50 protein-coding genes (1 of these 50 running past the window's edge) are annotated in these 57,671 nt (G+C 55.9%); 25 read left to right on the top strand and 25 right to left on the bottom strand.

All coding sequences use genetic code 11. From position 1 onward, the window contains the following. On the top strand, positions 1–1,100 hold the 3' portion of the coding sequence (locus BS640_RS06700) for an SfnB family sulfur acquisition oxidoreductase (protein WP_084912231.1). The gene continues 166 nt to the left of window position 1, outside the view; 1,100 of the gene's 1,266 nt are visible here — the last part of the coding sequence; its start codon lies beyond the left edge, outside the window; its stop codon occupies positions 1,098–1,100. A gap of 39 nt (positions 1,101–1,139) precedes the next feature. Here BS640_RS06700 and BS640_RS06695 read toward each other — a convergent pair whose 3' ends face one another. The 12 genes from BS640_RS06695 to ssuD all read right to left on the bottom strand — a co-directional run bounded on the left by BS640_RS06695 (position 1,140) and on the right by ssuD (position 15,652). Then, positions 1,140–2,489, bottom strand: a complete 1,350-nt coding sequence (locus tag BS640_RS06695; protein ID WP_084912230.1) for an LLM class flavin-dependent oxidoreductase — start codon at positions 2,487–2,489, stop codon at positions 1,140–1,142. Then, positions 2,486–3,694, bottom strand: a complete 1,209-nt coding sequence (locus BS640_RS06690; protein ID WP_084912229.1) for an SfnB family sulfur acquisition oxidoreductase — start codon at positions 3,692–3,694, stop codon at positions 2,486–2,488. Before BS640_RS06690 ends, BS640_RS06695 begins: the two co-directional genes overlap by 4 nt. Positions 3,695–3,704: 10 nt before the next feature. Continuing rightward, entirely contained in the window at positions 3,705–4,922 is a 1,218-nt protein-coding gene (locus BS640_RS06685; protein WP_084912228.1) for an SfnB family sulfur acquisition oxidoreductase, read from the bottom strand. 10 nt (positions 4,923–4,932) lie between these two features. Beyond that, positions 4,933–6,141 (bottom strand): acyl-CoA dehydrogenase family protein, encoded by a 1,209-nt coding sequence (locus BS640_RS06680; RefSeq protein ID WP_084912227.1) that lies wholly within the window; start codon positions 6,139–6,141, stop codon positions 4,933–4,935. Further along, on the bottom strand, positions 6,134–7,594 hold the full coding sequence (locus BS640_RS06675; protein ID WP_017490569.1) for an MFS transporter: 1,461 nt from the start codon (positions 7,592–7,594) through the stop codon (positions 6,134–6,136). Before BS640_RS06675 ends, BS640_RS06680 begins: the two co-directional genes overlap by 8 nt. Before the next feature lie 209 nt (positions 7,595–7,803). Further along, the gene (locus BS640_RS06670; RefSeq protein WP_017490568.1) at positions 7,804–8,679 is read right to left on the bottom strand and encodes a MetQ/NlpA family ABC transporter substrate-binding protein; all 876 of its coding nucleotides are present in this window, start codon (positions 8,677–8,679) and stop codon (positions 7,804–7,806) included. After that, a complete protein-coding gene (locus BS640_RS06665) occupies positions 8,676–9,380 on the bottom strand; it encodes a methionine ABC transporter permease (RefSeq protein ID WP_017490567.1) in 705 nt (234 codons plus the stop codon). Before BS640_RS06665 ends, BS640_RS06670 begins: the two co-directional genes overlap by 4 nt. Beyond that, a complete protein-coding gene (locus BS640_RS06660; protein WP_017490566.1) occupies positions 9,377–10,399 on the bottom strand; it encodes a methionine ABC transporter ATP-binding protein in 1,023 nt (340 codons plus the stop codon). The genes BS640_RS06665 and BS640_RS06660 overlap by 4 nt, the downstream gene beginning before the upstream one ends. Then, a complete protein-coding gene (locus tag BS640_RS06655; protein ID WP_026110355.1) occupies positions 10,396–11,805 on the bottom strand; it encodes an LLM class flavin-dependent oxidoreductase in 1,410 nt (469 codons plus the stop codon). The genes BS640_RS06660 and BS640_RS06655 overlap by 4 nt, the downstream gene beginning before the upstream one ends. Before the next feature lie 152 nt (positions 11,806–11,957). After that, complete coding sequence (locus BS640_RS06650) at positions 11,958–13,373, bottom strand: FAD/NAD(P)-binding protein (protein WP_084912226.1); 1,416 nt, start codon at positions 13,371–13,373, stop codon at positions 11,958–11,960. Beyond that, positions 13,366–14,469, bottom strand: coding sequence for a dimethylsulfone monooxygenase SfnG (gene sfnG, locus BS640_RS06645; RefSeq protein WP_017490563.1), 1,104 nt, complete (start codon positions 14,467–14,469; stop codon positions 13,366–13,368). The genes BS640_RS06650 and sfnG overlap by 8 nt, the downstream gene beginning before the upstream one ends. 10 nt (positions 14,470–14,479) lie before the next feature. Continuing rightward, positions 14,480–15,652 carry an FMNH2-dependent alkanesulfonate monooxygenase gene (ssuD, locus tag BS640_RS06640; RefSeq protein WP_017490562.1) on the bottom strand — a complete coding sequence of 391 codons (1,173 nt, stop codon included), beginning with the start codon at positions 15,650–15,652 and terminating at the stop codon, positions 14,480–14,482. A 272-nt stretch (positions 15,653–15,924) separates the two neighbouring features. On the opposite strand from ssuD, the gene BS640_RS06635 reads away from it, so the two are divergent. Further along, positions 15,925–17,823, top strand: a complete 1,899-nt coding sequence (locus tag BS640_RS06635; RefSeq protein ID WP_017490561.1) for a sigma-54-dependent Fis family transcriptional regulator — start codon at positions 15,925–15,927, stop codon at positions 17,821–17,823. Between the two features lie 114 nt (positions 17,824–17,937). Continuing rightward, positions 17,938–18,885, top strand: a complete 948-nt coding sequence (locus BS640_RS06630; RefSeq protein ID WP_017490560.1) for a sulfonate ABC transporter substrate-binding protein — start codon at positions 17,938–17,940, stop codon at positions 18,883–18,885. A gap of 63 nt (positions 18,886–18,948) precedes the next feature. Here the strand turns inward: BS640_RS06630 and BS640_RS06625 are convergent, their stop codons facing one another. After that, entirely contained in the window at positions 18,949–19,989 is a 1,041-nt protein-coding gene (locus tag BS640_RS06625; RefSeq protein WP_084912225.1) for a PLP-dependent cysteine synthase family protein, read from the bottom strand. Positions 19,990–20,007: 18 nt separating this feature from the next. Next, the gene (locus BS640_RS06620) at positions 20,008–20,799 is read right to left on the bottom strand and encodes an ABC transporter ATP-binding protein (protein ID WP_017490558.1); all 792 of its coding nucleotides are present in this window, start codon (positions 20,797–20,799) and stop codon (positions 20,008–20,010) included. A 246-nt stretch (positions 20,800–21,045) separates the two neighbouring features. On the opposite strand from BS640_RS06620, the gene BS640_RS06615 reads away from it, so the two are divergent. The 3 genes from BS640_RS06615 to BS640_RS06605 all read left to right on the top strand — a co-directional run bounded on the left by BS640_RS06615 (position 21,046) and on the right by BS640_RS06605 (position 24,645). Beyond that, complete coding sequence (locus tag BS640_RS06615; RefSeq protein WP_017490557.1) at positions 21,046–22,101, top strand: ABC transporter substrate-binding protein; 1,056 nt, start codon at positions 21,046–21,048, stop codon at positions 22,099–22,101. Between the two features lie 12 nt (positions 22,102–22,113). After that, on the top strand, positions 22,114–23,130 hold the full coding sequence (locus BS640_RS06610; RefSeq protein WP_017490556.1) for an ABC transporter permease: 1,017 nt from the start codon (positions 22,114–22,116) through the stop codon (positions 23,128–23,130). A gap of 198 nt (positions 23,131–23,328) precedes the next feature. Continuing rightward, positions 23,329–24,645 carry a cation:proton antiporter gene (locus BS640_RS06605; protein ID WP_017490555.1) on the top strand — a complete coding sequence of 439 codons (1,317 nt, stop codon included), beginning with the start codon at positions 23,329–23,331 and terminating at the stop codon, positions 24,643–24,645. Between the two features lie 42 nt (positions 24,646–24,687). On the opposite strand, the gene BS640_RS06600 is transcribed toward BS640_RS06605, so the two are convergent. Beyond that, complete coding sequence (locus BS640_RS06600; protein WP_017490554.1) at positions 24,688–25,809, bottom strand: NADH:flavin oxidoreductase; 1,122 nt, start codon at positions 25,807–25,809, stop codon at positions 24,688–24,690. A gap of 102 nt (positions 25,810–25,911) precedes the next feature. On the opposite strand from BS640_RS06600, the gene BS640_RS06595 reads away from it, so the two are divergent. Continuing rightward, entirely contained in the window at positions 25,912–26,280 is a 369-nt protein-coding gene (locus BS640_RS06595) for a winged helix-turn-helix transcriptional regulator (RefSeq protein ID WP_026110354.1), read from the top strand. A 2-nt stretch (positions 26,281–26,282) separates the two neighbouring features. On the opposite strand, the gene BS640_RS06590 is transcribed toward BS640_RS06595, so the two are convergent. Continuing rightward, positions 26,283–27,194, bottom strand: a complete 912-nt coding sequence (locus BS640_RS06590; protein WP_017490552.1) for a LysR family transcriptional regulator — start codon at positions 27,192–27,194, stop codon at positions 26,283–26,285. Between the two features lie 149 nt (positions 27,195–27,343). Here BS640_RS06590 and BS640_RS06585 point away from each other — a divergent pair, with 149 nt between their 5' ends. Together BS640_RS06585 and mntP are read left to right on the top strand one after the other, a co-directional pair. Further along, a complete protein-coding gene (locus BS640_RS06585; protein WP_084912224.1) occupies positions 27,344–28,066 on the top strand; it encodes an SDR family oxidoreductase in 723 nt (240 codons plus the stop codon). Between the two features lie 297 nt (positions 28,067–28,363). Next, a complete protein-coding gene (gene mntP / locus BS640_RS06580) occupies positions 28,364–28,936 on the top strand; it encodes a manganese efflux pump MntP (RefSeq protein ID WP_017490550.1) in 573 nt (190 codons plus the stop codon). Positions 28,937–28,992: 56 nt separating this feature from the next. Here mntP and BS640_RS06575 read toward each other — a convergent pair whose 3' ends face one another. Further along, positions 28,993–29,256 carry an MFS transporter gene (locus BS640_RS06575; protein WP_084912223.1) on the bottom strand — a complete coding sequence of 88 codons (264 nt, stop codon included), beginning with the start codon at positions 29,254–29,256 and terminating at the stop codon, positions 28,993–28,995. Between the two features lie 142 nt (positions 29,257–29,398). Here BS640_RS06575 and BS640_RS06570 point away from each other — a divergent pair, with 142 nt between their 5' ends. Together BS640_RS06570 and BS640_RS06565 are read left to right on the top strand one after the other, a co-directional pair. Next, positions 29,399–29,995, top strand: coding sequence for a TetR/AcrR family transcriptional regulator (locus BS640_RS06570; protein WP_084912222.1), 597 nt, complete (start codon positions 29,399–29,401; stop codon positions 29,993–29,995). A 148-nt stretch (positions 29,996–30,143) separates the two neighbouring features. Continuing rightward, positions 30,144–31,121 carry an amidohydrolase family protein gene (locus BS640_RS06565; RefSeq protein WP_084912221.1) on the top strand — a complete coding sequence of 326 codons (978 nt, stop codon included), beginning with the start codon at positions 30,144–30,146 and terminating at the stop codon, positions 31,119–31,121. A gap of 16 nt (positions 31,122–31,137) precedes the next feature. Here the strand turns inward: BS640_RS06565 and BS640_RS06560 are convergent, their stop codons facing one another. Continuing rightward, positions 31,138–31,746 (bottom strand): TetR/AcrR family transcriptional regulator, encoded by a 609-nt coding sequence (locus BS640_RS06560; protein ID WP_017490546.1) that lies wholly within the window; start codon positions 31,744–31,746, stop codon positions 31,138–31,140. A 114-nt stretch (positions 31,747–31,860) separates the two neighbouring features. On the opposite strand from BS640_RS06560, the gene BS640_RS06555 reads away from it, so the two are divergent. Next, entirely contained in the window at positions 31,861–33,237 is a 1,377-nt protein-coding gene (locus BS640_RS06555; RefSeq protein ID WP_084912220.1) for an MFS transporter, read from the top strand. A gap of 63 nt (positions 33,238–33,300) precedes the next feature. Then, positions 33,301–34,119 (top strand): AraC family transcriptional regulator, encoded by an 819-nt coding sequence (locus BS640_RS06550; protein ID WP_084912219.1) that lies wholly within the window; start codon positions 33,301–33,303, stop codon positions 34,117–34,119. Here the strand turns inward: BS640_RS06550 and BS640_RS06545 are convergent. Then, the gene (locus tag BS640_RS06545; protein WP_017490543.1) at positions 34,090–34,728 is read right to left on the bottom strand and encodes a LysE family translocator; all 639 of its coding nucleotides are present in this window, start codon (positions 34,726–34,728) and stop codon (positions 34,090–34,092) included. The two genes, BS640_RS06550 and BS640_RS06545, sit on opposite strands and share 30 nt — an antisense overlap. Positions 34,729–34,926: 198 nt before the next feature. Between BS640_RS06545 and BS640_RS06540 the strand changes: the two genes are divergently transcribed. Then, the gene (locus BS640_RS06540; protein ID WP_084912218.1) at positions 34,927–35,514 is read left to right on the top strand and encodes a pyridoxamine 5'-phosphate oxidase family protein; all 588 of its coding nucleotides are present in this window, start codon (positions 34,927–34,929) and stop codon (positions 35,512–35,514) included. A 66-nt stretch (positions 35,515–35,580) separates the two neighbouring features. On the opposite strand, the gene BS640_RS06535 is transcribed toward BS640_RS06540, so the two are convergent. Continuing rightward, positions 35,581–36,084, bottom strand: coding sequence for a GNAT family N-acetyltransferase (locus BS640_RS06535; RefSeq protein ID WP_017490541.1), 504 nt, complete (start codon positions 36,082–36,084; stop codon positions 35,581–35,583). A gap of 294 nt (positions 36,085–36,378) precedes the next feature. Between BS640_RS06535 and umuD the strand changes: the two genes are divergently transcribed. Then, on the top strand, positions 36,379–36,801 hold the full coding sequence (gene umuD / locus BS640_RS06530; RefSeq protein ID WP_017490540.1) for a translesion error-prone DNA polymerase V autoproteolytic subunit: 423 nt from the start codon (positions 36,379–36,381) through the stop codon (positions 36,799–36,801). Next, the gene (gene umuC, locus BS640_RS06525) at positions 36,801–38,069 is read left to right on the top strand and encodes a translesion error-prone DNA polymerase V subunit UmuC (protein ID WP_017490539.1); all 1,269 of its coding nucleotides are present in this window, start codon (positions 36,801–36,803) and stop codon (positions 38,067–38,069) included. The genes umuD and umuC overlap by 1 nt, the downstream gene beginning before the upstream one ends. Before the next feature lie 382 nt (positions 38,070–38,451). Here the strand turns inward: umuC and BS640_RS06520 are convergent, their stop codons facing one another. Continuing rightward, a complete protein-coding gene (locus tag BS640_RS06520) occupies positions 38,452–39,708 on the bottom strand; it encodes an adenylosuccinate synthase (RefSeq protein ID WP_017490538.1) in 1,257 nt (418 codons plus the stop codon). A 142-nt stretch (positions 39,709–39,850) separates the two neighbouring features. Here BS640_RS06520 and BS640_RS06515 point away from each other — a divergent pair, with 142 nt between their 5' ends. The 4 genes from BS640_RS06515 to BS640_RS06500 all read left to right on the top strand — a co-directional run bounded on the left by BS640_RS06515 (position 39,851) and on the right by BS640_RS06500 (position 43,833). Beyond that, the gene (locus BS640_RS06515) at positions 39,851–40,741 is read left to right on the top strand and encodes a LysR family transcriptional regulator (protein ID WP_017490537.1); all 891 of its coding nucleotides are present in this window, start codon (positions 39,851–39,853) and stop codon (positions 40,739–40,741) included. 194 nt (positions 40,742–40,935) lie between these two features. Then, on the top strand, positions 40,936–42,102 hold the full coding sequence (locus BS640_RS06510) for an MFS transporter (RefSeq protein WP_084912217.1): 1,167 nt from the start codon (positions 40,936–40,938) through the stop codon (positions 42,100–42,102). A gap of 31 nt (positions 42,103–42,133) precedes the next feature. Beyond that, positions 42,134–42,775 carry a TetR/AcrR family transcriptional regulator gene (locus BS640_RS06505; protein ID WP_017490535.1) on the top strand — a complete coding sequence of 214 codons (642 nt, stop codon included), beginning with the start codon at positions 42,134–42,136 and terminating at the stop codon, positions 42,773–42,775. Positions 42,776–43,059: 284 nt separating this feature from the next. Continuing rightward, positions 43,060–43,833 carry a FadR/GntR family transcriptional regulator gene (locus BS640_RS06500; protein WP_017490534.1) on the top strand — a complete coding sequence of 258 codons (774 nt, stop codon included), beginning with the start codon at positions 43,060–43,062 and terminating at the stop codon, positions 43,831–43,833. A gap of 47 nt (positions 43,834–43,880) precedes the next feature. On the opposite strand, the gene BS640_RS06495 is transcribed toward BS640_RS06500, so the two are convergent. Then, positions 43,881–44,813: a cation diffusion facilitator family transporter gene (locus BS640_RS06495; RefSeq protein ID WP_084912216.1), complete on the bottom strand. Its 933-nt coding sequence runs from the start codon at positions 44,811–44,813 to the stop codon at positions 43,881–43,883. 315 nt (positions 44,814–45,128) lie between these two features. Here BS640_RS06495 and BS640_RS06490 point away from each other — a divergent pair, with 315 nt between their 5' ends. From BS640_RS06490 to corA, 4 genes are read left to right on the top strand one after another with little or no spacing between them, the layout of a single operon-like run. After that, the gene (locus BS640_RS06490; RefSeq protein ID WP_420916428.1) at positions 45,129–46,355 is read left to right on the top strand and encodes an HlyD family secretion protein; all 1,227 of its coding nucleotides are present in this window, start codon (positions 45,129–45,131) and stop codon (positions 46,353–46,355) included. Then, on the top strand, positions 46,352–47,920 hold the full coding sequence (locus BS640_RS06485; protein ID WP_026110349.1) for a DHA2 family efflux MFS transporter permease subunit: 1,569 nt from the start codon (positions 46,352–46,354) through the stop codon (positions 47,918–47,920). Before BS640_RS06490 ends, BS640_RS06485 begins: the two co-directional genes overlap by 4 nt. 2 nt (positions 47,921–47,922) lie before the next feature. Then, positions 47,923–49,470, top strand: coding sequence for an efflux transporter outer membrane subunit (locus tag BS640_RS06480; RefSeq protein ID WP_084912214.1), 1,548 nt, complete (start codon positions 47,923–47,925; stop codon positions 49,468–49,470). After that, on the top strand, positions 49,467–50,468 hold the full coding sequence (gene corA / locus BS640_RS06475) for a magnesium/cobalt transporter CorA (protein WP_084912213.1): 1,002 nt from the start codon (positions 49,467–49,469) through the stop codon (positions 50,466–50,468). The genes BS640_RS06480 and corA overlap by 4 nt, the downstream gene beginning before the upstream one ends. A gap of 110 nt (positions 50,469–50,578) precedes the next feature. On the opposite strand, the gene BS640_RS06470 is transcribed toward corA, so the two are convergent. Both BS640_RS06470 and BS640_RS06465 read right to left on the bottom strand, forming a co-directional pair. Then, complete coding sequence (locus BS640_RS06470) at positions 50,579–53,014, bottom strand: DUF3772 domain-containing protein (protein WP_017490528.1); 2,436 nt, start codon at positions 53,012–53,014, stop codon at positions 50,579–50,581. Positions 53,015–53,203: 189 nt separating this feature from the next. Then, positions 53,204–54,850 carry a multidrug ABC transporter permease/ATP-binding protein gene (locus BS640_RS06465; RefSeq protein WP_084912212.1) on the bottom strand — a complete coding sequence of 549 codons (1,647 nt, stop codon included), beginning with the start codon at positions 54,848–54,850 and terminating at the stop codon, positions 53,204–53,206. 141 nt (positions 54,851–54,991) lie between these two features. On the opposite strand from BS640_RS06465, the gene BS640_RS06460 reads away from it, so the two are divergent. Next, on the top strand, positions 54,992–56,281 hold the full coding sequence (locus tag BS640_RS06460; RefSeq protein WP_084912211.1) for a DUF445 domain-containing protein: 1,290 nt from the start codon (positions 54,992–54,994) through the stop codon (positions 56,279–56,281). Between the two features lie 76 nt (positions 56,282–56,357). Here BS640_RS06460 and BS640_RS06455 read toward each other — a convergent pair whose 3' ends face one another. Next, positions 56,358–57,455: a glycerol dehydrogenase gene (locus tag BS640_RS06455; protein WP_084912210.1), complete on the bottom strand. Its 1,098-nt coding sequence runs from the start codon at positions 57,453–57,455 to the stop codon at positions 56,358–56,360. Positions 57,456–57,671: the final 216 nt, after the last annotated feature.

The raw sequence follows: 57,671 nt of genomic DNA, 5'->3' as shown, positions 1-57,671 counted from the left end.
CACGCCGAGACAGAGAGGGACTGCTGCCGATTGCCGAGCTTGATGTCTTCTCGCAAAGCGGGCTATGGGGCATCAACGTGCCTAAGGCCTACGGCGGTGCCGAGGTGTCTTACGTTACGCTAGCGCGGGTGATTGCCATTATCTCCGCCGCCGACTCTGCGCTGGGGCAGATCCCGCAGAATCATCTTGCCGGCGTAGCGCATTTGATAGCCGACGGCAGCGAGGAACAGAAAAATCGGCTGCTGGCGGGCATATTGCAAGGGCTTCGCTGGGGCAACGCGTTTTCGGAAAAAGGGTCTAAAACAGTCGGCGATTTTAAGACCACCCTGCGCCGTGAGAACGGACAACTGGTGGTCAACGGTGAGAAATTTTACGCCACTGGCGCACTGTTGGCGCATCTGGTGCACACCGTAGCGGTCGATGAAGAGGGGCACGTGCAGCTGGTTATCCTGGAGCGCGACGCCGAAGGCCTGACCGTGATTAACAACTGGTCGAGTTTCGGGCAGCGCACCACCGCCTCGGGAACTGTCCTGCTTGACAACGTGCGCACCACGCCGGAAAACGTTATTCCGGTCTGGCAAGCGTTCGACCGGCCTACCGCCGCCGGTCCGATATCACAGATTATTCAGGCCGCCGTCGATGCGGGCATCGCACGCGGCACTATCGCCGACACGCTGGCGTTCGTGAAGGAGAAATCCCGCCCGTGGATAGACAGCGGGCAAGAGAAGGCCTCGGACGATGTGTTTACCCTTGCCGCCATCGGCGACCTGCAAATCCGCCTGCACGCGGCCGAAGCGCTGCTGTGGCGCGCCGGTGAGTTTATCGATCTCGCGCTAAAAACGCCGAATGAGGAGACGGTGGCCGCAGCGACTATCGCCACCGCTGAAGCAAAAGTCCTGACCACCGAGATTGCGATTCTGGCAGGCAATAAACTGTTTGAACTGGCGGGAACCCGTTCTACGCTGGCCGAATACAACCTCGACCGCCACTGGCGTAATGCACGTACTCATACCCTGCACGACCCGGTGCGCTGGAAATATTTCCACGTTGGAAACTACTATCTCAACGGCGTCAATCCCCCGCGCCACGCCTGGAGCTAACGCCTGTCTCCCGCCCTCTCGGGCGGGATTTGATCCCCTTTAACGTCTAAAGCGCGCCGCCGGGTGCGTTGACGGCAATCGGTCATTGTTGAACAGTTTTGCCCTTAACGAACCCGGCTGATACTCAGTCTTGTAACGACCGCGCCGCTGAAGCTCGGGTACCACCAGATCGATAAAATCGATATAGCTTTGTGGATTTACGATGCGCGTCAGGTTAAAGCCGTCGATACCGCTTTCATCGACCCACTTCAGTAGCTCATCGGCCACCTGCGAGGGGTTGCCGACAATCAGTGAATAGCGTCCGCCCATCGAGTGCTGTTCCAGCAGCTGACGACGCGTCCAGCCGCTGTAGGCCTTGCTAACCGACTCGATGGCGCGCGTCGGCCCGCTCTGAATCGGTTCATCGAGCCCGAACTGCGAAAGGTCGATGCCGGTGGAACTGGAGAAATGCGCAATGCCTGCCTCCGGGCTGGCGTAACGAAGATACTCCTGCTGCTTCTCCTTCGCTTCACGCTCGGTGGGTGCGACTATTACCGAAACGCCCATAAAGACCTTGAGGCAGTCGGGATCTCGGCCCGCGTCCTGTGCGGCCTTGCGCAGCTTGTCCACCTGCGCCCGCGTTGCCTGCGGCGTACTGCCGCTGACGAAGGTGCATTCGGCGTGCCGGGCGGCAAACTGCAGGCCGCGCGCCGAGCTGCCCGCCTGAAACAGCAGCGGCGTGCGCTGCGGTGAAGGCGACGAAAGGTGGTATCCCTCAACCTGATAAAACTCGCCCCGATGGTGAACCGGATGAATTTTACCGCTGTCGGCGTACAGGCGACGCTGCTTGTCGGCCACGACCGCATCGTCTTCCCAGCTTCCCTCCCACAGCTGATAGCTCACATCAAGGAACTCGTCGGCCTGGTCGTAGCGGCGATCGTGGCTCAGCAGCTCGGTTTGCCCCATCGCTCGCGCGGCGCTGTCGAGATAACCGGTCACGATGTTCCAGCCCACGCGGCCGTCGGTAAGATGGTCGAGCGTCGAAAACCGGCGGGCAAACGGGTAAGGCGCCTCATAGCTGAGATTGGCGGTCACGCCAAAACCCAGATGTTCGGTCACGCTCGCCATCGCCGAAACCAGCATCAGAGGGTCGTTAACCGGTAGCTGAATAGACTCTTTGGCGGTCAGGGCAATCCCCTGTTGATAAACGTCGTAAACCCCGAGAATATCGGCGATAAACAGCCCGTCAAACAGCCCGCGCTCTAACGTTTTGGCTAAATCCAACCAGTATTTCAATGAGGTAAATTCGGTGGAACGGTCCTGAGGGTGCGTCCACATGCCGTGGTGGATGTGCCCCACACAGTTCATATTGAAGGCATTCAGCAGCACCTTCTTGCGTGGCTGGCTCATATTGTCCCTCTACGCGGCGGCAAAACGCCGTTTAAGACATAGTTGCCGATGACCGGATATTTCCAGCGCACCGGGTCATGCAGCGTGTGCGTACGCGCATTGCGCCAGTGGCGGTCAAGATTGTGCTCACGCAGCGCTGAACGCGTTCCTGAAAGCTCAAACAGCAGGCTTCCCGCCTCAAGAGAGACCTCGGTGGTCCAGGCCCGCACCACCGCAACTTGTACCGATGCCTCGGCGACGGTGGACGCATTCGGGTCACGCTGTGCGATATCAACCGCCTCTCCCGCCTCCTGTAATAGCGCATCCCCCGCCTGCAAGCGTGCCGCAAGCTGACCCACGCGGTCGAGTATTAGCGGATCGTCGCTCGCGCGGTCCAGACCAGAGTCCGGCCACGGACGGGAGCGGGTATTAATAAAATTCAGCATGTCGTTGAAGGCAGCACGAGCGATACCCTGATCGATAGCGGCATGCATAATCTGCGCAAATGGCCCGACGGTAGTCGGCCGCTCAAAGGCGCTGTAAAACGGCACAATGTCATCAGCATTCACCGAGACCTCTTCAAACACCACCGTGCCGCTGCCGGTGGTGCGCTGACCAAAGCCAGACCAGTCGTCGATGACGTTGACGCCGTCCTGATGCCGGGGAACAAACACCAGTTGCTCTTTGCCCTCGGCGTCGCGCGCTGCGGTAGGTATCCGGTCGGCAAACAGCGCGCCGGTGGCGTAGAATTTTCTGCCATGCAGCAGATATTGGCCGCCGTTGGGCAACACCGCCGTGCTGCGCTGATGCGCCGAGGGGGACGAGAACTCAGCCAGCGCATTGCCGAGATGCACGCCCGCCAACACCTCGCGATAAAGCCGCTGCTGCTGTGCCTCACTGCCGTTGATGCGTAAAACTTCGAGAGCATAAAAATGGTTTTGTGGCACCTGGCCAATAGCGCCGTCGGCCTCGCTTAATATCGCAATAACCTCGGCCACGACTGCCGCAGAGACCTCTGCGCCGCCAAGGTGTTTCGGCACGGTTATCCCGCCCAGACCGGAGGCAAACAGAGCTTCGAGCGGTTTGAAGGGCAGCACTCTTTCTCGGTCACGCTCGGCGGCGTCGACGCGAAACGCTAACGCCAGTTCTCGGGCAACGCTCAGCGCCTGCTGCGCCGAAGTGATAATGCTGGCGGGGTTTTTAGGGCTAACCTGGCTTATTGTCATCGTGGTGTCCTTATATCCAGGCGTGTCGCACAGGGAAAATACCGTTAAGGTAATAATTGCCGATGGCGTGATTCTTCCAGCGCACCGGGTCGTGCAGCGTGTGTGTCCGCGCGTTGCGCCAGTGGCGGTCCAGTCCGTGCTGGCTAAGCGTTGCCCTGCTGCCGCCCCACTCCAGCAACTTTTCGCTCGCCTTGAGCGCAATCGCTGTGGTCAACACTTTGGCTTCGGCAACGGCGATAGAAGCGCGGGCCGCCGTGGCGGCATCGAAGTGGGCAGGGTTAATCTCGTCCAGAACCCTGGCGGCACGTTTAAGCAGCGCCTCAGCCGCCAGCAGTTCAACGTAAATGCGGCCCACGTCGGCCTGCAGCTGAGTGTCATCGGCGTTACGGTCGACGCCAGCGTCTATCCAGGGCCTCGACTGCTCAAGAATAAATTTACGAGCGTCTTCAAACGCACCGCGCGCGATACCGGCGTCGATGGCCGCCTGAATCAGCTGCGAAACCGGTCCGCGTAGTGAAGGTTTATCGGTGGCGGGCACTTCGACCAGCCATTTCGGATCGACCAACACCTCGTGCAGACGCACCGTGCCGCTGGCGGTGGTTCGTTGCCCTACGCCGGACCAGTCGTCGATAATCTCGAGACCCTCGGCCGGACGCGGAATAAACGCCAGCACCGCCTTGCCGTGGTCGTCTATCGCGGTAGTCACCACGATGTGAGCAAACAGTGCGCCAGTGGAGTAAAACTTCTCGCCGGTCAGGCGTGGCCCGTCGGGAGACTGACGCAGGCGAGCCAGTACCTCACGGGTATGCCGCGTATTCTTTTCCGGGCCGCCGTTGCCGAAACGATGCCCAGTCACCACCTTGTTGAACAAGGCGGCTTTTTGCTCATGCGACGCCTCATCGCGCAGATATTGAATGAGGCCAAAATGGTTCTGCGGAATCTGTCCCAGAGAGGGATCTGCGGCGGAAATCAGCCGGAAAACCTCTGCCACGGTAAGATAAGACAATCCGCCGCCGCCAAACTCGCGCGGCACGGAGATACTGCCCAGCCCCAGACGGCTGAACAACGACAGCGCCTCCAGCGGATAAAGGCGTTCACGGTCGCGCACTACCGCGTCAACGGCAGCAAGTTCGGCGACCGCGCGGGCCGCCTTAAGCGCCTGCCGTTCGTCGGTGATTACCGCCGCCGCTTCGGGGGCGCGCCAAAGGTTTTCTTCCTTGATGGTCATTAGGCTCTCCTCACTCACCGTTGCCAATTTGCCAAATAAACGTCGGTTCATTTCCGTTAACCTCCCAATCGCCGACGTTACGCGATTTATAGATAACCGGATTGTGGGAAGACACCGTACGTGCGTTTCGCCAGTGGCGGTCTAGTGCCTTAGAAGTACGCGTATCGGATGCACCGAGTGCGTTAAACAGCTCGGTGGCGGCACGCGTCACCAGATCGGTGGCAATCACCTGCGCTTTGGCAGAGTCGACCTCGGCCTTTACGTTAGCCTGCTGAATTGCCGCTTCGTCGCCGCTGTCGTGCAGCTCATAAGCCTGTTGCAGTGCCTGAGTCGCCTGCTGAACGGTGGCATCAACCGCATAGGCCCAGCTGGAAATCTGCCCGACGACCTGCAACACCTGCACGTCCTGCTTCACCAGGTTGGCGTTGCTGTGGCTGTAGATGCGCTTGCGGTTGGCGACGCCCTGCGCCACGTCGCGGGTGATCGCACGGCCAATACCCGCCAGCGTTGACAGCAACACGTGCTGATAAAACGCCGTCTGATAACGGAAACGTTCGCTGAAGTCATAGACGTGTGGGGCCTCCACCTTCGCCTGCTCAAAACGCGTGGTGCCGCTGCCGGTCAGGCGCTGACCGAAACCGTCCCAGTCGTCCTCACGCTGTACGCCCGTCTGATGGGTGTTCACCAGCGCAATCACGTCACGACCGTTGTCACCGCGCTGGGCGTAGACGTCAATCCAGTCGGCATACAGCGTGCCGGTGCTGTAAAACTTGTGGCCGTTGAGCGTCCAGCCGTTTTCGCTCGGTGACACCTTGGTGACCACTTCACCGAGCTTGAGATTGCCGATTTCGGTCCAACCGCTGCCCACCAGCTCACCGTCGGTAAAGCGGCGGAACCAGCGTTTTCGCTCTTCGCTGTCGGGCTGATTAAGTCTGTCTTCCACGAAGGCAAAATGCGCCCGCAGCGCCTGCGGCAGGTTGGAATCCGCCTCGGCAAGTTCGGTCAGCAGTTGAAACAGCTGCGGCAACGTAGCGCCGAAACCACCCTCTTCGACAGGAATACGCAGCGTGCCGAAGCCAGCCTCTTTTAGCCAGCGGATCGGCTCTACGGCAAGCTGGCGGTCCAGCTCACGCTCGACGGCCCCTTCGGCGATGCGGGTAAATATCGGACGGAAACGGGCCGCCAGGGTTTGATAGTCAGTCGTCAGTTGCTTAGGCATGGTGTTCTCCGTTTTCAGAATGGTCATCAATATCGCGACGAGTCGGCTCAAAGCGGACTACCAGCAAGAATACGATGGGCAGGATGGCGCTCAAGGAGACAATCCAGAACATGTTGGTACCGAATGAAGCCTGAAGGATCGGCAGAATAAACAGCGCCAAAGCACTGCCGATGCCCGACAGCGAGCGGCTAAAACCCACGCCGGTCGCGCGAACGTGAGTAGGATAAGACAGCGCCGGATAGATCATTATCTGCGCGCCCGGACCAAAGCCTTCGGCAAACAGCCACAGGCCGAGCATCAGAATGGCGAAGATGACGCCAACCAGCACCGTCGGATGACCAATCAGCGCCAGTGAAATCAGGGCGATAAACTGCAGGGCAAAACCGGCAATCGCCACGTGGCGCGACGGGAATTTCCACGCCAGACGCATGCCGAGCAGCCCGCCGGTAAAGGCGAACAGCGCATTCAGGCCCAGCGAGGCAGAGATGGTTTCAAACACGCCCGCGCCGAGGAACTGCGCCAAAATTGACGGCAGGAAGAAAGCAATCGCGGTGTATTCAAACGAGACACAGACGTTCATCACGCCGGAGACCAAAGTCCGTTCACGGTAAGGCTTCTGGAAAAGCACGCGGAAGCTGACCTTCGGCGGCGCTTTCTTCTGTTCCTGAGCGACAGATTTATCTTCATGAGCGGTGATACCGTAAGAGTCGCGCAGGATACGTGCAGCACCGCTGAGGTCACCCTGATTGGCCGCCCACAGCGGGGATTCGTTCATAAATTTACTGCGCACGGCAATAATCAGCAGTGCAGGCACCGCGCCGAACAGCAGCGACGCACGCCACAGCCAGTCGATGTGCTCCTTTGGCAGCACAAAATAGAGGCCAAAAATGATCAGGAAGCACACCGACGAGGCCGCGTACCACATCGGGCACCAGGCGGCCAGCCTTGAGGCTTTATTGGCTTTACCGGTAAATTTAGAGAACTCGGCCAGATAGGCCATCGCTACCGGCAGGTCGATACCTACCCCGACCCCCATCAGGAAGCGCGCGCCAATCAGCACCCAGACGTTAGGTGCCAGACCGGCAGCGATCGCCGATACCACGAAGAACAGCATATCGGCCATGAATACCGAATAACGGCCGTACTTATCGGTTAACCAACCGCCCAGCAGGTTACCAACGATAGTGCCAATCATGATGGAAGAAGTGACCAGGCCGGTCAGCGTCGGCGTAAGGCCGAAGTCTTTGACCACATCATCGATGCCGTATGACAGCGTGGTCAGATCATAGGCATCAAGAAACACCCCGCCCAGCGCAAGGAAAACGATAAAGCGCGCGTAGGTATTTTTTTTCGAACTGTTGTTAATCAGTTTAGCGACGTCGCCAACCGATCCTATCGGTGTTGAATGGGACGGCGGCGAAGCAACGCCGTCGTCAATGTTAATCGTGCTCATAGAACCCTCGTGTTTTTTATTGTGCAGACCAATGTCGATAACAGTGGCAGGTGATAACACGAGTTATAAAGTGCAAAGAGGGGAATAACAAACAACAAATATGGATAATAAATTCAATATTATCAATAAGTTACTAAGTTATTTTGCAGGCAGCGCAAAAACCGGGTTAGCGTTAAGCGAACCCGGTCAATGACCCGAAATGCTGGGACTTATTGTGCGGAAACAGGCACTAAAACGTCTCTCACCAGAGGGTCATGGGTCTCTTTTAGCCACTGCTGCACGCGAGGGTCGGCGAAAGCCTTCTTCAGCTTGACGATATTTTCGTCATCCAGATAAGGTGTGCCGATCACCAGCTGCGAGGCGAAGGTTTTCGGTGCAGGAGGGAACAGAATGCCTTTCTCGCGTGGGACTTTACCGGCGTCAAACTGCGAAACGTAGCCGATGGCGGCATCCACAGAATTCAGTGCCCGCGGCATGGTCAGCAAATCCAACTCTTTGAATACAAAGTGATGCGGATTTTCTTTAATGTCCGACAGCTTGGCGGTGCGCGGTTCAACGTTAGGGTCTAGACCAATCAGGCCAATTCGCTGCAACAGCCACAGCGCCTGCCCCTGATTCGCGCCGTCGTTAGGCACGACGATCACCGCCCCCTGAGGTAAATCCGCAATCGAATGATATTTATCTGAGTAAATGCCAAACGCCCATTGGAACAGCGGCTCGGTCGGGGTAAGGGCAAACTTGTTGGCATCGACCACCTGTTTCAGCCACCACTGATGCTGATAAACCGTTGCCGCATACTGCCCGTCTGCTACCGCCCTGTCGGCCTGCACGGGATCCTGAAGCCCTTCGGCAATGATCTTGATGCCATAGTCCGGCGCAATATTTTGCGCGACGTACTCGATTAGCTTCTGTTCACCGGCCATCGCAGGCTCGAAGTGCACCTTAAGCGTGGTGCCGAAGGTCACCGCGTGACGCTGTTGCGAAGCAAAATGCCAGCCCACGGCGGCAACAACGATAACCACAACCCCGAGCACGATCCACGGCCACGTTTTTTTCTTTTTAATTTCAAAATCCTGCTGCGTCATGATGAATGTGTACCCTTTGCGTGTTGAAGAGAGGCAACCAGTCGATCGCCAATAAATTGGATCAGTTGAATGGTGACAATAAGCACAATAATGGTGGCTATCATGATGTGGTTATCGAAGCGCTGATAGCCGTAAACCACGGCCAGATAGCCGATACCGCCCGCGCCGATGGTGCCCGCGATGGCCGAATATTCAATCATGGAAATCAGGTTCAGCACGATACCCGCCACAATCGCAGGCAGCGCCTCACTGATTTGTGCCCGGGTGATTATCTGCCACGTAGAGCCTCCCGACACCAGCCCGACCGCCGTGACGTCGGCCGGGAGTTCGCGCAGTGCGTTCTCCACCAGACGCGCAAAGAACGGCGTCCCCGCGACAATCATCGGGATCACCGCCGCAGGCGTGCCGATGGTGGTACCGGTGAGCCAGAAGGTGAACGGGATAATCGCCGCCATCAGTACCAGAAAGGGCAGCGAACGGCCCATATTGACCAGCCAGCTGAGGGCATGATTCAGGCTGGCGTGGGGAAACAGTCCGCGCTTCGAAGTGTTGAACAACACCACGCCGAGCAAACCGCCGAGCGTAACCACAAACAGCATCACGATGCCGACCATCAGCCAGGTTTGCAGGTAGGCCGGCACCATCAGAGTATGAATCTGGCTCCACGGCGTGTCCTGACTCAGCACGTCTACCGGTTTCATACCGCCTCCTGTAGCGCGGCGCGAGTCTGAATAATTTCTGAATTGATGCCAAGTCGATACAGCTGTTGAATCAGCGTCTGGGTGTCGAGCGGACGCTGAGTAAAGCGCACCGCGACCTGCATCCTTCCCGCCAGCCGTTCACCGACCTTCTCGACGTGCGCGGCCAATACGTCAACCTGCAACGGATACTGCTGGCTGAGCTGGCTTATCCAGTCGGTCGCCAACGGCCGGTCACCGTAGCTCAGTTGCAGCACCAGCTCCCCGTCGGCCTCTGTCGGGCGCAGTGGGAAAAGCTGTTGGCCCAGACGCGACTCCGGTTGCGCCAGCAGGTGCTGGAGCGACCCCTGCTGCAACAGCCTGCCATCGCGAATTTCGGCCACCGCGTCGGCCGCGCTGCGCACGACGTCCATCTCGTGCGTTATCAACACAATCGCCAGCCCAAAGTGGTCGCGCAGCTGTTTCAGCAGGCTCAGAATCGACGCAGTGGACTCGGGATCGAGTCCCGAGGTCGCCTCGTCCGCCAGCAACACCGACGGCTTGAGCGCCAGCGCACGGGCGATGCCCACCCGCTGACGCTGACCGCCGGAAAGCTGGGAGGGAAAATGGTGCGCCTTGTCCTCAAGGCCGACGCTTTCGAGCAGCTGGCCGACGTGTTTTTTGATGTCGCGCGGCACGACACCAAGCCACTCAAGCGGCAGCGCGATATTGTCCCAGGCGGTTTTACGTTGCAGCAGCGCCGAGGACTGAAAAACCGTGCCTATCGCGCGACGTTCACGGCGCAGCGCCTCGCCAGACAGCCGAGACAGGTCTTTACCGTTAACGCGAATGCTGCCTGACGTCGGTTTTTCCAACAGGCTGATGCACTTTGCCAGCGTGGATTTCCCCGCACCGCTCGGTCCGACCACGGCGGTTATCGAGGCCGAAGGCACGGTGAGAGAAATCCCTTTTAGCACCTCGATGTTTTTGCCCTTGGCCGCCGGTGCCGGATAGTGCTTATGCAGATTATCGATTTCAATCATGATTCCGCCGCTCCCTCAGGCTGGGCTTGTTTCTCGGCGCGGTGACGATAACCGGTGCCGGGGTGCGGAACCTGCAAACGCGGCCCCTGATTGAACAGCTTTTCGCGCAGCGTCCCTTGCTGATAGTCCTTCTTGTAGGCACCGCGCTTTTGCAACTCAGGAACCAGCAGGTCCACAACGTCGGTGAAAGTTTCGTGGGTCACGGCATAAGCCAGATTGAAGCCGTCGACGTCTGTCTCTTCGACCCAGCTTTGCAGCTCGTCGGCCACCGTCTCGGCGCTGCCGACGATGAGCGGACCAAAACCGCCGATGCCGACCCAGTCGGCCAGCCCCTGCACCGTCCACTGACGGTTTGGATCAGCGGTCGAGAAAGTTTCTACCGCCGACTGAATGGCGTTGGTGTGCAAGTGTTTCAGCACCTGGTCGGGTTGATATTGACCAAAGTCGATGCCCGTCCAGCCCGAAATCAGCGCCAATGCCCCCTCATAGCTGACATAGCTTTTGTATTCCTGCCATTTGGCCTGCGCCTGGAGGTCGGTCTCGCCGACGATCACCGTTTGCAAATTGAAAATGAGAATTTTGCGCGGATCTCGCCCCGCTTCGGCGGCGCGGCGGCGGATATCGGCGACGGTCTTCTTCAGCAGTACCTTGGACGGTACGGCCACGAACACGCATTCGGCATGCTCGGCGGCAAACTGTTTGCCACGGCTCGACGCGCCCGCCTGATAGAGCACCGGCGTGCGCTGTGGCGAGGGTTCGCACAGGTGAATACCGGGAACCTGGAAGAAGGTGCCCTGGTGGTTAATAGGATGAATTTTGCTCGGATCGCTGAAGATGCCGCGCTCGCGGTCGCGCAGCACCGCGCCCTCCTCCCAGCTGCCTTCGAGCAGCTTGTAAACCACCTGCAAATATTCGTCGGCGTAGTCGTAGCGCGCATCGTGATCGGTCTGTGCCTTATAGCCGATATTGCGTGCGCCGCTCTCAAGATAAGAGGTCACGATATTCCAGCCCACCCGGCCTTTGGTCAGATGGTCCAGCGTCGAAAGACGGCGTGCAAAAGGATAAGGATGCTCAAACGACAGCGACGCCGTCAGACCAAATCCAAGATGTTCGGTGACCAGGGCCATTGGCGTAATAAGCGCCAGCGGATCGTTAACCGGTACCTGCGTCGCATTACGAATTGCCGCGTCGTTGTTGCCGTTGAGCACGTCATACACGCCCAGCACGTCGGCGATAAAAAGGCCGTCAAACTTGCCGCGTTCGAGCAGGCGAGCGAGATCGGTCCAATATTCCAAATCCTTGTACTGCCATGAACGATCGCGCGGATGGGCCCAGAGACCGGGAGACTGGTGGCCAACACAGTTCATATCAAAAGCGTTTAGGCGAATTTCACGCTGCGATGACACCATGTTTTGTGAAGATAAATTGTTTTGTGAAGACAGATCTTTTTGTGAAGACATAGCGTACTCCCTGGGCGAGAGAGGCAGCGTCCGCTGCCTGAATCAGCCGTGATTGTGGTCATTAAAATCAGAAAAAAATCAGAAAAATAAGCAACTGCTCAGAGGGTTTTCAGTGAAGCCGGACATCGTCCCGCCTGAGGAAATGAGGCCGTGTCTAACAGACTACGCGCCAGCGTTTCGGCGTGTTCTGCAACCTGCGGCAGGCCCATCAGCTCACCAAAGCGGCCACGCGCGGCCGGGCCGACCACGTATAAATGCGGGTTGGCGTTGCCGTGAATATTCAGCGTCTGTGACTGGGCGTTCACCCAGATGCCCAGCGCCAGCGGATCGGCCTGAATGGCTCCCTGCGTCGCCAGTTGGCTAAGCAACGCATCGCTGCTCAGCAGCGCGCCATGCGCAGGACCGGTGGTAACAATAATTTTATCCACCGTCAGAGACTCAGGCGTGGCACCGCGCGGCTGTAGCGTCAGCGTGATTCGCCCTTGGTTGTCTTCGGCCTTGACCAAACGCGCGGCCTTCACCGTCAATCGTCCGTCGTCCTGAAGCTGTTCCAGCACCGCACTGACCTGCGGCGCGATGCGGTAGCGGTGCACGTCCCACCATGGACGAAGATGGCGCAGGAAACGCTGTTGCTCTTTCAGCGAAAACTGCTGCCACAGGCGCTGGCCGTTGCTGCGAATATCATCCAGCACCAGCTGCCACGGCAGATTCAGCGCGGCGGCGGCTTTAATTTCATCACGGACACGCCGTAGCCAACCACGCACGGTGGCAGCCTGCGGACGCGAATAGTCCAGCGCACGCGGCGCAAACTGTCCGCTGAGGTTCGGACGCGGCAGCTGCCCACGACGCGAAAATGCTGTGATTTCACCGCGATGCCCCTGCCGATGCAGAGAGGCCACCACGTCAGACATGGTGAGCCCGCTGCCGATAATCGCCACGCGGTCCGTGGGCACGACGCCCGCCAGCGCGTCAACCCGCCACGGGTTAGCGACCAGCGCGCGCGAATGCGTTAAATGTTTCAGCAACGAAGGCAATGCCGGAGGCGGGTGGCTGATGGCCAGCACCACGTCATCCGCCCGATAGCCTTGGCCTGAGGCGGTGATCACCGCGCCGTTTTCCAATGCAACGGCGCGGTCACGCACGTGGTGCAGTTTCACCGCTGAGGACGCGGCGGCAAGGCGGTAAAGCTCGTTGAGGTAGGCACCAAACTGGGCGCGCTGCGGATACAGCTTGCCGTCGTGCCAGCGGGCCTCTGCGTCAATTTGACAGGCAGGCGAGGCACGGAACCAGCGGTCGAAATCACCCTCTTCGGCGGCCGAAAGATGCATGCGTTCAGCCGGAACGTTGATGCGGTGCGAAGGGTCACGGGTGCCATAGGCAACGCCGCGTCCCAACTGCTCGCGCGGTTCGATAACCGTCACCTTCAGGCCAGCGTGGCCGCTGCGCGCAAGATGAATCGCCAGCGCGGTGCCGGAAAAACCGCCGCCGACGATAACGATATGCCGCTCAGCCATGACTCAGCTCCGGCTGTTGCTGACGCTCAAGCTCGCGCACCAGCGGAATAACCTCACGGCCAAAGAACTCCACCTCTTCCTGAAAATGCAGGAAGCCCAGCAGCATCAGGCTCACACCGGCTTTTTTCAGCGCAATAATACGTTCAGCAATCTGGCGCGGCGTGCCGATCAGATTGGTTTTGAAGCCGTCATTGTACTGCACCAGGTCTTCGAGGGTAGATTTCGCCCAGTTGCCCTCACCTTCCGGCGACGCGCTACCTGCGTTTTTCGCCTCATGCTGGAAGCCTTTTACCGCGTCAGGATTGGCCTGCGCGACGATGTCTTGCAGCACTTGCTGCGCCTGTTGTTCCGTATCGCGGGCAATCACAAAGCCGTTGACGCCAATCTTCACCTGATGCTGGTTGGCGGCCGCCTTGAGCTGAATATCCTCAACCTGCTGGCGAATACCTTCAACGCTGTTGCCGTTAGTGAAGTACCAGTCGGAAACGCGGGCCGCCATGTCGCGTGCCGCGCGAGAGCTGCCGCCCTGGAAAATCTCCGGCAGCGGATTAAGCGGCTTCGGTTTCATCACATAGTCGCGAAAACGGTAGAAATCACCGGCGAAGTTAAAGCTCTCCTCCTGCCAGATACCACGCAGGCAGCGGATGAACTCTTCAGAACGCAGATAGCGCTCCTCGTGGTCCAGCCAAGGCTCACCGATGGCCTTGAACTCGCCGCGAAACCAGCCGCTGACGATATTCACCGCGATGCGGGCGTTGGTCAGATGGCTAATAGTGGCTATTTGCTTGGCCGCCAGCGTCGGATTCCACGGCCCCGGCAGCAGCGCGGCAATCACCTTGAGTTTCTCGGTCGCGCCCAGCAGGCCGTGGGAGAAACTGACCGACTCATGCTGGTTGTCTGCGCCATAACCGGCGGTGAAACGAATCTGCGTCAGCGCGTAGTCGAACCCGGCGCGCTCGGCAATCTGTGCCAGTTTGCGGTTGTACTCGAAGTCCCAGCCGGTGCGTTGATCAATATTGCTGATGACCAGCCCGCCGGAGACGTTAGGCACCCAATAGGCAAACTGAATCGGTTGTTCGAGAGAAGATTGGCTCATGGGATTTTCCTTAGCTTGCGCTAGTCTGCTTCACGGGACGACGGTCGCCGCCGATGGTTTCGCCAAAAGGTCCGGTATTCACGGTGCGCTGACGCTTTTCGGCGTTCGAGGCCAACGGCAGCAGCGGCATCACCAGCTCGGCAAAGCGATGCGCCTCTTCGAGGTGCGGATAGCCGGAGAAAATAAAGTTTTCGATGCCCAGCGCCTGATATTCGCGAATGCGTTCCGCAACCTGCTGCGGATTGCCCACCAAGGCGGTACCGGCACCGCCGCGCACCAGCCCCACGCCCGCCCAGAGATTCGGCCCAATGCGCAGTGAATCGCGTGAACCGCCGTGCAGTGCACTCATGCGGGCCTGTCCGGTGGAGTCCATCCGCGCGAAGATTTTCTGCGCGGCGGCAATCGTGTCTTCATCCAGATGCGCGATAAGTCGGTCGGCGGCGGCCCAGGCCTCCTCCTCGGTTTCACGCACGATCACGTGCAGACGGATCCCGTAGCTGAGTGTACGACCACGCTCTTCGGCACGCTGGCGCACCACGGCCAGTTTCTCGGCCACCTGCTCCACCGGCTCGCCCCAGGTGAGATAGGTATCAATCTGATTGGCCGCCACGTCGATAGCTTCTTCGGAAGAGCCGCCGAAATAGAGCGGTGGACCGTCCTGCTGGACCGGAGGGAACAGCACCTCGGCGCCTTCCACCCGAATATGCTCGCCGTGGAAATCGACCTTTTCGCCCTTCAGCAGGCGTGAATACACCTCAAGAAACTCTTTCGTTACCTTGTAGCGCTCGCCGTGGCTGAGGAAAATGCCGTCGCCTTTGTTCTCAACGGGATCGCCGCCGGTCACCACGTTAATCAACAATCGTCCCTCGGAAAGCCGGTCAAGCGTGGCCGCCATGCGTGCCGCCAGCGTAGGCGGCTGTAGGCCTGGGCGCACCGCCACCAGATAACGCAGCTTTTTGGTGATAGGTGCCAGCGCGGAGGCGACCAGCCAGGAATCTTCACAGCTTTTTCCGGTCGGGATCAGCACGCCGTAGTAGCCGAGATTATCGGCGGCGAGTGCCACCTGTTGCAGGTAAGGCAAGTCGACCGGGCGGCCGCCTTCGGTGGTGCCAAGGTAACGGCCGTCTCCGTGGGTCGGCAAAAACCAGAATACGTTGATGTTTTCCTGCGCTGATTCACTCATTATCCATTTCCTATATAACGATATCTGAATTTATTAGATACAAATTCACAGTTTGGTTATAAATGGAATTGCAGGAAGTGTGCCACTTCGCAGAAAATTTATTTTTATTACATTTCAATTATTTATAAATATTCCCTCTCGAATAATTTGCTGCATTTGCAACAATCGCTGTGCCTGCGCTGCTGCAAATGCAGCAATTTGACTTTTGGGCCTCTCGCCGAACCGCTTTCAGGGCGGTATTGTTTGCTTCCCTCTCACCTCAGGAGTGAATGATGCAGAATCATGGCCCAACGCTTATCGATCCCGCCTCGATTGCCTTTCAAAGCGTGCTCGACCGCCTCGCGCCAACCGACGCCACGGTATTGATAGTCGGTGAAACCGGTACCGGTAAAGAGGGAGTTGCTCGCTATTTACATCATCACAGCCCGCGTCGACAGCAGCCGTTTCTGGCGGTGAACTGCGGCGCACTGACCGAAAGTCTGGCGGAGTCGGAGCTGTTCGGGCATGAGAAAGGCGCTTTTACCGGCGCACGCGAGCGCCATCAGGGCTGGTTTGAGGCCGCCGAGGGCGGCACGCTGCTGCTGGATGAGATTGGCGAGCTGAGTCTGCCGCTACAGGTAAAACTGCTGCGCGTGTTACAGGAGCGCGAAGTCACGCGGGTCGGGTCACATCGCGCCGTAAAAGTGAATGTGCGGGTCATTGCCGCCACCCACGTCGACCTGGCGCAGGCCATTCGCGAGCGCCGTTTTCGAGAGGACCTTTATTATCGTCTCAACGTGGCGGCCGTAACCCTGCCGCCTTTGCGCCAACGCCAAGAAGACATTCCCCTGCTGGCCGAACACTTTCTGCGCCTCTATGCACGACGTCTGGGTCGCCCTCAGCTGCGCATGAGCGAGGAGACCGTCGCCACGCTGATGGAGTACCCCTGGCCGGGCAACATTCGTGAGTTGGAAAATACTCTGCACAACGCGGTGCTGCTGAGCAAAGAGCCGATTATTAGCCCGCGTCAGCTGCGCCTTAGCCCGCTCGGTGCAGATTCACTGCCGCTGGGTGAGGCCGCGCTCGACGAGTTTATGCGCCAGCAGCTCGAGAGCGGTGAAACGCAGATTTACCAGCGGGTTATTGACGCGCTGGTGCGCAACGCTTTCGAAATCAGCGGCAGCAATCAGCTGCAAACCGCTACCCTACTGGGCGTCAGCCGCAATACGCTGCGTACCCATCTGGGTCATCTGGGGCTGATTAAACCGCGTCGCAGTCTCGCCGGAAGCGGACAACGCACTCACGCACATCGCCCGCCACACGAGCGGGAACTGCGCATCGGCTATCAGAGATTTGGTAATCTGGGGATCCTCAAGGCACGTCAATCGCTTGAGGCGCAGTTTGCCGACAGCGGCGTCAGCGTGCTGTGGAGTGAATTCCCCGCGGGACCGCAGCTGCTGCACGCGCTGAGCAACGGCGAGATAGATTTTGGTACCACGGGTGAAGTGCCGCCGCTGTTTGCCCAAGCCAACGATAACCGGGTGCTTTACGTGGCATGGGAGCCTGCGGCACCCCAAAGCGTGGCGCTGCTGGTCGCCAACGACAGTCCGATTAAAGACATCGCGAGTCTGCGCGGTAAACGTATCGCGGTGAATAAAGGTTCCAACGTGCACTACCTGCTGGTGCAAATCCTTGACGAGGTCGGACTGACCCTGGATGACGTGCGCGTGGTTTACTCTCCGCCAAAATATCCGCTGACGCCGAGTGACCACCATGCCGTCGATGCCTGGATGATGTGGGATCCGCTACTGAGCGACGCCGAGCGCTGCGGGCAGCTGCGAGTGATTGCCAACGGCACTGGGCGCGTCAACAACCATCAGTTTTACCTCGCGCACCGTGATTTTGCGGCGCACTCCAGCGACCTGCTGCATCAGTTAATGGGGGCGCTGGTGCAAACCGGGCGCTATATCGACGCCAACCGCCTTGAGGCCGCTAACCTGCTTTCCGCTGAACTGGGTCTGGCGACCGACTCATTGACCCACGCCCTCGCCCGCCGCAGCCACCAGACGCAGAGAATGGATCTTGCAATCATTCGCGACCAGCAGGCCATCGCCGACCGATTTTATGCGCTGGGGCTGTTGCCTCGTGCTATCAAGGTGCGCGATGCCGTCTGGTCCGACTCACCGCCCTGACAGCACAAAAATGAATCTAACTTATGACGTTATTCTATTAAGCGCTTATTCCGTATTTTGTTATGTTTTGCCAACAACCTAACTTTTAGAAATATAATCTGCAGGAAAATAACGATGAAAAAATTCATTCTCGGCGCGCTGACTGCCGCCGTTTTGCTCGGTTCGTTCCAGGCGGCTCAGGCCGAAACCGCGCCCAAGGTAGTCAACATCGGCTATCAAAAGGCCAATATCTTCGCCCTGCTGAAGTATCGCGGCACGCTGGACAACGATTTCAAGAAACAGGGGATCGACGTGCACTGGGTCGAATTCACCGCCGGTCCACAGATGCTTGAAGGCCTGAACGTGGGCAGTATCGATCTGGCCGCCACCGGAGATGCACCGCCGGTTATCGCACAGGCAGCCCATGCTGATCTGGTCTATCTCGCCCACTCCGTGCCGAATCCGCAAACCGAAGCTATCGTGGTACCCGAAAATTCGCCGATCAAAACCGTCGCCGACCTGAAGGGCAAACGCGTTGCGCTTAACAAAGGCTCAGACGTTAACTACTTACTGGTCGCGGCGCTGGAAAAGGCCGGGCTGAGCTACAAGGACATCAAGCCGGTGTATCTGGTGCCGGGCGACGCTCGCGCCGCCTTCCAGAGTGGCGATATCGACGCCTGGGTTATCTGGGACCCGTTCCTGGCTGAGGTAGAAACCAACGCCAAGGCACGAGAAGTGCAGAACGCCGAAGGTCTTGTGCCGCACTACACCTTCTTCCTCGCCAGTCGTAAATTTGCCGACACCTATCCGCAAACCGCTGAAAAACTGGTTACCGAGCTTAAGGCCACCAGTGACTGGGCAAATCAGCATCACGATGAGACGGCGGAGATCCTGTCGAAATCAACCGGTCTGGCGAAAAACATCTGGGCAAAAGCGTTAGCAAGAATGCCTTATGACGCGCAGCGTATGACTCCAGCAGTATTCAAGAGTCAACAGGTGTTAGCGGATAAATTCACCCAGGTTGGCCTGCTGCCGACCCCCGTTAATGTCAGTAGCGCGACCTGGTCATTGGACAAACACTGATAGCAAAAAGTCTGCCCCTTGCGGGGCAGACTCTATTTAATCTTCTCTAAATTTGTGCCTTTCTCAGGCCAGCACCTGACTTTTTAGCAATGCCTCAATCTTGATTTGTTCGACGCTCAGCTGCGGATTAAACAGACCGGTAGAGAGGTAGGTCAACCCGCTGTCGGCAAGAAGGGTCACAATGCGTTTACCCGCATTCTCCGGGCGACGCGCAATCTCGCGTGCCGCATGCAGCACGGCACCCGAAGATTCGCCAATCAGAATACCGTCGGTTTTTGCCACTTCTCGCGCGGCCTGAACGGCCTGCCAGCTTTCAACCGCCACGACTTCATCAAACAGCTCACGGTCCAGCGTCAGCGGCACGCGCTCGGGTGTCACGGTGCTGAAGGCATGAACGCCGGTAATTTCCCTGACCTCAGGGTTATCTTTGTCGGGAATTGAATGTCTCCCCGGTTCAACGGCGATAAGCTTAATGTCCGGCTTGAGCTGGCGCAGATAACGCCCTGTCCCTGACAGCGTTCCGCCGGTGCCCACCGAGGCGACAACGATGTCGGCCTGCCCCGAGGTCTGCTGCCAGATTTCCGGCCCCGTGCTCTCATAGTGTGCCTGCGGGTTAGCCGGGTTCTCCAGTTGATAGGTGAAGAAGATATTGGGTTCCTTGAGGATAACATTGTCAGCCAGCCATTTGGCGGCGGCCACGAAGTCCCCGTCGCTCTCCTCAAGGATTTTATCGAAACCGGGCACTTGGCTAAACGGAATAATTTCGGCACCGAAAGCGCTGAGAATAGCGAATCGCTCCTCACTCAGTTTGTCGTGTAAATAAACGCGGAATTTATATCCCTTAGACGCCGCGATGGCCGCAAGACCAATACCGGTATTTCCACTGGTGGTATCCACCAGCGTGACACCCGGCTTTAATTTACCGGAACGTTCGGCGGCCTCAATCATTGCCAGCGCAATGCGGTCTTTAATACTGTGGTTGGGATTGAAATATTCCAGCTTGGCAAGCAGGTCAACGTTTAATTTATTTTCCTGGCTAAACCGCTTGAGCCTTAATAACGGCGTCTGTCCAACCAGTTCAGTAATTCCATTATGAATTGTCATGGTGTGCTCCACACATAATCAGGCAACGGGAACGTCGGCGCCGAGCAACTGCAGCGCCTGAGTACGTAATTCAACCAGGCGCGGGTCATCACGACGTCGCGGGTAGGGTAAGGGAACATCGATAGTTTCAATGATTCGGGCCGGACGTGGGCTAAAGACCACCACCCGATTCGCCATCAGCAGCGCCTCTTCAACGTCGTGCGTCACCATCAGCGTGGTAAAACGCTGTTCGCGCCACAGGTTCACCAACTCCTGCTGCATGCGAATGCGGGTGAGCGAGTCCAGTTTACCGAGCGGTTCGTCGAGGATGAGCAGACGCGGATGATTAACCAGTGCGCGGGCAAGTGCGGTGCGCTGCGCCATGCCGCCAGAGAGCTGATGTGGCCAGGCGTTGGCGAACTGGCTAAGCCCGACCTTTTCCAGCGTCTTGTCAACGTGGCTGCGGCCGTCGTCGGTCAGTTTACCGCGCGTTTGCAGCCCCAGAGAGACGTTGCCCCACACGCTGCGCCATGGGTAAAGCGTCGGATCCTGAAACACCACTACGCGGCTGGGATCGGGCTGCAACAGCGGGCGTCCGTCCTCAAAAATATCACCCGCGATCGGGTTATCCAGCCCGGCTACGAGGCGCAACAGCGTGGATTTCCCACAGCCTGATGGACCGAGCAGCGCGACAAACTCACCGGGTTCAACTTTCAGGGAAACATCTTCAAGCACCGGAAGCGTTTTTCCTTCCAGATAAAATGCGTGGCTCACCTGATTAATATCCAGCGCCAACCCTGTGGTGCTTTTAATTGTGTCGCCTGAAGACATGGCCTACCCCATTGATGGTTGTTCTGAAATAAAATATTCCGGTTTTTGAGGTAAAGGTAAATGCTTAATAACAGCAAAGCTAACCTGAAAAGTGAATAAGCGAGAGATGAAAATATTAATGCACTATTGTTATTTTATCCGTCTATCTAAACCTGCAACATTAAACGTTAATTCAAAATAGTTTCTTACAATGAATGTTCCTTTACCCCTGAAGTATTTTATTTATAAACAATGGCGGAATTAAATATGGCAGGATATACCGACTCTTCACGGCGTGCTTTTATTCAACGGGCGGGATTACTTGGCGCAGGGCTTGGCCTCTCCTCGGTCTTTCCCGCCTGGGCCGACACCGCGCCCGTCGACGCGGGCAAGCTGACGACGGTCAAACTGGCGTGGGGCCAGACGGCGGTATGTCAGGCCCCCATTTCCGTCGCCTTAAAACAGGGATTCTTCAAAAAATATGGCCTGAACGTGGAGCCGGTTAACTTCAGCGGCCCCACTGATTCGCTGTTACAGGCGATTGCCACCGGACAGGCCGACGGCGGTATAGGCATGGCACTGCGCTGGCTCAAACCGCTTGAACAGGGCTTCGACGTTGACCTGACCGTGGGCACCCACGGCGGCTGTATGCGCCTGCTGGCCGCCAAAAATTCCGGTATCAACAGCGTGAAAGATCTGGTGGGCAAAAACGTGGCGGTGAGCGATCAGGCCAGCCCGCTGCGTAACTTCTTTGCTATCCAGCTGGCGAAACAAGGGATCGATCCCGACAAACAGGTGAACTGGGTGCAGTATCCGGCCGACCTGTTTGGTGAGGCCCTGAAGAAGGGGGAAGTGCAGGCGATTGCCAGCGACGATCCGCAGGGATGGCTCATCAAGCATCGCTACGACCTGCAAGAGGTGGACAACAACATGAGCGGCGAATACCACACCATGACCTGCTGCGTGCTGGGTCTGCGAGGCTCGCTGGTGCGCGATAATCCGGCGGTGGCGCGTGCCATCACTCAGGCGATTGTCGACGCGCAGCAGTGGACGGCGGATAACCCGGCCGAAACCGCCAAAATCTTCGCCCCTTATGTGCCGGGCAATGTACCGATTGACGACATCACCGCGATGCTCAAGGAACATACCCACAATCATCACTCAACCGGTGAGCAACTGCGCAGTGAAGTGGCGACCTACGTTAACGAGCTGAAGCTTATCAACGTTATACGCCCTGAGACCAACGCCCAGCAGTTTGCCGATCACTACGTGCCGAACCTGCTTCCGGCCTCGCACGATGCCATGAACATGAAGATGGGCTAATAAGGAGTTGCCATGTCCAGTGATACGCTCGACAGACTAAAAAGCCCGGCTCTGAAAGGCCAGAAGCTGGCGCTGACGCCCGCATTGGGTATCGCCCTCCTCGCCTGGTGGGGCCTGGTGGCGCTCATGGTTTTCTGGCCGGACAAACCGGTCGGCTTTGCAACGCCGCGCTTTGTAGGCGAGACTCATCGCCTGTTCGCCCTCTTCTCGGCCCTGCTCACCGTCGCAGTATTACTGGGCCTTGTGGTGCAGTGGCGCTGGCTGTTTTCGCCGTTACAGCGGGCGGCACGCTGGTTAGTGGCGTTAGCGGTGTTGATTGCCATTTGGGAAACGGTGACCGCCAAACTTGCACTGCTGCCTGCCCCGTTCTTTGCGCCGCCTCGTGCATTGGTCGAAGCCTATGCAACCGACTGGTATCGGCTTGGCGACAGCGTGTTGAACTCGCTGAGACTTCTGGCGCTAGGCTTTATTTTTGGCAGCATCAGCGGATTTGTCACCGGCGTGGCGATCGGCTGGTCGCGCGGATTGGGGTATTGGGTGCATCCGATCCTGCGTTTTTTGGGTCCGGTGCCTTCCACCGCCCTACTGCCGCTGTCGCTGTACTTCTTCCCTTCAAGCTTCTCGGCGGCAATATTTCTTATCGCTCTGGCAACCTGGTTCCCGGTCACCGTATTGACCTGGTCCGGTGTCTCAAGCGTGGATAGTCGCTATTACGATGTTGCCAGAACGCTGGGGGCCAGCAATGTGTTCCTGATTCTGCGCGTCGCGGTTCCGGCGTCACTGCCGCACGTGTTTGTCGGGCTGTTTATGGGGCTGGGGGCATCTTTCTCGGTGCTGGTCGCGGCGGAGATGATGGGGGTCAAGTCTGGCCTTGGCTGGTATCTACAGTGGGCGCAGGGCTGGGCGGCCTACGCCAATATGTATGGTGCGCTGATCGTCATGGCCTTATTGTTCTCGTCGCTGATTACGCTGCTGTTTGCCGTACGTGACAGGGTGCTGGCCTGGCAGCAAAGCGCGGTGAAGTGGTAGCAGACTTATTAACGGATATTATTTATCCCTTACGATAGCGAATTAAAAAATCTCTGCTAGGTTTTAAACAGTTATTACTCCCTGTGTTCTAAGCGACTTTGCCCGCCTCGTGCGGGTATTTTTTCGTCTGTACTATAATGGGTTAGGAAAACACTTAGCTTTATTCTTTTCATTATTTTATTACACACAAGGGGAAGTATGAATTATCTCGCATGGACTGCAGCAACGGGCGGTTTACTCCTGCTAATGTCGCTCTCTTACGGCTGGATAAATCGCACACCGGTCCCTATTTTCGGTATTTATTTGCTGGTCGGCGTCGCCTGCGGCCCGTGGGGCTTCAACGTGCTTAATATTGACGTTCTGGCCCACTCGACGATCGTCAGCCGTATTACAGAAATCGCCATCGCGACCTCGCTGTTTATTACTGGCCTGAAGATACGCTTACCGCTGCGGGCCAGCATCTGGCGTATAGGCGTTCGGCTCGCCATTCCAGGAATGATCCTCACTGTGCTGGGCGTCATGGTGATTGCCCACTATCTGACCGGATTATCCTGGCCGATTTCACTGGCGCTCGCGGCCATTATCGCCCCGACCGACCCGGTGTTAGCCAGTCTTATCGCCATCAACGATGCGCGTGATGACGACAGTCTGCGGCTTTCTCTGTCGAGCGAGGCAGGGCTTAATGACGGTACGGCGCTTCCTTTACTGATGCTGGCGCTGCTGTGGCACAACGCCGAGGGGGCACTCTCGACGCAGGCGCTTGTCCACTGGTTCACGATTGACGTCGTGTGGTCGCTGGTTGCCGGACTGGGGATTGGCTACGGTCTTGGCCGGCTTATCGGGCTTATTTCTACCCATTGGCGGCATGCACAGGGTGAGGTTGCGCCCAGCGATTTTATTGCCTTATCGTTGATCTGCCTAAGCTTTGCGCTAGCTATCTCGGTCGATGCTTCGGGCTTTTTGGCCGCCTTTGCCGCCGGTGTGGGCCTGCGTAGCGCCGAGCTTAAAGTGCAGAAAAAGAATCCGGCTGAAGAGGAGCAGGAGGAAAATCCCCCCGCCGAGATGATGATCAACCCGCATCTGCGCCACGCTATCGAGCAACGAAGCCCGCTAAAATCCATGGGCCTGCTGATTGGTGATGCGCTGTCTTTCGGCGATACGATTGAGCGACTCTTCGCCGCCGCGATTGTGATTGTATTAGGCGTCACGCTGGCCCAGCATTGGGAATTCATGGGCCTTATTCTGGCATTTATTTTATTCTTTATTATCCGACCGTTAGCGGTGTATTTATCGACCTGGCGTTCGTCTTATTCTCGTCAGCAGCGCATATTATTTGGCTGGCTGGGAATACGTGGCATCGGGAGTCTCAACTATATTGCCTATGCTTACACGCACGGCATGCAGGGCAGCGAGGCGACAATAATGACCAACTGCGCGCTGACGATTATTACCGCCAGCGTATTGGTGCATGGAATTACGGTCACGCCGCTGCTTAATTTCTGGAGCCGAAAATAAGCAGCGAGCGGCCCCCCGAATTCCGGGGCTTAACGCAGAGGTTTACACCAACTCTCGCAGCGCCTCGGCGGTGAAGTCTTTGAGTGCGGCCTGATTACCGGTGCGGATTTTCGTAACCCAATGTGGATCGCTCAACAGTGCGCGACCGACGGCAATCAGGTCGAACTCGTTGCGCTCCAGACGTTCGATCAACTTATCAAGGCTGGCAGGGTGCGAGCTTTCACCGGCAAAGGCGGACATAAAGTCGCCCGACAGGCCAACGGATCCGACGCTGATGGTGGCGGCACCGGTCAACTTCTTGGCCCAGCCGGCAAAATTCAACCCGCTCTCGCCGTCAATTTCAGGGAATTCTGGCTCCCAGAAGCGGCGCTGTGAACAGTGCAGAATATCCACACCGGCCTCAACCAATGGCAGCAACCAGTCGGTCATCTCCTGTGGCGTCGGGGCAAGACGTGCGGAATAGTCCTGCTGTTTCCACTGGCTGACGCGCAAAATGAGCGGGAACTCAGGCCCGACGGCTTCGCGCATTGCCTTCACCACCTCGGCCGCAAAGCGCGAACGCTGCTTGAGCGTGGCGCCCCCGTAAGCATCGGTACGCTGGTTGGTTCCGGCCCAGAAGAATTGGTCAATCAGGTAACCGTGCGCGCCGTGAATTTCCGCGACGTCAAAACCTAAACGTTTGGCGTCGGCCGCGGCCTGAGCGAAGGCGGCGATAGTGTCGGCAATGGTCTCATCGCTCATGGCCTCACCGCGCGGTTCGCCGGGAGCTATCAGGCCTGATGGGCTTTCGACCGGGGATTCAGGCACCCAGTCGGTCAGGAAGCTGACCACCGAGCCGGTATGCCACAGCTGTGGCCCCATCTTGCCGCCCGCGGCGTGCACTTCATCGATGACCTTTTTCCAGCCTTTAAGCGCCTCGTCGCCGTGGAAGAACGGAATGTTGGCATCGTTTCGCGACGCGGGGCGATTGATAACCGTCCCTTCGGAGAGGATAAGTCCGACTTCGCCCTCGGCGCGGCGCTGATAATAGGCGGCAATATTTTCACCCGGCACGCCGTTTGGCGCGAAGGAACGGGTCATCGGAGCCATAACGATTCGGTTTTTCAGTGACAGGCCTTTCAGATGAAAGGGTTGAAACAGGGCGTCTACGTTTGATCTGCTCACAGGGTATTTCTCCGTTTAGGTTATCGGCATTCATAGTATAATGTGTATACTAGGTGTCAATTAGGCACTTTACAGCTACCAGGTATCTCCATGGAAACCACGATGTCCGAAATACAACCTGTTACCGGGATTAACTGCCCTCACCGTCTCTTGCTCGACCAGATTGCCGATAAATGGTCGGTGCTGATACTCGCACAGCTGTGTGAAAAACCTCTGCGTTTCAATATGCTCAAACGTGAGCTGGAAGGCATCACCCAAAAGGCGCTGACCCAGAGCCTGCGCCGCCTACAGCGTAACGGCATTATCGAACGGCGAGTTATTACCTCCTCGCCTATCGCCGTTGAATATGAAATCACGCCGCTCGGGCGCACGCTGAAAGAGCCGTTCAAGGCGTTGTATGACTGGACGCGTAACTATCTGCCGCAGGTTGAACAGGCGCGGCTGGCGTTTGATGCCAGCAATCCAGACTAAGGTTATTCCTTTTCGAGCCACTGAATGAAAAATTCACTAAAGGTCGAGACCTGCAACGGCTGAAAACGGCGCTGCGGATAGACAAACTGTAGCCCAACCTGCTTTTTATCATGACGGCTAAAGCCCAGAAAGCAGTCGGCCAACAAAACCTTGAGCCGCCCCTGTTCGACGTCTCGCTTGACGTCCCACCAGGATTTACTGGCTATCCCTGCGCCCGCCAGCACCCATTGGCGCAGCAGTGCCCCGTCATCGCATACCATGACGGGCGTAACGCGCACGGTTTCAGGTGCGCCCTCTTTGTCAAAACGCCATTCATTGAGCAACGTACCGCGACTCTGCAGCGCAAGGCAGCGGTGATGATGCAGCGCCTGCGGCGCATCCGGTACCCCGTGTTTCTCCAGATAGGCCGGTGAGGCGACTATCACTCGGCGATTAGCTTTAATAAAACGGGTCACCAGATTGCTGTCCGGGAGATTGCCAAAGCGGATGCTCATATCCAGACGATGGGCTATAAGATCTACGACATCTTCGCTCAAAAACACCGAAATCTTCACTTCGGGCCATAACTTTGCGAAGTCGAGCAGCGCCGGTGACAGATACTGACGACCGAAATCGGAAGGGGCAGAAATACGCAGTGTCCCACTCAATGCGCCCTCTTTTTGCGTCAGTTTAGCTTCGGCCTGCACCATCTCCTCCAGCACGCGTAGCGCCGAATGATAAAACTCTTCTCCTGCTCGTGTCAGCGCAATTGAGCGCGTCGAGCGATTAAATAGCCGGGTCTGATAGCGCTCCTCCAGCGCCTTTAGACGCGCCGTCATGGTCGCCGGAGACAAATTCATCCGTCTGCCTGCCGCAGCCAGACCGCCCGCCTCCACCACTTCGACCAGTAAGGCCATATCTTCAAGCTTGCCCATATTATTCGGATTTCCTGAATAGAGAATCAGTTTTTGTCGTCATTATCAAATGCGGGTTGCAGAGGTAAAGTCAATACATCCCTCTTATGCAGGCGCAAAAGGGTGCCTGAACACTCACTCTATTTTATTGTGTCAATAAGGAATCAATCATGAGCAAACAACGTACTTTGATTATCGGCGGCGCATCGGGCATTGGTTTCGCGGTAGCGCAACAGCTGGCCGCACGGGGAGATAGTTTGATCCTTGCCGGTCGCAACGGCGAAAAGCTACAGCGTGCGGCTGAAACGTTGCGAACTTCTGATGCGCAGATTGAGACGATAGCCTTGGATATCGCCAATGAGGGAGCGTTGCACGAGCTGTCGAAAACGTTGGGCCAGGTTGACCATATCGTCGTAACAGCGGGTTCACTGGCGCCGGGCGGCACACTCAGCGCGCTCGACCTTTCAGCGGCAAAACAGGCCTTTGACACCAAGTTCTGGGGCAGCCTTGCCGTGGTACAGCATCTTGCGAGTCAGGTCAAAACAGGCGGCACCCTGACGTTGACCAGCGGCTTTTTGGCGCGTCGCAGCGTCGCGGGCACGATGGTGAAAACGACCATCAATGCCGCTCTGGAGGCAGCAGTCAAGATTATGGCCAAAGAGCTCTCACCGCTGCGCGTTAATGCCGTGAGTCCGGGGCTTACCGATACCGAAGCCTATGCGGCTATGGCCCCCGAAGCACGCCAGCAAATGCTGGAGAAAGCGGCGGCTTCTTTGCCGGCCAAAACCTGGGGACGCGCAGAGGATATCGCCAAAGGATATCTCTTTATCATTGATAATCCGTTTGTCACCGGTTCAGTGGTGGATATCGAAGGAGGCGCGCTAATCGATTAATTTAATTTCGGCATCCCTCAGCCCCGCGGCTGCCTCTGCGGGGCACTCCTCATCTAAAGTCAAATAACCCTATTTCGATTAAGTTTTTATAATTACTGAATGTTTTCATTACTTAGGCGATTAAACCTTAACGTTATTGGGGAAGTTTTGCCCAAGTATAGCCTGGGCTATGTATCTTACCACTTGCTATAAGTACATGAAAAATATGGTTTTTTTATTTAAGTTTTTATGGCAGACTAGCGGCCTCTTTTAATTAATAGCCTTTATTGCTCTTGAAAGGCTTAACTGGTCTGTTTTATGAACACATACGCAATTCTTATTCTCGCCTTTGGCATGTCGATGGACGCCTTCGCCGCGGCTATTGGCAAAGGTGCCTCACTGCATCGTCCACCGTTTAAAGAAGCATTGCGTACCGGCTTAATTTTTGGCGTGATCGAGGCCATTACACCGATTATCGGCTGGTGTATCGGGCTGGCAGCCAGCAAATTCATTATGAGCTGGGACCACTGGGTGGCCTTCGGCCTGCTGCTGATTCTTGGCCTGCGAATGATCCATGAAGGTTTCAAAAAAGAGAGTATTGATGAGGCAGAGATCCCGCGCCGCCATGGCTTCTGGCTGTTGGTGACCACCGCGATAGCCACCAGCCTCGATGCGATGGCCGTTGGCGTCGGTCTCGCCTTCCTGCAGGTTAATATTATTGTTATGGCACTCACCATCGGTGCTGCCACAACAATAATGGCAACCAGCGGCATGCTGCTCGGACGCTTCCTCGGCGGCGCTATCGGCAAATGGGCCGAAGTGCTAGGCGGCGTCGTGCTTATCGGCATCGGTTCGTCCATTCTTGTGGACCATCTCGGCCTGCTGCGTTGATTTAACTGACGTTTTCCACTCCGGCGCTAACGAAATCAACCCCAGCAGCGCCGTTATCATGCCGTTTGAGAAACCGGATATTGAGCCAGGGATCGGGGTAAAATAGGTAAATGCGGCCCGCCGAGCATCATGGCGCAGGCATACCAGGACACCCAATATCCCACCAGGGCAACCGAGACCCGCAGGCCCATAGCTATCGCATTTATTATCGCGCTCCCCTGAAATTCACTGCTGACCATCGCAAAAATGCCAAAGCTCAATGCGTAAATCGCCACGGGTAAACGCACCGTAGAATCTTCCTTAACGTGCAATGAATTCATCGGGGTGTCTCTCCTTGAGACCGGTTTTTTTATTTATGTACTAGAAATTACATCATTAACATAAGCGATAGTTTTTATCAGCGCCAAGCAATTGTGTTATTGTGACTACATAATTAATTTCGATCGACAAACAGGATAAAACATGGCCAAACGACGAGGACGTCCGCTGGGATTTGACCGCAGCCTGGCGTTGCAAAAGGCAATGGAGATTTTCTGGCGCAAAGGCTACGAGGGCACGCAGCTTGTGGATCTCACCTCAGCATTAGGCATTAATCCGCCGAGTTTTTACGCCGCTTTTGGCAGCAAACTGTCGCTGTTCTACGAGGCCGTAGACCTCTACATCGCGACCATTGGCAGCAAAACCATCGAGGCGTTGAATCAGGAGGATGTCACGCGCAAGGGGCTGCGCGCCATGCTGGAAGGCGCTATCGCCAATGCAACGTCCTCCGAGTCAGGCGGGTGTCTGATGGTCATGGGCGTGGTCAATAATCACGCTGAGAATCGCGAAGCCTGGGCCTTTCTGCGCAATAAGCGGGTCGAAACACGCGAATTGATCCGCGCGCGCATTCAGCGAGGAATAGCACAAGGCGACCTGCCGGCTAACGCCGATGACCAGGCGCTGGCGGCACATTTTCTGGGCGTAACGCAGGCGATTTCATTTCAGGCCCGCGACGGTGCGTCTCAGCCAGAATTGTTTGCCATGGTCGAGTCGGCCTTGGCCGCGTTGCCGTCGGCATAAAGAGGCCATAAGCTTCACCCACGGGAATGCATTAATGAAATAGCGGATTTGGAATTTATCGTTCTCCATAGCGATACTTTGAAATGGCACCAACCCTACGCAGCCGGTGCCTGCTCAATGGAAAATAATCATCATTATGGAGAAAAAGATGAACAACAACGGCTATAGCCGCCGGTCAGTGGTGCTTGGCATGACTGCTCTCGGGATGATGTCGGCGATAAACGGCGCGGTTTGGGCCAAGCCTATCCCGGAAAATGACGCGAAAAGACGTTTCACCGTCCCCTCCGGTGCCTGCGACTGTCACCACCACATTTATGACTCCCGCTTTCCCACGCTGCCCGGCGCAAAACTCACGCCCCCTCCCGCCACGGTCACCGATTATCGCGCCCTTCAACGGCGTTTAGGCACCACCCGCAATGTTATCGTCACCCCTTCGGCCTATGGAATTGACAACCGCTGTCTGCTGGATGCGCTGGCGCAGATGGGCGCGGCGGCGCGAGGAATTGCGGTCATTAACTCCAGGGTGACGGACGACGAACTAGAGAAACTCAACCATGCAGGCGTTCGGGGGATCCGCGTGCTTTTCGGTCGAACCAATCCCGTTCAACCTTCAGAGATAGAGACGCTGGCACAGCGCATCAAGGGACTCGGCTGGCAAATGCAGTTTTATATGCCCGGCGCGCAGCTTGTCAACCTCTCAACGACGCTGCGTAAACTCCCCACGCCAGTGGTTCTCGACCATATGGGACACATCCCGCAGCCGCAGGGCGAAAATTCAGCGGCCTATAAGGCCGTGCGTCGTCTGCTTGATAGCGGCAACGGTTGGGTAAAACTGTCGGGAGCCTACATGGATACTCGCCTTGGCCCACCCGACTATCCCGACACTTCGGCCATTGCACGCAGCTACATCACCGCCGCGCCCGAGCGCGTAGTCTGGGGATCCAACTGGCCTCATCCCGCGGCACAGGCCGGTGAAACGCCTATGCCGGATGATATGAACCTCTTCAATCTGCTCGCCGAATGGGCTCCCTCGAGCACCGTGCGGGAACAGATTCTGGTCAGGAACCCCGAGGTGCTGTTTGGTTTTGATGCGAAAGATCGTCAGCCGCCCGCCAAAGCGGTGTAAAAATTTCGCCCTGTAGTTAACTGGCAGCGTGCCTTTGCAGCACGCTGCGCATGATAAAATCGTTGGTGCGTTTCAAATTTTCCAGTTCGGGTTCAACCTTACCGTACACCCGCATCCCTTCAAGCAGCATAAACACCGTTTCCGCCATCACCTCGGCGGGGGTATCTGACCTGAAGACCTGTTGCTGCTGCCCACGGCGGAAAATCGTCTCGAGATTCTGCCTGATACCGCTGAACATAAATTCGACTCTCTCTTGTACTTCTCGATCCCCAGGCAGTAACTCCGTGGCGGTCGCAATGGTTAAACAGCCCCGCTTTCCAGCTTCCCCGGTCGACAACATTGCGCCATATTCCAGCGTTTCGCGCAGTGCGGCTTCGGGGTCCAGTTCCCTGCTGCGTTGCTGTAAACGCGCTAATCCTGTTTCCATATATTGCGTCAAGGCGGCGAAGAAAACGCTTCGCTTGTCGGGATACAGCTTATAGATGCTGGCGCTGGCGAGGCCCGAGGCCTGCATCAGGCTGCTGATAGACGTGCCCTGGTAACCGTTGCTCCAGAAACACTCCATCGCCACTTTAAGAAAGTCTTCAGGCTCGAACGCTCTGGGTCTGCCGAGATTTTTTTTCATTGTTACGCATCTTGTTGGGAGTAGAGTTGATAAAAACATTGTAGATTGATCACTCTACAAAGCAATTTTTTTGCGTTACTCTGGCTCAAAACCGCCTTTCGAACCGGGGATCCCATGTTTTCTCAACAGGGCACGAAAACAGTCCATAAGTCGCGTATACCACTCTTCGCAAGTGCATTTATCATCTCGCTGGGCTACGTGGTGGTTCAGCTGGATGTGACGATAGTGAATGTCGCTTTGCCCACGCTGTCTCACGTTTTTAATGCCGATGTTTCGGTACTGCAATGGATCCCCGACGCCTATGTCATCGTTTTTGCCGCTCTGCTGCTTGCCGCCGGTGGCCTTGGCGATAAATACGGTAATCGCACGGTTAATCTGGCGGGCATCGCTCTGTTTTTACTTGCCTCGGTGCTCTGCGCCTGCTCATCCAGCGTCGAGAGCATGATTTTTGCCCGTATCGCTCAGGGAGTCGGCGCTGCGCTTATTGTTCCTTCGTCACTCGCCCTGCTGTCGGCGGTCTGTGGGGATAATCCAGTCCAGAGAACCCGGGCGATTGGGTGGTGGAGTGCTATCGGAGGCATCATCAGTGCGGCAGGACCTTTTATCGGCGGACTGGTGCTTGAGCACCTTTCCTGGCAGGTTATTTTTCTGATTAATGTTCCGATTTGTCTTGCCGGAGGGGTTCTGACCGTGCTGTTTATTGAAACTCCGACGGCGCATCGCGGTCAGAATATCGATACCAAAGGCATTTTGCTGTTTGTTATTGCCAGTTTTACGATGATTTACAGCATGATCGCCTTCGGAAAAAATTTCGCCCTGACCCACTCAGAACTGATTTTCTTCGCGCTGTCGCTGCTTGCGCTGTTTACCCTGACGCGGCATATCCAGACAAACGACCGGGCTTTTTTGCCAAAGAGCTTGTTCAAAAATTCGATTTTTTCATTAAGCCTTTTATTAGCCGCGATGATGAACTTTGCGTTCTATGGTTCTATTTTTCTGCTGACGCTCTATTTTCAAGACTATCGCGGGTTTTCACCGCTGATGACCGGCCTTGCGCTGCTGACCTTCACGATTATTGCGTTAGCAAATGCCCTCAGCAGCTCTCTCTCGGCCCGCCTGGGGGTGCGCCGTACCCTCATTCTTGGTCTTTTAATCGCGACGGCTAATTACCTTATCCTCGCAGTACTCACGCACGTTAATGCTGATTACATCACCTTCGTCTGCTTCCTTTTTCTGATGCCCATCGGCGGAGGCATTGCCACGCCGACGCTTATCACCACCTTTTTGCACCACGCGCCACCGGGCAAAACGGCGACGGCGTCGGCGGCCATCAATGCCATGCGCCAGACCGGTGCCGCGATGGGCATCGCGCTGTTGGGGCTGTTGGTAACCGGCTCTCATTTCCCGATAGGGGTCGGGGCAACGGCTGGCTTTGCCCTTGCCGCGCTGGTGATGCTGTCTGCGGCGGTGATTGCCGGAAGGCTTGCTTAACGTCGCAACGCATGATGTTATAAATGGTAATTATTTATCTCTCACCGGCAGGATGAAATCGGCGTGTCGCTACAGTCATCAGAATGGTTCAGCAGAAAGGGCATAGAATGTTCACGCGTGGTGGCGTGTGAGGATTTCTTTCCGCGACATCTGCACGACGAATATGTCATCAGCGCCAATCTTTCCGGCACGGAAGCGATATGGATGGACGGCAAAACCGCCGAGGTCTGCGGCGGACACATCACCGTTTACAACCCGGCGACCGTTCAGTCATCCCGTTTCGGGCAGCAGGCGGTAGAGTTCGTCAGCGTCCATCTCCCGCAGTCAACGCTCCAGTCTTTAGTCAACCAGCAAAATTTGCGCAGCAGCGCTGAGGCTCCGGCCTTACGCGAGGGCGTATTGCAAAATCCGGCGCTGTTTAACGCAATTTGCCGCTATGCCAGTACGGCCAGAGATGAAGATGCCGATGCCCAGGAACAGGAGTTTTTGCTGCTCTGCGGCGCGCTATTGGAAGATGAGGTCACAGCGGACAGGCACGGCGAGCAGGCCGTAGCACGGGCCAAAGATTATCTGCGCGAAAACCTGATTGAAAAGCCTCAGCTTGACCAACTGGCGCAGATTTGCGGATTGAGTAAATATCATCTGGTGCGACGTTTTAGCCAGCTGATGGGCCTACCGCCGCTACAGTATCATATGCAGCTGCGTCTGCACCGTGCCCGCGATCTGTTGCGCAGCGGTATTCACCCCCTTGATACCGCCATCGCGTTAGGCTTTTACGACCAAAGCCACTTTATTAATGCTTTTCGCAAAGTGATGGGAATTACGCCGCATCACTATGCCCGGCAGGTGTGTTCAGCGCGCAATAAATTCTCTGTAGCCTGAAGCGATAACATAAATCGCGAAATAGCTGAAAATTAGCGCCGACGCAATATAGGAATATTTCAGCAGTCGGTGCCCCAATAATTTACCGCCAAGACTCCCCGCAAGGCATAAAACGCAGGTCCAGACGAGCCCGGCGATAAAGAATCCGCCCAAAAATCGAGAGGAAGCCGCCACGCTGTGCTGCCCCATCTGTGATATCAGCGCGCCACCGACCGTCGCAAACCATAGAATGGCGGTGGGTGAAGACATTGCCAGCATGATACCGCGCGCAAATTCACGCAACAGCGGCCGCTGCGGGTTCTCCTTTGCGGCCGGTAATTCATTCGCCGCCTTCACCGCCGCGATAAGCATTTTCACTGCAAACCACACCAGCATTGCGCCGCCGCCTATCCACAGTGCCCAACGCACGGCGGTAAACTGCAACAGCATCGCCATTCCAGCCAGCGCAAGCAGCGCATAAATCAGGTCACCGATGCAGGTTCCGACACCCAGCCAAAAGCCGTGAAAATATCCCCGCTGCATCGCCAGCGTGATCATCGCGATGTTGGCGATCCCGATATCCAGGCATAGTGAAAGGCTAAGCAAAAAGCCGTTGGAAAACTGCATCATAGACATCATCCCCTGATTGTTTAAGGCATGATTAAACCCGGTGACTCGCGGCAAGTATTGGAAAGTATTGCTGTTGCATAATCTGGCCATTAGATGAGCCCATGAACATGTATTACTCTTAGGGTGCTGACGGAAGAACTGACCACACTGCGGCCCCCTCCAACTGACAGGATTGACAGGATTGACAGGAGCAACATCATGCCGATAAGCCTTGAAGACATCGATATCTCTGCCTGGACGGCGCTGGAAACCGCCGCCAGCGATCCCCAGTCAGGTTTCAGGTATTTGAACCTTTGCACCGTAGATACCGCAGGCAACCCGCAGGCCCGGATGGTGGTTTTACGGCGCGTGGACAGGCTGGCGCGCATTCTTGAGTTTCATACCGATACGCGCAGCCCTAAATGGCAGGAAATCGCGGCTCATCCTCGCGTGACGGTCGTGGGATACGGCCACCAGCAGAAGCTACAGCTGCGCCTTGAGGGCACCATTAAGCAGTATACTTTTGAAAGCCAACAGGCCAGTGCCGCGTGGCGGGGGCTTTCTGCCAGAACCAGAAGTACCTACGCGGGAGGGCCTCCTGGTGACAGTCTCGCCTTTCATGCTGCGGCTGATGACGCCAGCACGCAGCCGTTGGATGACGCGGAAGGACTGGCTCATTTCGGCGTGTTAATACTGCACGTTAATACGTTGGACTGGTTCCAGTTGAGCAGAGAAAATAACCAGCGAGCCTGGCTGACCTACACCGACAGCGGCGCTCTCCACGCCAGCAAATGGATTAACCCATGACGGCTTCAGTCACGGGTAATCGATATTTTAAAGCCAGGCATTTTCCCGATTCATGCCCGCTCCCCGTTAGAATCTCACCATGACATGGTCTCGATGCTTGTCTTGCCCGACATAAAAATACGCCGCGCCAACCGGCGTAAAGCCATGAGTAGTATAGAATTTTATAGCGCGACCGTTTTCTTCATTCACCAGCAATCTTACGTGGCCCTCTATGCTATGCAGCGTTTCGCTAACGAGTTTTTGGGCATAGCCCGCCCCGTGGAACTCGGCCAGAACATAGCAACGCGTCAGCTCCGCTATGCCATCCGCTTCAGGAATCCCTACCGACTCCGGCTCAAGGCTAAGCATGCTATAGCCGATAATTCTGCCATCGACTTCAATAACATGAAGCTTTCTGCTGGGTGAGGTGAGGAGATTTTCAAAGCATTCGATCTGCAAATTCGTTTCGATGTAGTTTCGAACATCCTCCGCAGGTGTACTTTTAGGACAGGCCAGGTGAAAAGTCGCCACGGCTAAATGACTGATAGCGGCGGCATCTTTCAAGGTTGCCAGACGAACAATTGCACTCATGAAGGGGCTCCCTGTTAGGTTTTTTATTGCTCAATCAAGAGCGGATTATCGGTCGCGTTTCTTTTTTAACATTATTATTCCTCCATAACATGCCGCTTAATATAAATCACAGGTAGTTCATTGAAAAATAAAAGATTAAGTTGAAAATATTTCATTAAAAATATGATTTTTAAGGATAATTATTAAGTTTCTTTATGGTTCAGCACCTTAGTACTTTCTGTTGTTTTTCTCTTTCAAAATCGTGCCCCACATGATTATACTGTATATATAACCAGTAATCATGTGGGTATCCTAATGACTTTTATCCGTGCAGCACGTTCACCCGTCGACATGCCACTCCCTTATTTCCAGGACAAGGTCCCGGCCGGTTTCCCGTCTCCCGCGCAGGATTATATTGAAAAAAGCATAGATTTAAACAAGCTATGTATTAGACATCCGGCCGCAACCTACTTCGTTTCGGCGACCGGTATCTCGATGGTCGACGCCGGGATCTTCGAAGGATCGATGCTAGTGGTCGACAGAAGCCTCGATGCGAAGCACGGTGACATCGTTATCGCCTCCGTCGCCGGTGAATACACCGTTAAACGCCTTTGCACCCATCCGTTGGTCAAACTTGAGCCCATGAACCCGAACTTTCCCCCGATCGTTCTGCACGAGGGCATAGACGAACTGGAAATTTTTGGCGTGGTGACGTTCAGCATCACTGGGTTTAAATAATGTTTGCCCTCGCCGACGTTAACTCTTTTTACGCGAGCTGCGAGGCGGCATTCCGGCCGGACCTGAAGGGGCGTCCGATCGTGGTGTTATCCAACAACGACGGCTGCGTTATCGCGCGCAATAAAGAAGCCAAAGTGGCCGGCATTCAGATGGGCGCTCCCTTTTTCAAAGTGCGGCAGGCCTGCGAACAGCATAAGGTGGCGATTTTCAGCAGCAACTATGCGCTGTACGGCGATATGTCATATCGGGTGATGACCCTCCTCGAGGAGATATGCCCCAAAGTCGAAATCTACTCTATCGATGAGGCGTTTATCGACCTGCAAGGGGTCAGCAATTGCAAAAATCTCGAAACGTTTGGCCACGAAATCAGGGACAAGATCGATAAATGCACCGGCCTGAAGATGGGCGTGGGCATCGGCCCCACCAAGACGCTGGCCAAACTGGCAAACCACGCGGCTAAAAAATGGAGCAAGACGGAGGGCGTGGTCGACCTCTCCCTCCTCGCTCGCCAGCGCAAACTGATGGCACTTATCGAGGTGGGCGAAGTCTGGGGCGTCGGCAGGCGGATATCGAAAAGGCTTAACGCGATGGGCATCAATACCGCTTTACAGCTCGCCGACGCCTCTCCGGCGCTTATCCGCAAACATTTCAGCGTAGTCCTTGAACGTACCGTGCGTGAACTGCGCGGCGAGCCTTGTCTTGAACCCGAAGAGTTGGCGCCGACCAAGCAGCAAATCATCTGTTCGCGATCTTTTGGCGATCGCGTGAGTCAATATAGCTTGATGCGTGAGGCGATTTGCAGCCACGCCGTGCGGGCAGCAGAAAAGTTGCGCAAAGAGAATCGGTACTGCCGTCATATCTCGGCGTTTGCCAAAACCAGCCCCTTCGCCGACGGCGAGGACTACTACGGCAATTGCTGCTCCATCCAGCTGCAAATCCCGACCCAGGATACGCGGGACATTATCGCGGCGGCGACCAAGTGCCTGGATGACCTCTGGAAAGAGGGGCATCGTTTCCAAAAATGCGGCGTCATGCTGGGTGACTTTTACAGCCAGGGCGTGGCTCAGCTCGGATTATTCGATGAAATCAAACCTCGCGCCAACAGCGAACAGCTGATGGCGGCGATTGATTTGATTCACAAAGACGGTAAAGGCCGGGTCTGGTTCGCCGGTCAAGGCGTCGAAAGAAGCTGGGAGATGAAGCGTGAGATGCTGTCGCCCGCTTATACAACCAGAGTGAATGAGATAATGAAGGTACGGATGATTTGAAAAGTCGGCCTGCATGAGAATCGCGCTCTGGGGACAGAGCGCGAAACAGAGTTATTGCTACTGCGTTGAACAGTGTTTTACCCCATTCGCTGCGGATGAAGGTCGCGAGGTGAGCAATCTGCTTGTCGTTTAAACGCCATCCAAAGTCAGGCATCGCAAGCTGTGTCAGCGGTGGAAAGACATTCGGCGCTCCCTGGCTCGTCACGAAACGTGAGCATTGCGGCCGAATAGCCTCATTAGAAATAGCGTTAATGCCGTGAGTAATAACAGGAAGAGAAAATTGCCGAGACAGGCATCGGCGGGAGGGGAACGTCAGCGCAGCATACAAAAAAGCCCTGCTCACAGAGATAGCAGGGCTCGGTAATTTTTGATTAATCAATGATTAACGATTGATCATCTGGTCACGTTCTGGACCGACAGAAACCATGCTGACGCGAACGCCCATCAGTTCTTCGATACGCTCAACGTAACGCTGTGCAGCCACCGGCAGGCTTTCGAAGGTACGGCAGCCTGTGATGTCTTCGCTCCAGGATTCCATCTGCTCGTAAACAGGTGCCAGTGCAGCAGTCTGTGGCCAGATTGGGTTTTCAGTGTGCTCACCCGCGTAGGCGACACAGATTTTCAGGTCAGCCAGGCCGGACAGGCAGTCGATCTTGGTCAGGGCGATTTCAGTCGCAGCCTGTAGCTCAACGCCGTTACGGGTGGCGACAGCATCAAAGTAACCCATGTCACGTGGACGACCGGTGGTTGCGCCAAACTCGTTAGCGTTCTCACGGAAGTTATCCTGCTCTTCCATGGCAGTAACCAGCGTGCCGGTACCGACAGAAGAACTGAATGCTTTAGCCACCGCAATCACACGCTCAGGGCGCAGAGCCGGTAAGCCACTGCCGATACCTGCATAAGCGGCGGTCACGTTTGAAGAGGTTGTCCACGGGTATTCGCCGTAAACCAGGTCACGACCCGCACCCAGCTGGGCTTCGAACAGCAGGTTAGCGTCTTGTTTCTGTAGGGCTTTCAGTGGCTCGGTCACGTTGCAGATGAATTCACGCCATGGTGCGGTCACGTCTAGCAGCCATGCGGTCATTTCTGCAGCGGTCTGGGTGAAGTCAAAGCTTGGGTACAGCGCTTTCAGCTGTGGCAGTTTCCAGTCCAGCATGAACTGAATACGTTCCTGCAGAACTTCAGGCTGGTTCAACCAACCGATCAGGATGCCTTTTTTCATTACGCGGTCGCCGTAGGCTGGCGCGATGCCCTGACGAGTTGAGCCGTAAGCTGCATCGCCAAGACGTTGTTCTTCAAGAGTATCTTCAAGTGCGTGCAGCGGCAGGCACAGAGTAGCGCGGTCAGAGATACACAGTTTAACGTCAACGCCCGCCGCTTTAACTTCGGCGATTTCCTGAGTCAGCGCCGCTGGGCTGATAACCATGCCCGGGCCGAGAACGGCAACGCAGCCTTTGTTGAAAATGCCGCTAGGTAACTGGTGCAGCTTAAAGGTACCAAAGTCGTTAACAACGGTATGACCCGCGTTGTTACCGCCCTGAAAACGGATACTTGCTGCGGCATCGGCTGCCAGTAAATCTACGATGCGGCCTTTGCCTTCATCGCCCCAGTTTGCACCTACCACTACAATCGACGGCATATTCAACTCTCCTCATTGATTAAGGAGTCATGCTATGCCCATGATTCAAATATGAGAAATTAATTATAATTATCATCTCAATAAGAATCTCATATAATGGCTGCAGAAAATTTTTGGAAACTGCTCCTGAAAGGCCAATAACATGCTGGATATTAACTGGTTAAAAACGTTCGTCACGCTGGCGGAGTTACAACACTTTGGGAAAGCCGCCGCCGCGCTGCACATGACACAGCCGAACGTCAGTCTGCACGTCAAGCAACTGGAGCAGACCACGCGGGTCAAGCTTATCGAGCGCAATCCCTTTCGGCTGACGCAGGCGGGTTATCGCCTGCTGGATACCAGCCAGAGAACGCTGATGGAGCTTCAGGTTTGTCAGGCGGACCTCAACGCGATTAACGATCAAAGCCGCGGTACGCTCACCATTGCCGCCAGCGATATCATCTCGCGTCTGTTGCTTATCAAACCTTTCCAGCTGTTTAAGAAACAGTTTCCCGGCATCGACTTTACGCTGTTGAACACTACCTCCTCGCAGGCATCGGAGCTGGTCAAAAACGCCAAGGCCGATCTCGGCTTCGTTATTGAGCAAAAAGAGAGCCAACCGCTGTACTTTACCGAACTACAGCAGATTAAATGGTGTGCGCTGGGCAACAATCTTGAGCTATGGCAGCGCGAGCAGCAGCCTGAAAGCACCCTCCATGCCGATCAACCTACGCTGATTTTGCTGGGTCACGATACTCGAACTCGCGACCTGCTGGATCAAGCGCTGCCGTTACTTAATCTGCCGCGCTATCGGGTGATGGAGGTCGGCAGCGTGGATGCACAAATCGACTGGGCGGAGGCAGGATTCGGCGTGGCACTGGTTCCGGAGTTTTCACTGCACAGCAAAACCAACCTGACCACTAAAATCACGCCCCTGCCGGAGTTCCCTGCAACCCGCCTTGGCTATATTTTGCGACAGAACCAAATTCTCTCTAAGGCCGTCAAACAGCTGCTGCAATGGGTGAATCAGGAGATTGTCGATTCTCAACAATAAGTGACAGGGTCACGCCTCTCCCCCTCTCTGACAGCACAGATTGCTCCCCTCTTCGCCCAAATCTTACTTGTAAGTAAGTTTACTAGTAAGTAAGATTTTAATCAGCAAAACATCTGCACGATTAATTTCCATCGCATCTACACAGCAATAAAAATACTTAATTCATAATAATCAACATATTGAGGGTTCGAGCTATGTCGTCCAAACTGCCACTGCTGGCATTGGCCCTGGGTTCATTTGGGATCGGTACCACCGAATTTGCGCCTATGGGTCTCTTGCCAACCATTGCCACCGGCGTTGGGGTTTCTATCCCGACCGCCGGACTGCTGATCAGCGCCTACGCTATCGGCGTGATGATTGGCGCACCGCTGATGACGCTGTTCATGAGCCGCTATCGCCGTAAATCGGCGCTGGTGCTGCTGATGGGCATTTTTGTTATTGGTAATCTGCTGTCCGCTATTGCCCCTAATTACACCCTGCTGCTGCTGTCGCGCGTGGTCACCAGCTTCTCACACGGTGCCTTCTTTGGCCTCGGCGCGCTGGTTGCCACCAGCCTGGTACCGGTCGAGAAACGCGGTAGCGCAGTGGCAATAATGTTTTCCGGTCTGACTATCGCCAACATCGGCGGTGTGCCGGTCGCCACCATGATTGGACAGACGATTGGCTGGCGTACCACCTTTGCTGCAACCGCCGTGCTTGGCGTTATCGCGATGATAGGTATCGCCAAGACGCTGCCGAAAGGTGAAGCGGGTAAAATGCCGGAAGTGAAGAAAGAGCTCTCCGTTCTGGTGCGCCCTGTGGTCCTACGCTCGCTGGCGACGACTGTTTTGGGTGCCGGTGCGATGTTCACCCTTTATACCTATATTACGCCCATCCTTGAGCGGCTGACCCATGCCTCCGGTGAGTTCGTTACCGCAATGCTGATGCTGATTGGCGTTGGTTTCACCCTCGGTAACTATATCAGCGGTAAGCTGGTTGACCGCTCGGTTGATGGCACCTTAATCTTGTTCTTCAGCCTGTTAGCCGCCTCGATGTTTATCATGCCTTTCTCTGTGACAAGTCACATCGGTGCTGCAGTGTCTATGGTACTGTGGGGGATGATGTCGTTCGGACTGATTGGACCGCTGCAAATGCGCGTGATGGACGCCGCTCATGAAGCGCCGGGCATGGCGTCATCGGTCAATATCGGTGCCTTTAACCTCGGCAATGCGCTCGGTGCTGCACTGGGTGGCGGCGTGCTGAGTTCAGGCCTGACCTATGCGTGGATCCCACCGGCCGGTGCCGTTCTCGCGCTGCTGGGTCTGGTACTGGTGGTGGCCAGCCGGGCTTCAAACCGTGAATTTGCCAGCGAAAGCGCATAAATCTTTCAGAAAAGGATCTGTGAAAGTCGTGATGCAAAACAAAACGTCTTCCCCTGCCACAGAGAGCGCCCCTGCAAAGGGCGTCTCCCTTTCCAAAGGTGAGAGAACCCACGCCAACCTTCGCCGTCATGCGGCGGCGGAGTTTGCCCGATTGGGTTATCACAACACCAAGGTCAGCGATATCGTTAAGGCAACCGGCGTCTCGCAGCCCACTTTTTACTGCTATTTTGAGAGTAAAGAGATGGCCTATGAAGACCTGATGACCGAATTTCGTTCACGCCTGGAGACCCTGACGCTGACGTTTCTGATTGAAGGCGAGGCGCACGCGGAAGAGGTGTTTGACCGCGTTGCGCTGAGTTTTCAGCAGCTTCTCGACTTTCTGGCCGAGGATCCGGACCTGACCCAGATAGGCTTCTTTCAACCGCCGGGCTGCACGGCCACCAAGGCGGGTTTGGCAGAGCTTATCGGTCAGAACATTGCCAAAGAGCAGAAAAACGGGCTTTACCGCAAGGACATTAGCGCCACGCAAATGGGCCAGTGTTTTGTGGGCATGCTCGACCAAATGGCGCGTATTCCCGGTGATGCACAAAAACGTAAAGAATTGAGTCTGGGATGCGCTACGCTGCTTTGCGAAGACATCCGCTCCGGCTGCCAGCCAGAGAACAAACGCTAACCCCTCCCCACGCGGGCTGTCGGCCCGCTTATCCCTTTTCGCATCCCCTCCCTCTTTCTATTATTAAGAATAATTAAACATTTCTCTGAACCCGCTCGCGCGTGGGATGTCTCAATTCTGGCTCAGGTTTTGTTGCCTCCTGAGCGTCCAAAGTGAAAATTTAGCCTATCCTTCATATTCATCCGTCTAGCGTTGGCGAAGGCAGGTGCAGTTACCTTCGTCAAGACGGGTTGCCGAAACGGAATTATCACTATGGGCAACTTATTAATTAGGGTAAGGAAATTATGACTAGCGATCTAAGCATTAAAGAGACCCGTCCAGTAACCGACCCGGCTCGACGCAAGCGCACGGACCAGATTGCCGATGAGATAAAGAAGACCATCATTAACGATAACCTGGTGCCAGGGGATCGTTTACCGCAGGAGAAAGACCTGACAACCCGTTTCGCAGCAGGGAAAGGCACGGTGCGGGAGGCGTTGAAATCCCTGGAGGTTCAGGGGCTGATTCGCACCCGAACGGGACCCGGCGGCGGTGCGTTTATCGAGTCGATGAGCGAAACCCGCGCCATGAGCCTGCTGTCGAACTATCTGTTTACCCGTCAACTCTCCATCAGCGATATCTACTCCCTGCGTAAAGCACTGGAGCCAGTGGTCGCCGTCAGTGCCATAGAAAATATGGATGAGGCGGGTTTTGACCAGCTTCAGCAACTGATTAGCGTCTACGACCGCGACCCGGCAAACGATCAGGAACGCTGGGATCAACTTATGGCTGAACTGGATTTTCACGGCGTGGTAGCCAGCTATTCCGACAACGTGCTGTTGGCCTTTATCTGCCACTTTCTCCAGCGCCTGCTGAAGGACCTGGCGGTATGCAAAAAAATCTATAAGCGGCAAGAACCCATCGAGCGCAGCGAAGGCATTGCCCTTCAGACGCGTTTAATCGATGCGATGCGGCGCAGAGATGCGCAGCAGGTTGAGCAGGTGATGCGCGAGCATATGCATCATGCGGAGAAGACCATGGTGGCGTTAAGAGCCACCCTCGACACTGCGTTTCTATAGCGCCCTAGCCCGGCTCGCTCAAACAACGACTCGGGCAGGGGAGCGACTTATTTAAACAGGTCATCCAGGCGATCGTCGTCGATACCGGCAGGCTCAAGGTGCGCGGTGACGTCGGCGGAGGTAAAGAGCAGTCTAACTGCCGCCTCTGCCGCATCACCGATATCATGCCCAACGTCAACGGACAGCTTGCCGTCAACCTCGAGGTGAAACTCGACAAACACTCTGTCACCGCCGTTACGCGTACGGATATCGTGCACCCCCTTGACGCCCTCGCAGCTCATCACCGCCGCTCTGACACGTTTGCGGTCTTCAACGTCGAGCTCTCTGTCCAGCAATTGCTTCAGCGCATCGGCCGCCATGCCTTTGGCATTCCACAGCATGTAAAACGAAATCAGCAGCGCACCGGTGGAGTCGGCGCGGGTCCAACCCAGGTAATGTTCCAATACAAGCGCCAGCAAAACGGCGATATTCACCGCCACGTCGGTAACGTAGTGCGCACGATCGGCGGCAATCGCCGTGGATCCTGTGCGTTTTACTACATAGGTCTGCATCAGCACCAACCCTACCGCCGCCAGTGAACTGCCGATAATCACCCAGATGCCGAGCCCTAAGGCCGCCAGCGGTTGAGGGTTTATCAAGCGTTCAATCGATTCGACCCCCAGCACCAACCCCGCGCCACCGAGCAACAGTGCCTGTACAAATGCCGCGACGGCTTCGGCCTTACCGTGTCCGTAGCGATGCCCCTTATCAGCAGGACGCCCCGCGTAACGTACGCCAATCAGCGTGACCAGCGAGGCCAGCACATCAACCAGCCCGTCTGCCGCCGAGGTCAGCAACGCAATGGAGCCGGTCGCCGCCCACGCCCAGACTTTTACCCCCACCAGCACTAACGCGACGATCAGTGAAACCAGCGAGGCCATTCGGGTCAGGCCTTTATAGGGCATGTCTGGACTCACGGGAGAAGTCGGCGTGTTTGTCATACAGTTATCCTGAAATATACATTTTTTAATAATAAAGAGATGAGTGACTAATCTGCAGCTACCTAAGAGAATTAACCCTGATAAACGAAGTGATAATCGTGACAAGTTTTTGCGGCTGGGGAGGTACTTTGCCACTTTTTGATCTTGTCATAAAGATTTTTTCCAACGTTACCGATCAATCTGGCGGGGAGTGGCTAAAAGCTAAACGAACTGACTTAAATTTACTTGCATTTACAACAATATCTTCTAGGGTAAAGCGAGCTTCTTTTAAATCCTCGTCAAGGCATACTGCGTGCCGACTCTTCGATGAGCAATATAACCAGCGATCATAACAACATGACTGATAACAAAAAAGAAACGACCCAGCACGGCAACGATGCAACGGACAGCACTAAACTTGGCATTAACTCAACGCACGTAAAATCTGGCGAAGGCCATACCAACGGCGATGACAGCACTCACGGCCAAAAGAAAGAAGGCGACGGAAATGATGCCGAAAACCCTAAAGGTCCCGGCAAAAAGCCGCTGATCATTTTAGGTATCGTGGTCATTGTTATCATCATCGCAGCACTCATTTTCTGGTTCCTGAATCGCAATCTGGAAACCACCGACGACGCCTTTACCGAAGGCAACGCGGTGACCGTCGCACCGAAGATTTCGGGCTACGTGGTGAATCTGGCGGTCAAGGACAACGAATTCGTCAAGAAAGGCCAGCTTGTGGTGCAGATTGACCCACGCGACGCACAGGCGCAGCGCGATCAGGCCAGCGCTCAGCTCGGTCTGGCGGTCTCCCAATTGCATCAGGCGCAGGTTCAGTACGATTTGGCCAAGGTCCAGTACCCTGCCCAGCTCGCGCAGGCCCAGGCTCAGGAAGCGCGCGCAGAAGCGAGTCTGCAAAACGCCACGGCCGATTACCGTCGTCAGCGCGGCGTAGATCCCCGCGCGACCACTCAACAAAATATTGACAGTTCCAACGCCCAGCTGCGCTCTGCCAATGCCGACCTGGCCAACGCTAAAGCGCAGGTGCAGGTTGCGTCACAGGTTCAACTGCAAATTCGCAACGCCGAAACCAACGTCGAGGCACGTCAGCAACAGGTTGAGCAGGCCAAGGCCCAGCTGGAAACGGCCGACCTGAATCTCTCCTACGCCAACGTCCGCGCACCTTTTGATGGCTACGTCACCATGCGTAACGTTCAGCTCGGTACGCTGGTGCAGGCCGGATCTTCCCTGTTCTCGCTGGTCTCACCGGACATCTGGATAGCCGCCAACTTCAAAGAGTCTCAGCTGGAACGCATGAAGCCGGGCAACAAAGTGGACATTAAAATCGACGCCTATCCGAATATCGAGTTACACGGTCACGTAGACAGCATCCAGCAAGGTACCGGCTCACGCTTCTCGGCCTTCCCGGCTGAAAATGCTACCGGTAACTATGTAAAAATCGTTCAACGCGTGCCGGTTAAAATCGTTATCGACAGCGGCTATGATCCTAAGAACCCGCTGCCGCTCGGCCTGTCTGTAGAACCGTCGGTAACCGTTGAATGAGTGGCGAAGAAAGAAGTTGGGCCCCCAAGAGTAATGCGTGGGCGGTGGCCATTGTGGTCACCATCGCCGTATTCATGGAGATACTCGACACCACCATCGTCAACGTGGCGCTCCCGCACATCGCGGGATCGCTCTCCTCAAGCTATGACGAGTCAACCTGGGTACTGACCTCGTACCTGGTAGCAAACGGTATCGTACTGCCGGTCTCTGCGTTCCTGAGCCGAACGTTTGGCCGTAAAAACTACTTCATGATCTGTATCCTGATGTTCACCGTCTGTTCTTTCCTGTGCGGGATAGCCACCGAGCTGTGGCAAATGATCCTCTTCCGCCTGCTGCAAGGGTTCTTCGGCGGCGGTTTGCAGCCGGTACAACAGTCGGTACTGCTGGACTACTTCAAGAGAGAAGATCGCGGCAAGGCGTTCGGTCTCTCCTCCATCGCGATTATCGTTGCCCCTATCCTTGGCCCGACACTCGGCGGTTTGATAACCGACAGTTACAGCTGGCGCTGGGTATTCCTGATTAACATCCCGATTGGGATCATTGCGCTGATTGCGATTTATCAGCTGCTGGAAGATCCGCCGTGGGAGCAGAAATCCAAAGATAAGTTGAGCATCGACTATATCGGTATCGGCCTGATTACCCTGGGGCTTGGCTGCCTACAGGTCATGATGGACCGGGGTGAGGACGAGGATTGGTTCCAGTCGAGCTTTATCGTGACCTTTGCCGTGCTGGCCGCCGTGGGTATCGTCGGTGCGGTGTACTGGCTACTGTATACCAAGAAACCGGTGGTTGACCTGCGCTGTCTGAAGGACCGCAACTTTGCGGTTTCCAGCCTGTTGATGGGCGGTATGGCGCTTATCCTTTACGCCAGCTCGGTGCTTATTCCTCAGCTTGCCCAGCAACAGCTCGGTTATACCGCGACCCTCTCGGGTCTGGTGATGACGCCGGGAGCAGTGGTAGTGGTCTTCAGTATTCCGTTGGTGCTCAAGCTGATGCCGTCAATTCAGACGCGTTACCTGATAGCCTTTGGTTTCGCCATCATGTCGGCTTCTTTTGTGTATTCGATGACGCTGGTCCCTAACATTAACTTCGGCACGCTGGTGATGTATCGCAGCGCGCAGTCGATGGGGCTGGGCTTCCTGTTTGTGCCGCTGACCACTATCGCGTTTATTACCCTGCCACAGAGAATGAACGCCGACGGTGCGGCGCTGTTTACCATGTTCCGTAACGTCGCCGGGTCGATTGGTATTTCGCTTGCCACGACCAGCGTGACCGAACGAACGCAGGCCAACAGCGCACACATGGTGCACAACATGACCCCGCTGAACGAGCAATTTAATATTGCGGTACAGAAAGGCGCGGCAGCGATCCGCGATTTCACCAGTGTCGTGGGCGACCCGACGACGCTGGCGACGGCCCGCATGTATCAGGAGATGTCTTCGCAGTCGAGGATCCTCGCCTACATCGACACCTTCAGCTATTGCGCCCTTGTTACCTGTATTTTGATCCCATTTTGTTTTCTGCTTTCGCCAGTTAAGAGCGAAGGTAGTGCCGGAGCCCATTAACTATGTCGGCCTATGTATCACGTTTTACCCTCTCTGTTCTGGCGCTGGCACTGGCTGGCTGTTCGGTCGGCCCCGATTATCAGGCGCCGCATGCTAAAACCCCGGGCGCTTTTAGCGACATTAATCAGCCACGCAACAATCCGGCGGACTCTATCGCCCTCGCCTCTCAGCCGGACCCACAGTGGTGGAAGTCGTTTAAGGACCCGCAGCTCGACAGCCTGATTGACCGCGCCATCGCGGGAAATATTTCGCTACAGCAGGCGGTGCTGCGTATCGCCGGTGCGCGTGAACAGGTGACTCAGGCACAGGGCGCATGGCTGCCTTCGGTGAATGCCTCCGCGCAGATGACTCGCCAACAGCTTGGCCTTAAGGGCGAGCTAAAATCGACCGGTATTCAGGACAAGCTTGAGGATATCAGCCCGGAAGCCGCGAGCGCGGTTGACTCGGCGACCGGTCCAGTCAACGTTTATCAGGGCGGATTCGACGCCAGCTGGGAACTTGACCTGTTTGGCGGCACCCGTCGCTCGGTCGAGATGGCCAAGGCCCAGACTCAGTCGTCGGTCGAAAGCCGCAACGATGCGCTGGTCTCACTGGAGGCCGAAGTAGCGCGTACCTATCTGCAACTGCGTGGCGCACAAACGGTGCTCGCGACCATTCAGACGCAGATTGACGTTGCCCAGCAGACGATGGACCTGACGCAGAGCCGTTCTCAGCACGGCCTCGCGCCGCAGGTTGACGTCGAGAACGCGCGTGCCCAGCTCGGTTCGCTGCGTGCTCAGCTGCCGCAGTATCAGGCTCAGGAACGTCAGGCGATGAACGGTCTCGCGGTATTGCTGGGGCAGATCCCAGGCTCGCTGGACGGAGAACTGACTCAGGTCAAACCGCTGCCGGCTATTCCGGCCATGGTTTCGGTCGGTATCCCGTCAGAGCTGGCGCGCCGTCGTCCCGACGTGCGCAAGGCAGAGGCGGATCTCCATTCTGCTACCGCCAATATCGGGGTCTCGGTCGCGCAGATGTTCCCCAGCATTTCGTTGAGCGGACAGCTTGGCCTGCGTAACACCGACTCGGGATATCTGACCGACTGGAGCAGCCACTTCTTCTCCTTCGGACCTCAGGTCTCTCTGCCTATCTTCCAGGGCGGACGACTGGTCTCCAGCGTACGACTGTCGCGTGCGCAGCAGGCTAATGCGGTGCTCAACTATCGCCAGACGGTACTGACCGCGCTGCAGGACGTTGATAACGCGTTAGTGAGCTACCGCACCGATCAGGACCGCGTTAACGGTCTGGAGTATTCGGCAAGCGCGCTGCAAACCAGCTTCGACCTCGCGACCGATGGCTACAAAAAAGGCCTCGTCTCCTTCATTAACGTGCTCGACGCACAGCGCCAGCTGGCTCAGGCGCTACAGCAAAGCGCCGAGGCCAAGGTACAGACCAGCACCGATCTGGTGTCGCTGTATAAATCGCTCGGCGGTGGCTGGGAACCTTACCAGGACGTCAAGCTACCGACCTATCACGTTTTTGGCCCGGCCGAGACGGTTGACAATCCATGAGCAATGACAACGAGACGAAAGCGCAGTCTGATTCGGTGATAAGCAGCGTCGCCTACCGCAATGGTAAGAAATTGCAGCAGGTGACTATCGAAGACATCAGCGAAGTCATCAAGGCGCCAGACACCTTTGTCTGGCTTGGACTGGTGCAGCCTGACAACAACTATATGCGCGAGATTCAGCAGGAGTTTGGCCTGCATGACCTGGCGATTGAAGATGCGCTGACCGCCCATCAGCGCCCTAAAATCGAGCAGTACGGTGAGTCACTTTTCATCGTGGTCAAAACGGCGCAGCTGGTTGGCGACACCATTCAGTATGGTGAAACGCACCTGTTCGTCGGCAAGAATTTCCTGATTACGGTACGCCACGGCGCCTCTTCCAGCTATGCGCAGGTGCGCAAACATGCGGAGGAGTGCCCGGACTTGCTTGCCAAAGGTCCGGGTTACGCGCTGTATGCCATTCTGGACATGATAGTGGATAACTATCTGACCATTCTGCATGAGTACACGCAGCAGTTTCAGCAGATTGAGTCGCGGATGTTCAAGTCCGAGTTTGATCAGAACGCGGTGCATCAGGTTTATCGCCTGCGCCGTGAGCTGCTCAGCCTGCACAACGCCGCGCTGCCGATGGGAGATATTTGTAATCAGCTGATCCAGCATCATGAAGGGCTGGTGCCTAAGTCACTGCGCGCCTACCTGCGTGACGTGCAGGACCACGCCCATCAGGTGGTGACCACCACTGACGACATGCGTGAGATGCTGGCTAACGCCATGCATGTGAATCTGGCGCTGGTGTCGGTTCATCAGAATGAGGTGGTACAGCAGCTGGCAGGATGGGGGGCAATCTTGGCGATTCCCACGGTGATTTTCAGCCTCTACGGGATGAACTTCAAAGACATGCCGGAGCTGAACGACGCCTGGGGTTATCCGGTGACACTCGGGATCACGGTGGTGGGATGTATCGCCTTATACATCAAGTTGAAAAAGTCTGGGTGGTTGTAAAAAGTATTTTTTGTGCTGGGCGCACGGCCTAGGGCCGCTAATGGGGTTATGGGGCAGCGCGCAAGGCGCGTGCCCTTGACCTAAAAGCGTCTTAAAGGGACGCACACCCTTTATTCTACCGTGTTACCCACGCCCCGCTCCGGCATGTTTGCCAGCACCATAGTCTGCGTACGGCTGAGCGATACGCCCGCCTCGCGCAGTTTCTTGAGGATCTCATACAGCAGGTCACTCTTGGTGCGGCTTACTACGCGCGGACTGTTCACATACCCCGTCACGCTCAACACAATACCGTCAGGACCCAGTTGGCTGAAGGAAACGGAAGGTGCAGGCGTTTCCATAATCGAGTCGTGCGCCTCGTAGGCCTCAAGCAGCATGTTGCGGACTTCTTCAGGGTCGATATCCAGCGGGAAAGTCAGTGCGATAGTCGCGACACCCTGTGCGTTGCCCATGGTGGCATTACGCACGTTCTGCGAGATAAACTGCGAGTTCGGCACAATCACCGTTGAACGGTCACTCAGCTGCAGCTCGGTTGCACGGACATTGATACGGCGAATATCCCCCTCAACGCCGCCGATGCTGACCAGATCACCGACTTTCACCGGACGCTCGGTCAGAAGAATCAGGCCCGAGATAAAGTTCTTAACGATCTCCTGCAAGCCAAAACCGATACCGACCGACAGCGCACTCACAATCCACGCCAGTCGGTTCCACTCGATGCCCAGCACCGACAGCGTCACCAAAATTAGTAGCACCAGACCCACGTTGGAGAACAGCGTCACCAGCGAGGCGCGCATACCGCGGTCCATGTTGGTCTTCGGCAGGAAATCGTTGTCCAGCCAGCGTCGCGCAGAACGCAGCACGTACCAGCCAACAATCAGGAAGATCAAGGCGTTGACCATGTGGGCTGGAATAATGTTTAGGTGTTCCAGACCCTTACCGCCCCATACGTCCACCACTTTGCTGAAGATTTCCAGCGGCGTCGTGGTGCCGAAGTTACCGCCGAGCAACAGCGTAACGGCGGTCAGCAGCAGTACGGTTTTCGCCACCGCAGACAGAAGCGTGGCGGCCAGAGAGAGATGTCGATCGTTGAGACTCAGCGAGTGTTTGAGCAGTCGACCACTGGCGGTGCTCGGTGAAAACAGGCTTTCACTCAGATCGATGGCCAGATGCATCAACGTATACAGACAGGCAACGACCGTACCAATCCACAGCAGCTCATAGGTCAGGAAGCGCGCCAGTGGCACATAACCCACCACCAGAGCGACGAAAATGGCAAACGCCATCACGCTGGTTGCCAGATGCAGCAGACCGGCCAGCGTCGAACGGGCTTCCGGTTGTTCGCCTTTGGCCAACAGTTTGCGGCGCAGGCGGTTAACGCGCATCGGTGCGAACGCCGCGCTGATAGCAACCAGCAAGGCCGATAGCCCGTTACCGAACAAGGTCACCGAGATGCTGGTGCCGACCAGATTGTTGATGCCCTCTATCAGGCCAAAAATCAGAATGAAGGCCGAGAGCATTTTCGGGAAACTGTCCAGCGTCTTGGCGACCGGATCGGCGATGCCCGGCAGACGCCATGAAGGGTGCGCGATGGAGAGCAGCGAGCGCCCCAGCCCGACAATTAGCGCAGAGAATATCGAAAGCCTGACGATCAGCTCACCGGTTTCTGCCACCCACTCGCTGACGTCCGGCATGCGGGTAAAGGCCAGAGAAAACAGCTTTGCCGCGCCGCCCAACGTCATAATGGTGATAGCGGCCGTCGCAAAAGCGAAGAAGCTGCGGCGCAGGCGACCTTCAGGCAGCCAGCGCGGCGTCAACCAGGCGAGAGGAATGTCGAGCACTCGGCTACCGAACACCCCGATCAGTATGGCAGCGAGCAGCAACAGTCCACTGCCTACGCGCCACTCAGGCTGCCAGGTCAGGTGCCACGCGTCCTTCATCTGCTGACGGTATTCGCCAAAACGCTCGACGTCATCGTCGGTTGGCGACGTCAGCGCCGACCAGAAGTTGCTGCCAAAAATGCTGCCGGTATTCAGCGCCAGCTGAGTTTTCAGCGCATCGCGACGCAGACCGCCAATTTGCGCGGCCAGATTGTTGGCGCTGGTTTTGATTGCACCCGCCTGCTGAATCTGGTTATCGAGCGCCGTCTTGCTGGCATTCAGGTCTTTACGCTGCTTAATCACCTGCGGGGTCTCAGGCAGCGCGCCAGTGGCCGGAGCCGGGCCTAGCACATCGAGCTTGGCCTGCACCTGAGCACGCAGAGGCTGCAAGGCGGTGCCGAGCGCATCGGCATCGCTGCCCAGTTTCAAGGCATCGTCGCTTAATCCACTGAGAGACTTGTCATTTTTGGCCGTCGATACCTGTTGTTTAATGGTATCGAGGCGCTTTTGCAGCGATCCCAATGCCGCAGGGGCATCGACGGGCTTGGTGGTCTCGGCGGTTTGGTCCTGGTCAGACGAATCGTCTGGAGCAGCACTGGCCAGCAAAGGAGAAAACATTAACGCGAGTAGCAGGGCAACGTAAAACGGCGCCCGGAAAAGCTTTTGCATAAAGTGGTTTACCCAAAGTTTCATGTATCGAGAATGCGTTCTAATTTTCGGAAAAGGGATTAGTACTACAGTAAATCTTAAACTGTTAGCGGAAGGGATGCTATGTAAGGTAACTCTTAAAAGTTCTAAACGAAGAAAATAACGCGGCAAAAGGGATTCAGCACGGGGATTTGCCCGTGCCGATCGTCATTAAGGATTGATGGCCGCTACGGCATCGCGCGACGCAACCTCGCGATCCTCATTTGTCAGCTCACGAAGCTGGCCCTGACGCATCTCGAGCAGGCGGTCAGCCTGCTCGAAATACCGGTCATCGTGGCTGATAGCCAGCACCGTTTTGCCCATCGCCGAGAGACGCGGCAGCAGGTCGCAGTAAAAAGTGCGGCGAAACTGCGGATCTTGATCGGCGGCCCATTCGTCCAGCAACAGAAAATCACGCCCTTCGGCGGCGGCCAGCAGCAGAGCGACGCGCTTGCGCTGGCCCTGCGAAAGCTGCAAGTTACTGATTTTGCTGTCGTCAATATCGAGCTTCTCCACCATTTTCAGCTGCTGCAACCAGTCTTGCACTAGCATAGGATCGGGCTGCTGCCCGTCTGGACCCAATATTTTTCCGAACAGGTGGAAGTCGGTAAACACCGCCGAAAACAGCTGACGATAAGCCTCGGTGCTTTGCGCATCAATGGCAACGCCGTCGAGCAGAATCTGCCCGGATTTCGGGGTATACAGCCCGGTCAACAGCATCGCCAGCGTCGATTTACCGCTGCCGTTACCCCCAATAAGAAACACCCTCTCGCCACGATTGATGGTCAGATTGATTGGCCCAATGCTGAACCCCTGCCCTTCGTAGGCAAAGCAGACGTCGCGCAGTTCAAGCCGCTGCCACTGGTGGTCCGGCGTCGCCGGGGCAAAATCCACCTGATAGTCGGCCAAACGCAGCGTTTTAAGCTTACGGAAGGCGACCTGGGCGCTAAGCAAGGTCGGCAGCGCGCCCACGGCCTGCAACAGCGGCGTACGCAGGAACAGCAGCGTCAGCGAGAACGTTGCGGCTACGCCGTTATCCGACCATTCCAGCGAATTAGCCATGTAAAAGACCATGCCAATCGCGCCTAACATCATGATATTTGACCAGTTCACCGCGCTCAGGTGGTAGGTGTCTGCGCCAATAACGTGTTGGCGATAATGGGTTGCGTCGCGCTGATATTCTTCATGATAAATCTGCTGTGCGCGTTGGCGGTTCAACGCCAGCTCCTTACGCCCTTGAATCACCGTCTCGTAATCCTTTTGCAGCCGATCTTCGGCTTCGCGAACGTGATTGAGATGATGGTACACGCGGGCCACCAGCTTGAAGCTGACCCAAATAGTGACCACCAGCCACAGCGCCGTGACCAGCAACATCTTCGGCGACAGCCAGCCAAGATAAGCGGCGCAGCCGAGGGTCAGAATAATCCCCTGCAACAGCTCGGGCAGCCGCACGAACGCCAGCGTGATGTTGCGAATATCGCTGCTCAGACTCGCCAGAAGCTGCGCGTTGCCAATCTGCTCGATACGTTCGATATCGGTATCCATGATGCGCTTGATGAACTGCCCGCGCAGCTGATAGACAAAATGGTGGCCAAGCGCCGTCAGGGCCAGCTGTGAGCCGAGGGTCACCGCCATCAACAGCAGCAGCAGAGCGAGAAACTGTGGCAGGACCGACATTGAGGCGTGGGTAGTGGCAATCAGTTTGACGTTAATAAAAGCAATGAGTCCGATACCCAGCGCGGCACTGGCCAGACTCAGCAGGATCACGCCAATAAACGGCCAGCGGTATTGTTTAAAAACGACGCGCAAAAGCTCCATGAAGATGTTTTCTCGATTTTATTTTAACTGGACGCAGTTTAATGGGCGAGTAGATGAGATCAAGACTAATTCTCATTTTCTCGCATAAGCGGTTGCGTAAAAAAGCTGACATTGACGTGAAGCTCGTCCTAAACTTATGTAATGGACAAAGAAAATGAACTCAGAAGAAGTAAACGTAACGCGCTGCTGCTGCTGTTAATCGCCGCCGCGCTGTTTGTCATCACCCTCTTTTTACCGCAAAACTTTTGGGTCAACGGGGTTAAGGCCATCAGCGAAGCGGCGATGGTTGGCGCATTGGCTGACTGGTTTGCGGTGGTTGCGCTGTTTAAACGCGTGCCCATCCCCTTCATTGCCGCCCACACCGCAATTATTCCGAAAAACAAGCACAAGATTGCCGATAATCTGGCGGTCTTTGTGCAGGACAAGTTTCTCGACCCCGGTTCATTGGTCAAGCTGATACGCCAGCATGACCCGGCCAAAGCACTCGGTAACTGGCTGACCTCAGAGGATAATGCCCGACAGTTTGGCGGTTATCTGGTGAGTATGATGCGCAACTTTCTCGACATCACCGACGACTGGCGCATTCAGCAACTGATTAAAGACGCGCTTTACACGGCGATTGATAAGGTTGACCTTTCCCGCTCGGTGGCGATGCTGCTCGAAAGCCTGACCAAAGACGGCAGGCATCAGGCGCTGCTCGACCAGACGATGCAGAAACTGATCGTGCTGCTGGAGCAACCCTCAAGCCGCGAGTTTATCGCCACGCAGATTGTGCGCTGGGTCAAACGCGAACATCCGATAAAATCCAAGATGTTACCGACTGAATGGCTGGGGGAAAATGGCGCGACCATGGTGTCGAATGCCGTCAATTCGCTGCTGGATGATATCGGCAGCGACCATGGCCACGCTTTCCGTCAAAGCTTCGACCGCGTTATCGAACGCTTTATCGCCCGACTGCAAAACGATCCAAAAATGGCCGCCAAGGCCGAGGAGATCAAAGAGTACCTGAAGAACGATCCCAAACTGACGCAATACATTGTCGGCCTGTGGGGTGACCTGCGTCAGTGGATCAAGCAAGATCTCGACAGGCCCGACTCCATGCTGCATGCGAGAGTCACCGAGTCTGGACTGTGGCTGGGCAACATGTTGAGCCGCGACCCGGCCCTGCGTGAATCGATGAATCAACAAATGGAGATGCTGGCGGAGCAAATGGCGCCGGACTTTGCCCAGTTCCTGACGCGTCATATTAGCGATACGGTTAAAAGCTGGGACGAAAAAGACATGTCACGGCAGATTGAGCTCAACATTGGTAAGGATCTACAGTTTATTCGCATCAACGGTACCTTGGTTGGCGCGGGAATTGGGCTGATCCTCTATTTGATCTCACAGCTTCCTCTCGCTATCCCGCAGGTCTGGCAGTCGTTCCAGTAAGAGAGTTTGCTGATTTCATCTTAAAAATCTGAGTTTACAATGAAGCCGCCCACAATAGTCGGGGCGGCTTTGCGGCTTATTTCACCGTTTTGCTAAAGGCGTCGACGGCAAGAATGGCGTTGGCGACATCCTCCGCAGAGAGGTTGGGATTGAGATTACCCAGCGTATCGCCCTCTCCCCCTGCCAATTCTCCGACTTTTACCAGATTCTCGTAGCTCTCTTTCTCGAGATGCATCTCTTTAAGCGTGGTTGGCATTTTGATGGCACGATAGAAGCGAACGTATTTAGCTATCTCTTCGTCAGGACGCTGCTCCAGCACCATTTGCGTCAGCGTGCCGTAGGCCACTTTCTCACCGTGTGTCAGGTGATGGACATCGCCCTTAATTGCCGTAAAACCGTTGTGAATAGCGTGCGCACCGGCAAGCCCTGCGTTTTCGAACCCGAGTCCGGACAGCAGGGTGTTAGCCTCAACGACGGCCTCAACCGCTGGCGTCACCAGCTTTTGCTCAACCGCGGTATAAGCGCTGTAGCCATAGGTCAGTAGCGTTTTCTCACAGGCTTCGGCAATCGCCATGCCGGCAATGGTTGGCGTGCCGCCGACCATCGAGGTGCCGTGAGAACGCAGCACCGCCTGAGCCTCCACAAAGGTCGCTAAACCATCGGCAATACCGGAGGCAAAGAGGCGTACCGGTGCCTGCGCGCAGATTTGGGTATCAACCAACACCAGATCGGGATTTTTATCGTAGAAACGGTAGGTATCAAACACGCCGTCATCGGTATAGATAACCGAAAGTGCGCTGCACGGTGCGTCGGTGGAGGCTGCTGTCGGCACGATGGCGACGTTTTGTTTCAGTTCATCGGCGATAGCTTTAACGGTATCGAGCGTTTTCCCCCCGCCTAGCCCTACCACAACGTGCGTACCCTGCTTGCGTGCTAGCGCCACTAATCGATTGATTTCGTTGGTGGAGGCTTCGCCATTAAAGATTTCATAAAAGAATTCAACGTTGGCTTTATCTAAGGAGGATTTTACCCGCTCACCGACAATACCCCAGACGGTTTCATCGGCAATAAGAAAGGATTTCCCCCCCAGAGCAGGGAGATATTCGCCGAGCTGGTCCAGAACGCCGTGACCTTGTACGTATTTACGTGGAGAAGAGAAGATAAATTTACTCATAATGACACCTCGGTATTGGAAGTTTTTATGATTGATCAATCGTTCTTGTTAAATATCTCCCCTCTAGACTAGTTCGCTTTAACCGATTTTTCATTGATTAATGCAGAAAAAAGCAGGCGAATAACACAAAAATAATGATTTAAATCAATAGATTGAATATATCTTTTCTTTTATAAATGATAAATCAGCTCAGATCATTATTATTAACAGACTATT

Origin of the sequence: Rouxiella badensis, assembly GCF_002093665.1 — a bacterium.
Taxonomy (GTDB): domain Bacteria; phylum Pseudomonadota; class Gammaproteobacteria; order Enterobacterales; family Enterobacteriaceae; genus Rouxiella; species Rouxiella badensis.
The sequence above is the reverse complement of the archived record's forward strand: the minus strand, read 5'-3'. Positions and strand labels throughout refer to the sequence as shown.

Bases quoted from the DNA above. Each gene is read 5' to 3' on its own strand.
- BS640_RS06695 (WP_084912230.1), bottom strand. From the start codon at position 2,489: ATGAGCCAGCCACGCAAGAAGGTGCTGCTGAATGCCTTCAATATGAAC.
- BS640_RS06690 (WP_084912229.1), bottom strand. From the start codon at position 3,694: ATGACAATAAGCCAGGTTAGCCCTAAAAACCCCGCCAGCATTATCACT.
- BS640_RS06685 (WP_084912228.1), bottom strand. From the start codon at position 4,922: ATGACCATCAAGGAAGAAAACCTTTGGCGCGCCCCCGAAGCGGCGGCG.
- BS640_RS06680 (WP_084912227.1), bottom strand. From the start codon at position 6,141: ATGCCTAAGCAACTGACGACTGACTATCAAACCCTGGCGGCCCGTTTC.
- BS640_RS06675 (WP_017490569.1), bottom strand. From the start codon at position 7,594: ATGAGCACGATTAACATTGACGACGGCGTTGCTTCGCCGCCGTCCCAT.
- BS640_RS06670 (WP_017490568.1), bottom strand. From the start codon at position 8,679: ATGACGCAGCAGGATTTTGAAATTAAAAAGAAAAAAACGTGGCCGTGG.
- BS640_RS06665 (WP_017490567.1), bottom strand. From the start codon at position 9,380: ATGAAACCGGTAGACGTGCTGAGTCAGGACACGCCGTGGAGCCAGATT.
- BS640_RS06660 (WP_017490566.1), bottom strand. From the start codon at position 10,399: ATGATTGAAATCGATAATCTGCATAAGCACTATCCGGCACCGGCGGCC.
- BS640_RS06650 (WP_084912226.1), bottom strand. From the start codon at position 13,373: ATGGCTGAGCGGCATATCGTTATCGTCGGCGGCGGTTTTTCCGGCACC.
- sfnG (WP_017490563.1), bottom strand. From the start codon at position 14,469: ATGAGCCAATCTTCTCTCGAACAACCGATTCAGTTTGCCTATTGGGTG.
- ssuD (WP_017490562.1), bottom strand. From the start codon at position 15,652: ATGAGTGAATCAGCGCAGGAAAACATCAACGTATTCTGGTTTTTGCCG.
- BS640_RS06635 (WP_017490561.1), top strand. From the start codon at position 15,925: ATGCAGAATCATGGCCCAACGCTTATCGATCCCGCCTCGATTGCCTTT.
- BS640_RS06630 (WP_017490560.1), top strand. From the start codon at position 17,938: ATGAAAAAATTCATTCTCGGCGCGCTGACTGCCGCCGTTTTGCTCGGT.
- BS640_RS06625 (WP_084912225.1), bottom strand. From the start codon at position 19,989: ATGACAATTCATAATGGAATTACTGAACTGGTTGGACAGACGCCGTTA.
- BS640_RS06620 (WP_017490558.1), bottom strand. From the start codon at position 20,799: ATGTCTTCAGGCGACACAATTAAAAGCACCACAGGGTTGGCGCTGGAT.
- BS640_RS06615 (WP_017490557.1), top strand. From the start codon at position 21,046: ATGGCAGGATATACCGACTCTTCACGGCGTGCTTTTATTCAACGGGCG.
- BS640_RS06610 (WP_017490556.1), top strand. From the start codon at position 22,114: ATGTCCAGTGATACGCTCGACAGACTAAAAAGCCCGGCTCTGAAAGGC.
- BS640_RS06605 (WP_017490555.1), top strand. From the start codon at position 23,329: ATGAATTATCTCGCATGGACTGCAGCAACGGGCGGTTTACTCCTGCTA.
- BS640_RS06595 (WP_026110354.1), top strand. From the start codon at position 25,912: ATGTCCGAAATACAACCTGTTACCGGGATTAACTGCCCTCACCGTCTC.
- BS640_RS06590 (WP_017490552.1), bottom strand. From the start codon at position 27,194: ATGGGCAAGCTTGAAGATATGGCCTTACTGGTCGAAGTGGTGGAGGCG.
- BS640_RS06585 (WP_084912224.1), top strand. From the start codon at position 27,344: ATGAGCAAACAACGTACTTTGATTATCGGCGGCGCATCGGGCATTGGT.
- mntP (WP_017490550.1), top strand. From the start codon at position 28,364: ATGAACACATACGCAATTCTTATTCTCGCCTTTGGCATGTCGATGGAC.
- BS640_RS06575 (WP_084912223.1), bottom strand. From the start codon at position 29,256: ATGAATTCATTGCACGTTAAGGAAGATTCTACGGTGCGTTTACCCGTG.
- BS640_RS06570 (WP_084912222.1), top strand. From the start codon at position 29,399: ATGGCCAAACGACGAGGACGTCCGCTGGGATTTGACCGCAGCCTGGCG.
- BS640_RS06565 (WP_084912221.1), top strand. From the start codon at position 30,144: ATGAACAACAACGGCTATAGCCGCCGGTCAGTGGTGCTTGGCATGACT.
- BS640_RS06560 (WP_017490546.1), bottom strand. From the start codon at position 31,746: ATGAAAAAAAATCTCGGCAGACCCAGAGCGTTCGAGCCTGAAGACTTT.
- BS640_RS06555 (WP_084912220.1), top strand. From the start codon at position 31,861: ATGTTTTCTCAACAGGGCACGAAAACAGTCCATAAGTCGCGTATACCA.
- BS640_RS06545 (WP_017490543.1), bottom strand. From the start codon at position 34,728: ATGATGCAGTTTTCCAACGGCTTTTTGCTTAGCCTTTCACTATGCCTG.
- BS640_RS06540 (WP_084912218.1), top strand. From the start codon at position 34,927: ATGCCGATAAGCCTTGAAGACATCGATATCTCTGCCTGGACGGCGCTG.
- BS640_RS06535 (WP_017490541.1), bottom strand. From the start codon at position 36,084: ATGAGTGCAATTGTTCGTCTGGCAACCTTGAAAGATGCCGCCGCTATC.
- umuD (WP_017490540.1), top strand. From the start codon at position 36,379: ATGACTTTTATCCGTGCAGCACGTTCACCCGTCGACATGCCACTCCCT.
- umuC (WP_017490539.1), top strand. From the start codon at position 36,801: ATGTTTGCCCTCGCCGACGTTAACTCTTTTTACGCGAGCTGCGAGGCG.
- BS640_RS06520 (WP_017490538.1), bottom strand. From the start codon at position 39,708: ATGCCGTCGATTGTAGTGGTAGGTGCAAACTGGGGCGATGAAGGCAAA.
- BS640_RS06515 (WP_017490537.1), top strand. From the start codon at position 39,851: ATGCTGGATATTAACTGGTTAAAAACGTTCGTCACGCTGGCGGAGTTA.
- BS640_RS06510 (WP_084912217.1), top strand. From the start codon at position 40,936: ATGTCGTCCAAACTGCCACTGCTGGCATTGGCCCTGGGTTCATTTGGG.
- BS640_RS06505 (WP_017490535.1), top strand. From the start codon at position 42,134: ATGCAAAACAAAACGTCTTCCCCTGCCACAGAGAGCGCCCCTGCAAAG.
- BS640_RS06500 (WP_017490534.1), top strand. From the start codon at position 43,060: ATGACTAGCGATCTAAGCATTAAAGAGACCCGTCCAGTAACCGACCCG.
- BS640_RS06495 (WP_084912216.1), bottom strand. From the start codon at position 44,813: ATGACAAACACGCCGACTTCTCCCGTGAGTCCAGACATGCCCTATAAA.
- BS640_RS06485 (WP_026110349.1), top strand. From the start codon at position 46,352: ATGAGTGGCGAAGAAAGAAGTTGGGCCCCCAAGAGTAATGCGTGGGCG.
- BS640_RS06480 (WP_084912214.1), top strand. From the start codon at position 47,923: ATGTCGGCCTATGTATCACGTTTTACCCTCTCTGTTCTGGCGCTGGCA.
- corA (WP_084912213.1), top strand. From the start codon at position 49,467: ATGAGCAATGACAACGAGACGAAAGCGCAGTCTGATTCGGTGATAAGC.
- BS640_RS06470 (WP_017490528.1), bottom strand. From the start codon at position 53,014: ATGCAAAAGCTTTTCCGGGCGCCGTTTTACGTTGCCCTGCTACTCGCG.
- BS640_RS06465 (WP_084912212.1), bottom strand. From the start codon at position 54,850: ATGGAGCTTTTGCGCGTCGTTTTTAAACAATACCGCTGGCCGTTTATT.
- BS640_RS06460 (WP_084912211.1), top strand. From the start codon at position 54,992: ATGGACAAAGAAAATGAACTCAGAAGAAGTAAACGTAACGCGCTGCTG.
- BS640_RS06455 (WP_084912210.1), bottom strand. From the start codon at position 57,455: ATGAGTAAATTTATCTTCTCTTCTCCACGTAAATACGTACAAGGTCAC.